The following is a 44,811-nucleotide window of genomic DNA, read 5'->3' on the forward strand; positions in this document are numbered from 1 at the left end:
CGGTCTGGCTGGCCAGCGCCACCGCGCGGCCCTCCTGCGCCCATTCGGTCCGGTGGTGGAAGTTGCGCAGCGATTCCTCGCGCACGTTCTCGCGCCAGCTGCGCATGTCGCGCAGCATCTTGGGCGCATTGCGGGCGATGCACAGACTGGTGGAAACGATCAGGATCGCCAGGATCAGCAGGAACCACCAGGCGCTGTAGACCGTGTACAGGCCGAGTTTACGGAAGATCTCGAACCAGAACGGGCCGAACTGGTTGATATAGTCCGGCTCGGCCTTGTTCTGCTGCATGATGGTGCCGATGATGGCGGCGATTGCCAGCATCACCAGCAAGGCGATCGCGAAGCGCATCGACGACACCAGCTCGACCGCCTCGGCCAGTGCGCGGCGGCGCGTCTTCAGTTCAATTCCGGTGGTGCTCATCGATTCCTGCGGGCGCAAAGGCCCGATTTTACTTCAGGCCGGCAATATAGTCGGCAACGGCTTTCATTTCCTCGTCCGACATGCGCTTGGCCAGCGTGCCCATCTGCGGGCTGTTGTTGCGCGCATTGGTCTTGAACGCTTGCAGCTGGGCGAAGGTGTAGTCCTGGTGCTGGCCGGCCAGACGCGGGTACTGGGCCGGGATGCCCGAACCGGTGGCGCCGTGGCAGCTGGCGCAGGCGGCCACGCCGCGGTCGGCGATGCCGCCACGGTAGATCTTGCGGCCCAGTTCGACCGTGTCCTTGTTTTTCGCCGCGCCCTGCTTCGGCTGCTGGGTGCTCAGGTAAGCCGCGATATTGGTTTTTTCCTCTTCGCTCAGCATCTTGGCGTAGGTCGTCATCACCGGCTGCTGGCGGTTCGGGGTCGTGAAGTCGACCAGCTGCTTGTGGATGTAGGTGCCGACCTGGCCGGCGAGCTTGGGATTGGCGACGATGGTGGAATTGCCGCCGGCGCCGTGGCAGGAAGCGCAGGCCGGCAGGCCGCGTGCGTTGTCGCCGGTGTCGTACAGGGAACCGCCCTTGGCAGGATCGGCTTTCGGAGCCGCGGCACCGTGGGCCGCATCGGCTGCGGAGGCGCTACCGGCAAACGCCAGGCTCGCCAGCAGCAAGGACTTTACGATTGCCGCGCCTGCGGCCGGGAAAAACACACGATTCATTCAAGCACCCTGAGAAAGTAGAAATATTCTTGCAGTTACAGTGCAGCGGCCATGCTCGTGTCCTGCCGAAGGACTTCGCCGACGACAGGTAACTCCCTATTGTACAATAGCTTTGTTTCCGAACTGCCTCTTTTGTTGTCTTTTTCGCTCCAACCCACCTGACCCGCCCATGTCCAAACTCTGGCAAGCCCGCTTCTTCTCGACCGTCAACCAGCTGCGCGATCTGCCGCGCACGCAGGTGCCGGAAATTGCCTTCGCCGGACGCTCCAACGCGGGCAAGTCGACGGCGATCAATATCCTGACCAACCAGAAGGGCCTGGCCTTCGCATCCAAGACGCCGGGCCGTACCCAGCACATCAATTACTTCTCGATCGGCGGCGCCCACGTGGCCATGCACCGCAAGGACCCGACCAATGTCGACGAGATCCGCGCCCTGCTGGTCGACCTGCCGGGCTACGGCTATGCGGAAGTGTCGGGCGACGCCAAGCTGCACTGGCAGCGGCTGCTGGGCGACTACGTGCAGCGCCGCGACCAGCTGGTGGCCCTGGTCCTGATCATGGATTCGCGCCGTCCGTTCACCGAGCTCGACATCCAGATGCTGGAATGGTTCGCCCCGACCGGCAAGCCGATCCACTGCATCCTGACCAAGGTCGACAAGCTGAACCGCAATGAAGCCACCAACGCCCTGCGCCAGGCGCAGCAGGTGCTGGACAGCTACGTCGACGAAGAAGGGAACGGCTTCCCGTTCACGGTGCAGCTGTTCTCGGCGCTCAAGCGCGTGGGCATCGACGAAGCCAACGACAAGATCATCGAACTGCTGGGCCTCGAGGACGCCGACGACGAAGACGACGCCCCTGAAGACGCCCCGCTCTGAACCTTCACAAGGAACAAGACATGCCGATCATCACGCCCTCCCAGTACCCCGCCGTGCGCATGCGCCGCATGCGCCGCGACCCGTTCTCGCGCGCCCTGATGCGCGAAAACACCGTCACCGCGTCCGACCTGATCTACCCGGTGTTCATCCTCGACGGCCAGAACCAGCGCCAGCAAGTGGCCTCGATGCCGGGCGTGGAGCGCGTCTCGGTCGATCTGCTGCTGAAGGTGGCGGAGGAATGCGTGGCGCTGGGCATTCCGGCGCTGGCGCTGTTCCCGGTGGTCGACCAGTCGCTGAAGACCTATGACGGCGAGGAAGCGGCCAACCCGGACGGCCTGGTGCCGCGCGCGGTGGCCGAACTGAAGCGCCACTTCCCGCAGCTGGGCATCATGACCGACGTCGCGCTCGACCCGTACACGACCCACGGTCAGGATGGCATCCCGGACGAGAACGGCTACATCGTCAACGAACGCACGATCGAGATGCTGACCCGCCAGGCGCTGACCCAGGCCGATGCCGGCGTCGACATCGTCGCCCCCTCGGACATGATGGACGGCCGCATCGGCGCGATCCGCATGGCGCTCGAAGAACGCAAGCTGATCCACACCCGCATCATGGCCTACTCGGCCAAGTACGCCTCGGGCTACTACGGCCCCTTCCGCGAGGCGGTCGGCTCCAGCGCCAACCTCGGCAAGGCCGACAAGAACACCTACCAGATGGACCCGGCCAACAGCGACGAAGCCCTGCGCGAAGTGGCGCTCGATATCGCCGAAGGCGCCGACATGGTGATGGTCAAGCCCGGCATGCCCTACCTGGACGTGGTGCGCCGCGTGAAAGACGAGTTCAAGGTGCCGACCTTCGCCTACCAGGTCAGCGGCGAGTACGCGATGCTGCAGGCGGCCTTCCAGAACGGCTGGCTGGACCCAGACAAGATCGTCCTGGAAACCATGATGTCCTTCAAGCGCGCCGGCGCCGATGGCGTGCTGACCTATTTCGCGCTGGACGTGGCGCGCAGGCTGAAGGCGATGGCCTGATTCAGAAATTTTAAGCATAAAAAAACCGCATTTTCATGCGGTTTTTTTTCAACTACGTCGTCCCCGCGCAGGCGGGGACCCAAGTTACCTTATTTCGGCGGCTTGTAATCCGGGAACATTTCCTTGTACAGGAAGTTGGTCAGTTCCTGCTCGTCCTGCGGCCGCGCCGACAGGGTTACGACCTTGTTCAGGCGGTGCGAATCCCATTCGAAGTCGCCGGTCTTTTCCTTGCGGATCAGCTCGATCATCTTCTTGACGATGGCCGTCTCGATGTCCGGATAGCTGCCGCGCTCCACCGACACCGCGGTCAGCCAGCGCCGCTTGAAGTTCGGGTTCCAGCCGCGGAATTTCACGTCGGCGCGGCTGAAGGTCTTGTTGGTGACGCTGAACACGCCGCCGGTCTCGTTCGGGTCCTGGCCGCCGCGGCCGTTGATGGCGGCGATGTTGGCCATGGCGTTGCGCATGCCGCGCTGGGCGTCGCTTTCCTCGGCCGGCTGCTCGCTGCGCGCACCGCGCGCCTGGCGGCGCTTCTCGATGTAGGCCGCCATGTCGGTTTCGTCCGGCTGCAGCTTGGTTTCTTCCTTCGGCTGCGGCTTTGCTTGCTCGACCGGCTTTTCGTTCGGCAGCGTGATCGTGTCCGGCAGGCGCGGGATCTGGATCGGCGGCGGCGGCCGGAATTTCGGTTGCGGCAGCGCGGTGCTGGCGGTCTGCTTGGGCGCCGGCTCGGCGGCTTGCGGCGTCGGCTTGCTCGGTTTCACGGGCGGCATCCAGACGATGGCTTGCCCTTCCTTGGGCGGCGCGTGGTGTTCGGTCTTCGGCTGGAACAGGAACAGCGCCACCAGCAGCAGGTGCAGACCGATCGTGACGGCCAGGCCGGTGCCGTTCGGCTTGCGCTCTCCGTAAGTCACCACATTGCGTCCGGGCAGCGGCTGGCCGCAATGTGCGCAGACATCGCTGTCTTCCATATGGGTATGGGAATGGTCACGCAAGATGGTTGTACAACTTTCCGCGAAGTAGCAAAGAATGGTCCGAGGGCCGCAGTCTAACCTGTTTTAGGTGACACGCCCACGTTTGTTGGACCTTCGCTAACAGCTTACAAGCTGACGGAATTGATGGTTGTTACAGAATGTATCCGTGACGCGACAACGGATGGTCGGTCGATGGGGGCGTGGGCACAGGGTGCCCACCCTACTGTAGGGTGGGCTCCCCGAGCCCACGTACGAATCAAGCCGCTTTCGTCAAAACGACCTTCGGCGCCTCATGCGCATGCGGTGCCTCCAGCGCCGCCAGATGCTCGTCCGTCATCGGTCCCTTGCCGCTGTACTTGTCGAGGTACAGGTAGATCACCGGGGTGATGTACAGCGTGATGACCTGCGAGAAGATCAGGCCGCCGCACACCGCCAGGCCCAGCGGCTGGCGCAGTTCGGCGCCGGCGCCCAGGCCGAGGGCGATCGGCAGTGCGCCCATCAGGGCGGCCAGGGTCGTCATCATGATCGGACGGAAGCGCAGGATACAGGCTTCGCGGATCGCCTTTTCCGGAGTCATGCCCTGGTTGCGCTGCGCATCGAGGGCGAAGTCGATCATCATGATCGCGTTCTTCTTGACGATACCGATCAGCATCAGGATACCGATCATGGCGATCATCGTCAGGTCCATGTTGAACAGGCGCAGGGTCAGCAGCGCACCCACGGCCGCCGACGGCAGGCCGGCCAGGATCGTGATCGGGTGGATGAAGCTCTCGTACAGCACGCCCAGCAGCACGTAGATCACGCCGACGGCCGCGATGATCAGGATCAGCTGGCTCGACTGCGAGTCCTGGAACACCGCCGCGTCACCGCCGTATTTCGTGATGATCGACGCCGGCAGCTTCATGTCGCGGCCCATCTGCTCGATCGCTTCGGTGGCATCACCCAGCGGTGCGTCCGGCGCCAGGTTGAACGACAGCGTGATCGCCTGCAGCTGGCCCTGGTGGTTGACCGCGATCGGACCGACCGTGCGCTTGATCACGGCCAGGCTGGACAGCTGCACCAGCTGGCCGGTCTTGCTGCGCACCGACAGGCGCGACAGCGCGTCCTCGAACTGGCGGTCTTCGTTGGCCGTTTCCAGGATCACGTAGTAGCTGGCCGCGGTCGAGTAGATGGTCGACACCTGGCGCTCGCCGAAGGCCGCGTACAGCGCGGTGCGCACGTCGCCCAGCTGCACGCCCAGCAGGTTGGCTTTATCGCGGTCGATGTCGAGGGTCGCCTGCAGGCCCTTCTCCTGGGTGTCGCTGGTGACGTCGCGGAACATCGGGTTGTTGCGCATGCGTTCCTGGAAGGCGTTGGCCCACTGGCCGATGTCCGCGCCCGACACGCTCTGCAGCGTGTACTGGTAGCGGCTCTTGCTCTGGCGGCCGCCCAGCTGCAGGTTCTGCACCGGCGACATGTAGACGTTGATACCGGCGATCTTGCGGGTGCTCTTGCGCAGGCGCTCCATCACTTGCGGCATCTTGTCGCGCTGGTCGCGCGGCTTGAGCACCACGAACATGCGGCCGTTGTTGCCGCCGCCCGAGAAGGCGGTGGTGTCCTGCACCGCCGGGTCGGCCTGGATGGTGGCCGCCACGCGGGCATGCAGTTCCTGCATCGCGCTGGACGAGATGTCTTCGGCGGCTTCGGTGCTCACGCGCAGCTGGCCGATGTCTTCTTCCGGGAAGAAGCCTTTCGGGATGGTCGTGTACAGCAGCACGGTCAGCGCGAAGGTGCCGAAGGCGATCAAGAGCACCACGAAGCGGAACTTGAGCGCCAGGTCGAGCGTCTTCTCGTAGCCGTTGCGGACCTTGGTGAAGGCGCGCTCGAAGTGGCGGCCGATGAAGCTCTTCTCTTCGGTGTGGTCGTGACCGTGCTCCGGCAGCAGGCGCGAAGCCAGCATCGGCACCAGGGTCAGCGACACTACCGCCGACACCAGGATCGCCAGGCCGACGATCACTGCGAATTCGTGGAACAGCAGGCCGATCACGCCCGGCATGAAGAAGATCGGGATGAACACCGCGATCAGCGACACCGAGATCGAGATGATCGTGAAGCCCATCTCGGCGGCGCCGTCGAGCGAGGCGCGCAGCGGCTTCTTGCCCATCTCGATGTGGCGCACGATGTTCTCCAGCACCACGATCGCATCGTCGACCACCAGGCCCACCGCCAGCGTGATGCCGAGCAGCGAGATGTTGTCGAGGCTGTAGCCGAACGCATACAGCAGGCTCAGCGCGCCCAGCAGCGAGATCGGCATCGTGACCGCCGGGATGAAGGTCGCCGACAGGCGGTGCAGGAACAGGAAGATCACCAGCACCACCAGCGCCACGGTCAGCGCCAGCGTGAAGTTCACGTCGTGCAGCGCTTCGCGGATCGAAACCGAGCGGTCGTTGACCAGGTTGATCTTGATCGAGCTCGGCAGCTGCGACTGGAAGCGCGGCAGCAGGTTGCGCACGTGGTCGACCACGGCGACGGTGTTGGCGTCCGGCTGGCGCTGCACCAGCAGCACGATCGCGCGCTCGCCGTTGTAGGCGCCGTAGGCCTTGGTCGACTGGTAGCTGTCCTCGACGGTGGCGACGTCCTTCAGGCGCACCGGCTGGCCGTCGCGCGAGGCGACGATCAGCTCGGCGAAGTCGGCCGCCTTCATCATCTGCGGCGGGCCCTGGATGGTCAGCGTCTGCTGCGGACCGTCCAGCACGCCGAGCGCGGCGTTCGAGTTGGCGGTGCGCAGCGAAGCGGCCAGCTCGTCCATCGTCAGGTTACGCGCGTTCATCAGGTCGGTCTTGGCGCGCACGCGCACCGCGAACTTCTTGCCGCCGTTGACCTGCACCTGGGCCACGCCCGGCAGGGTCGAGATCGCCGGCGACACCAGGTTTTCGGCGTAGTCGTTCAGCTCCGACAGGTTCATCGACGGCGAGGTCATGGTCATGAACAGCACCGGCGCGTCGGCCGGGTTGACCTTGCGGTAGGACGGCAGGTCCGTCATTTCCTGCGGCAGCTGGCGCTGGGCCGCCAGCAGCGCGGCCTGGACGTCGACCGCCGCCTTGTTGACGTCGATCGAGGTGTCGAATTCCAGCGTCAGCGACGTATTGCCCTGGGTGCTGGTCGAGGTGATCAGGTTGATGCCGGCAATGGTCGAGAACTGCTTCTCGAGCGGCAGCGCCACCGACGAGGCCATGATCTCCGGGCTCGCGCCCGACAGGTTGGCGTTGACGTTGATGACCGGGGTGTTATAGCTGGGCAGCGCCGCGACCGGGATGTGCATGTAGGCCAGCACGCCGACCAGGATCAAGCTGATCGACAGCAGCACGACCATGATCGGCCGGCGGATGCAGATTTCCGAAATGCTCATGCGGAACCGCCTTTTTTGCCGCCCTTATCGACCTCGGAAGCCAGGCGCACCTTGCCGCCCGGACGCACGTTCTGCTTGCCTTCGGTGATGATCTGCTCGTCGCCGCTCAGGCCGCTGACGGCGGCGTCGAGGCCGGCGCCGTACAGGCGCTGCACCGGCACCTGCTTGGCCGAATGGTCCTTGTCGAGCACATAGACGAAGGTGCCCTGGGCGTTGGTGATGATCGCGTTCTGCGGCACCACGACGGCGTCCTTGATGGTCTGCACGGTCACTTTCGTGCCGACGTACTGGCCCGGCCACAGCGTGGTGTCGCGGTTGTCGAATTCGGCCTTGACGCGGATGGTGCCTGCGGCCGGGTCGACGGTGTTGTCGATGAAGCTCAGGGTGCCGGTGACCGGCTTCATGCCGGCGCCCGGGGTGGCTTCGACGGCGATCTTGCCGCTTCGTTGCGCCGCCAGCAGCGCCGGCAGGCTCGATTCCGGCAGCGTGAACGCGATCGTGATCGGATCCAGCTGGGTGATCGTGGTGAGGGAAGTGGAAGGCTGCACCAGGCTGCCCGGGTAGACGGCGATGCCGCCGACGCGGCCGGACATCGGCGCGCGGATCGAGGTATAGCTGGTCGTCACGCCGGCGGCGCGCACCGCGGCGATGTCCGACTGCAGCGTCGCTCGCGCCTGGTCGACCTGGGCCTTCAGGGTGTCGACCGCGCTCTGGGCGATGAATTTCTGGGCGAACAGGTCCTGGCTGCGCTTGTACTGGCGTTCGAGGTCGGCCAGCTGGGCGCGGTCGCGCTCGACCTGGGCCTGGGCCTTGTCGAGGTTGGCGCGGTCGGCGCGGTCGTCGAGCGAGAACAGCAGTTCGCCGGCCTTCACGAACTGGCCTTCCTTGATATGGACCTGGCGGATGGTGGCGGTGGTCTGCGGATGCAGGTCCACGGTGCGGATCGGCGTCACGGTACCGTTGGCCTGCTGCACCACCGGCACGTCGCGGCGCTGCGGCGCCACCACGTTGACGACTGCGGGCGGCTGGCCGCCCTTCCCTTTGGCGCCCGGGCCGCCGGCGCCGGCAGCTTCCTTGTCCTGGCTGCAGCCGGTGGCACCGGCGATGATGAGGACGGCGGCCACGATGGGTCCGAGATGATTCTTTTTCATTCCACTCCCTGTGCCGCCTTGGACGGCGGCTTCGTTTTTATAGTTTCGATGAGGAAGACGTGCTGCCGGTCGGCATACGGTCTCCGCGCAGATTTTCGCACATTGGGATGACAGCGGCCTTACTTCCCTGGGTAATACTCCGGCAGCATGAGGGTGGCTTCGAGACCGCCTTCCGGATGGTTCGCCAGCGTGATGCTGCCGCCATGCTGCTCGGCGATGTTGCGGGCGATCGTCAGGCCCAGCCCGGTGCCGCCCGATTCGCGCGAGCGCGAAGTCTCGACGCGGTAGAAGGGGTCGAACACGCGCGCCAGTTCCGCCTGCGGGATACCGGGGCCGGCATCGCGGATGCGGATGCGGGCGGCGCCGTTGATGCGGTCGACGCTGACCTTGGCCGACTGGCCGTACTTGACCGCGTTGTCGATCAGGTTGACCAGGCAGCGGCGCAGGTCCATCGGACGCCCCAGCATCGCCATGTTGGCGCTGCCGGTCAGGCTCACGCGCTGGCTGGCGTCGGCGGCGTCGGCGCACACCGAATCCAGCAGCGAATCGAGGTCCATCATCTGCATGGTCTCGGTGGTGTCCATGCTGCGCGCCAGGTCCAGGCCTTCGCGCACCATCGCCTGCATCGCCGACAGGTCGCCGATCAGGCGCTGCTGCAGTTCCGGCTCGCTCACCTTTTCCAGGCGCAGGCGCATGCGCGTCAGCGGCGTCTGCAGGTCGTGCGTGATCGCGGCCAGCATCTGGGTGCGCTGGAAGATGTACTGGCGGATCCGGGCCTGCATCGCATTGAAGGCGGCGCTGGCCTGGCGGATCTCGTCGGCGCCGGTCAGGTCCAGCGGCGGGTGGTTGATGTCGTTACCAAGGTCTTTCGCGGCCTGGGCCAGCTGCTTGAGCGGTCGGATCGTCATGCGCGCGACCACATAGGCCAGGAAGGCGATGCTGACCAGGAACAGCACGATGGTGCCGGTGTAGTCGGTGCGCTCCGGCGAGGTGGCCGAGCGCGGCGGCAGCACGGACAGCATCAGCGGGGTGCCGTCGCGCAGGCGCACCATGATGCTTTCGCAGGTGCCGCGCCATTTCATGCGCAGCAGGCCGAACACCACCGGCTGCTCGCGCGCCAGTGCGCAGGCGGCCGGACGCGCCGCCAGCGACTGCAACCGGTAAGCGGCATTCGCGGGCGACTTGTTCATGCGCGCCGCCAGCGCCTGCGTGAATTCGGTCGGCGCCGGCGCCAGGGCCGGCTGGCCGGCCGGCAGCGCTTCGAGGCGCATGCCGGGACGGTTCGCCACCTGCAGGTAGGCGCTGCGCGCGGACTCGGGAACGATCTCGGTGGCCATGATCAGCTGTTCGGCGCGGTCGAGGTTGTGCAGGTCGCGGAACTCGTCGATCACGCGCTGGCGCTCGGCGTCGGCCAGCAGCTGGGTCAGCGCGGCGGTAAGGAGAATACCCAGCAGCAGGGTAACGAACACGCGGCCCGTCATCGAGCCGAGGAATGCCTTCACGCGTTCGGCTCCACACTCACCTGGCCGGCCAGCACGTAGCCGCCGTTACGGACTGTCTTGATGATCTGCGGCATGCGCGCGTCCTCGCCCAGCTTCTGGCGCAGGCGGCTGATCTGGATGTCGATCGAACGGTCGAAAGGATCGGCGTCGCGGCCCTGGGTCAGGTTCAGCAGCTGGTCGCGGTTCAGCACGCGGTTCGGGTGCTCGAGGAACACGCGCAGCAGGCGGAACTCGGCGCCCGACAGCATGATGACCACACCCTGCGGATTGACCAGGTGGCGCGCGGTCAGGTCCAGGGTCCAGCCGGAGAATTTCATTTGCTGCACGCTCTCGGCCTGGGAGTTTGGCGGCATCGCGTGGCTGCGGCGCAGCACGCTGCGGATGCGCGCCAGCAGCTCGCGCGGCTCGAAGGGCTTGGGCAGGTAGTCGTCGGCGCCCATCTCGAGGCCGAGGATGCGGTCGAGCGGCTCGTTGCGGGCCGTGAGCATGATCACCGGCAGGGTCGAGCTCGCACGCAGCTTGCGGCACAGGGTCAGGCCGTCGTCGCCGGGCAGGTTCAGGTCGAGCACGATCAGATCGGGACGCGCTTCGTCGAGCGTCTTCCACATCGCCGTGCCGTCGGCGGCGGCCAGCGCGCGGTAGCCATTCGCTTCCAGGTAATCGGCCAGTAGCGAACGAATATCGCGGTCGTCGTCGACGATCAGAATGGTAGAGGGCGTATCCATTCCACCATTATCCCGACTTACCCGCCCCCTGAACAGTCACTTTGTATCGCCATGTGTATACGTGGCGTGAGGAAACAAATTGATACAAAGGGCGCGACAGCGGACACGCTGCACTTACACTTTTCACCGATGATGGACTCACCGTGCAGCGAGATGCTTGCTGAAGTCCACCGATGGATGCACGGTGCCGTGGCAGCCGCCACACCAACCTGACTAGGAATATCAAGAGATGAACACCTTACGCAAAACCCTCCTCACCGGTCTGGCCGCGCTGTCCCTGGGCGGCGCGATGCTGGGCGCCCAGGCGCAGAGCCAGACCCCGACGCCGGACAATCATCCGAAGGCGCACCTGAGCAAGGAAGAACGCCAGGCCAAGCACGCCGAGTTTGCCGCCAAGCGGGCCCAGAAGCGCGCCGAACGCGTGGCCAGGCTGCATGACGAGCTGAAGATCACCCCGGCCCAGGAAAACGCCTGGAACGCCTTCGTGGCCTCGATGAAGCCGGCACAGCGCGTCGGCCACCAGCGCGGCGATCGCGCCGCCATGGCCAGCCTGACGGCCCCGGAACGTGCGCAGAAGATGATCGAGCGCCAGAAAGCCCGCACGGTCTTCATGGAGCAACGCCTCAGCGCGCTGAACAGCTTCTATTCGGTGCTGTCGCCGGAGCAGAAGAAGGTCTTCGATGAGAAAGCGGCACGCATGCAGTCGCGTTTTGGCCGCCATGGCGGCGGCCATGGTGACTGGCAGCGTGGCGGCCAGCAGCGTGGCGACACCGCGCGCGGCTGATCCTCGTTTCGCATGATGGTCAAAGGGGCGCCGCGGCGTCCCTTTTTTACTGCAGCCTGCCCAGCGAAGCCAGGAATTTGGCGCTGTCCTGGTAGCCGATCACGCGGCTGTCCGGGATTTCGCGGCCGCTGCGATCGAACAGGATGATCCCCGGCGGCCCGAACAGGCCGAAACGCTTCAGCATCGCGCGGTCGGCGGCGTCGTTGGCGGTCACATCCACCTGCAGCAGCACTGTGTCGGCCAGCTTTGCCTTGACGGCCGGGTCCACGAAAGTCAGCTTTTCCATCTCCTTGCAGGACACGCACCAGTCGGCATAGAAGTCGAGCATGGCGGTTTTACCGTTGGTCGCGGCCAGCGCCTGGTCGAGCTGCTCGACGGTTTTAATGCGCGTAAACGCCAGCGGCTGGGCTGCCGGGCCGCCGGTGAAGCGCGCCAGCGGTGCCAGCGGGTCGCGCGCGCCGCTGGCGACGCCCACCAGCTGGGTCGCACCCAGCACGGCCAGGCCTGCGCCGAGGGCCATGCCGGCCCAGTGGCGCTTCACGCCCTGCCCTCCTCTGAGCAGGTAAAAGCCGTAGCCCAGCAGCAGCGCCGCCCACAGCAGCATCTGCGCCAGGCCCGGCAACACCGGCGCCACCATCCACAGTGCCATCGCCAGCATCAGCACGCCGAAGAAGCGCTTCACGGATTCCATCCACATGCCCGCCTTCGGCAGCAGCGAACCGGCCGAGACGCCGACCAGCAGCAGCGGGATGCTCATGCCGATCGCCATCGCGAACAGCGCGGCACCGCCGATCAGCACGTCGCGGGTCTGGCTGATGTAGACCAGGGCGCCGGCCAGCGGCGCGGCCACGCACGGGCCGACGATCAAGGCCGAGATCGCACCCATCACGAACACGCCGGCCAGCTTGCCGGAGGCCTGGCGCCCGGAGGCATCGGCCAGGCGGGTCTGCAGCGCGGCCGGGACCTGCAGCTGGAACACGCCGAACATCGACAGCGACATCGCCGCGATCAAGAGGGCGAAAGCACCCAGCACCCACGGGTTCTGCAGCGCCGCAGCGAGACCCTCGCCGAGCAGGCCGGCAGCCACGCCCAGCAGCGTGTAGACGATCGCCATGCCGAGCGAATACGCCAGCGACAGCACGAAGCCGCGCGCACGGCCGATCTCCCTGCCTTCGCCGACGATGATGGACGAAAGGATCGGCACCATCGGCAGCACGCAGGGCGTGAAGGCCAGGCCCAGGCCGAGCAGGATGAAGGCGGGGACGATGGCGAGCAGGCGGCCGCCCTGCAGCAGGGTCGCGATGCCGGAGAGTTCGGATGGGGCGGCGGCGGGTGTCTGCGGCTGTGGCGTTTGTGCGGTTTGTGCCGTCTGTGTTGCCTGTGCCGTCTGTGCGGGCTGCGTTGCTGCTTCACCGGCGGATGAAGCGCCGGTGCTGGCTTTCGACGGCGGCGGCTGCCCGGGCAGCGTGAACGAAGGCGCGCCCTCGGCGGCCGGCGACGCGCCCAGCGCACCCGTGCCGGACTGGTTCGGCGGCAGGCTCATTTGCGGCTGCCCTGCCCCACCACCGTTCCCGGCCACCAGGCGCACGCTGGCATCCTGTGGCGGATAGCACAGACCTTTATCGGCGCAGCCCTGGCCGGTGACGTTCAGCGTGAACGGTCCATTGCCCTGCACCGGGATGCGAATGACGACGCTGTGGTGGTAGGTTTCGACGTCCTTGTTGAAGGTCTCGTCGAATTTGATCTTGCCCGCCGGGATCTGCGCTTCGCCCAGCTGCACGCCGGCGGCGCTGAATTTGAAACGCTCGCGGTACATGTAGTAGCCGTCGGCGATCGCATAGCTGACCTCGGCCGTCTGCGGATCAAGCATGCGCGCGGACAGCTTGAATGCCTGCTCGGGCGGCAGGAAATCGTCGTCGGCGTGGGCGGGTGCGAGCAGGACGAGGCTGGCGATCAGGGAAAGCAGGAATCTGAACATGGGCAGAAGTGTTGGTTTGGCGCAGCAGCATGGTACACCGGGCTTACGCGCCATGCACGGGCGAAAAAAAACCAGGCACGAGGCCTGGTTTTTTCATGCAGAGACTGACGATTACTCGGCGGTCGGTGCGTTTTCGTCGACGCCGACTTCCGGACGGTCGGTCAGCTCGACGTAGGCCATCGGTGCATTGTCGCCAACGCGGAAGCCCATCTTCAGGATACGGGTGTAGCCGCCGTTGCGGTTCGCGAAGCGCGGGCCGATGTCAGCGAACAGCTTCTGGACGATCTCACGGTCGCGCAGGCGGGCGAATGCCAGACGCTTGTTTGCCAGGGTGTCTTTCTTGCCCAGGGTGATGATCGGCTCGACGACTTTGCGCAGTTCCTTAGCTTTCGGAACGGTGGTCTTGATCGCTTCGTGACGCAGCAGCGAAACGGTCATGTTGCGCAGCATGGCCAGGCGGTGGGACGAAGTACGGTTCAGCTTACGGAGGCCGTGACGGTGACGCATGGTAAATCCTTTCGAGTTTTATATTCCAGTTCTTCGATCGCTCAAGCGATTTGCAGGAGCGCGGACCGGTTCAAAGTTTGAATGAACGCCCGCGCCGAATTGCGCGGGCGGGTACTGCAAATTACTTCTCCAGACCAGCCGGCGGCCAGTTCTCGAGTTTCATGCCGAGGGTCAGACCGCGGGAAGCCAGGACTTCCTTGATCTCGTTCAGCGACTTGCGGCCCAGGTTCGGGGTCTTCAGCAGTTCGTTTTCCGAACGCTGGATCAGGTCGCCGATGTAGTAGATGTTCTCGGCCTTCAGGCAGTTTGCCGAACGGACGGTCAGTTCCAGGTCGTCCACCGGACGCAGCAGGATCGGATCGACCAGCGGTGCACGCGACGGTGCTTCGGCAGCGGCTTCGGTGCCTTCCAGGGCGGCAAACACGTTCAGCTGGTCAACCAGCACGCGGGCCGACTGGCGGATCGCCTCTTCCGGGGTGATGACGCCGTTGGTTTCGATGTTGATGATCAGCTTGTCCAGGTCGGTACGCTGTTCGACACGGGCCGATTCCACGGCGTAGGACACGCGGCGCACCGGCGAGAACGACGCGTCCAGGATGATGCGGCCGATGGTCTTGTTGGTGTCTTCCGACAGACGACGGACGTTACCCGGCACATAGCCACGGCCTTTCTCGACCTTGATCTGCATGTCGAGCTTGCCGCCGGCGGTCAGGTGAGCGATCACGTGTTCCGGGTTGATCAGTTCCACGTCATGCGGCAGGTCGATGTCGGATGCCAGGACCGGGCCTTCGCCTTCCTTCTTCAGGGTCAGCGTGACGGAATCACGGTTGTGCACCTTGAACACGACGCCTTTCAGGTTCAGCAGCAGGTCGACCACGTCTTCCTGCACGCCGTCCAGGGACGAGTACTCGTGCACGACGCCGGCGATCGTCACTTCGGTCGGCGCGTAGCCGATCATCGACGACAGCAGAACGCGACGCAGCGCGTTGCCCAGCGTATGGCCATAACCACGTTCGAACGGCTCCATCACGACTTTTGCGTGGCCGGCGCCGAGCGTTTCGACATCGATGATACGTGGTTTCAACAGACTATTTTGCATGAAAGGTCCTTTATCAATACCCTCGGCTCGTTACACCGATAAGGCTGATGGCTTCAGTGAAAACGCCTGCTTCTTTGAGCAGGCGGTATTGCGAATTCGGTTTTGGCCGTCACTCCCGCGGAAGCGGGAGTCCATGCTGAGGTGAACAACTTCGAACACTCAGCATGGATCCCCGCTTTCGCGGGGACGACGACAAGGGACGGCATGCGCCGTCCCGAGGGCGTCGATTAACGCGAGTACAGTTCGACGATCAGTGCTTCGTTGACGTCGGCAGCGATCTCGTTACGCTCCGGGAAGGCGCGCAGGGTGCCTTCCATCTTCTTGGCGTCGACCGAGACCCAGCTCGGCATGCCGACTTGTTCAGCCAGCGACAGCGCTTCGACGATACGGGTCTGCTTCTTGGCCTTTTCGCGGACAGCGACGACGTCGCCGGTCTTGACCTGGTAGGAAGCGATGTTCACGACCTGGCCGTTCACGGTAAAGGCTTTGTGGCTGACCAGCTGGCGCGCTTCGGCGCGGGTCGAGCCGAAGCCCATACGGTAAGCGACGTTGTCCAGGCGCGATTCCAGCAGCTTCAGCAGGGTTTCGCCGGTGTTGCCCTTGCGGCGCGATGCTTCTGCGAAGTAGCGGCGGAACTGACGCTCCAGGATGCCGTACATGCGCTTGACCTTCTGCTTTTCACGCAGCTGGTTGCCGTAGTCCGAGGTACGAGCGCCCGACTTGACGCCGTGCTGGCCCGGCTTGACGTCCAGTTTGCACTTGGAGTCGAGCGAGCGGCGTGCGCTCTTCAGGAACAGGTCGGTGCCTTCACGGCGCGACAGTTTTGCTTTTGGTCCGATATAACGTGCCACGTTAAACTTCCTTTATTTGAGTGATGACGCCCCGGATGCGCTACGCAGGGATGCGTTCGCAACAGGCGCTAGTCCAGTTCTGCATGAGACCGGACGTGGCTTACAAAACCCTGGACGCGAACGTCCAAGGCGACAATAGCCGGGCAGTATAACCCATTTCTGGGCTCACTGCACCGGCGATCATTTGACGATGATCTCGTCGTGTATCTACAACAAGCGGGCGAACCCGCAAGCTGATTTAGATACGACGGCGCTTCGGCGGACGGCAGCCGTTGTGCGGCACCGGCGTCACGTCCTGGATCTCGGTGATCTTGATACCCAGGTTGTTCAGCGCGCGCACAGCCGATTCACGGCCAGGGCCCGGGCCCTTGATGCGCACTTCCAGGTTCTTCACGCCATATTCCTGAGCGACCTTGCCGGCTGCTTCAGCTGCGACCTGCGCCGCAAACGGGGTCGATTTACGCGAACCCTTGAAGCCAGCACCGCCGGAAGTTGCCCACGACAGAGCATTGCCCTGACGGTCGGTGATCGTGATGATGGTGTTGTTGAACGATGCGTGGACGTGTGCGATGCCTTCGGCGACGTTCTTTTTGACTTTCTTACGGATGCGAGCTGCAGCCGCAGAGCTTTGTTGCTTAGCCATGGTCGGTTCCTAGATTATTTCTTCAGCGATTGAGCGGCTTTGCGCGGGCCCTTGCGGGTACGAGCATTGGTACGGGTGCGCTGACCGCGGACCGGCAGGCCCTTACGGTGACGCATGCCGCGGTAGCAGCCCAGGTCCATCAGACGCTTGATGTTCATGGACAGTTCGCGACGCAGATCGCCTTCGACCACGAACTTGCCAACCTGCTCACGCAGCTTTTCCAGTTCGGTGTCGTCCAGGTCCTTGACCTTCTTGTTGGTAGCAACGCCGGTCGCAGCGCAGATCTGCTGCGAACGGGTACGGCCGATGCCGTAGATCGCCGTCAGGCCGATGACGGTGTGCTGATGATTGGGTACGTTGACCCCTGCAATACGTGCCATTCGATATTCCTCGTATTAACCTTGACGCTGCTTGTGACGCGGCTCGACGCAGATCACACGGACCACGCCCTTACGCTTGATGATCTTGCAGTTGCGGCAGATCCGCTTGACTGAAGCGTTAACTTTCATTTTTGCACTCTCTTATCAATTCGAAATCAGTTTTTACTTGGTGCGGAACACGATGCGGGCCCGGGACAAGTCGTAAGGGGTCAATTCTACCGTTACCTTGTCGCCAGGTAAAATGCGGATGTAGTTCATGCGCATTTTCCCCGAGATATGTCCCAACACCACGTGCCCGTTTTCCAGCTTCACGCGAAAGGTCGCGTTTGGGAGATTCTCGAGAATCTCCCCTTGCATTTGGATGACGTCGTCTTTTGCCATTCGGTATGCTCACTCCTGGGTATCGACCGCCGCTCAACGCGACGGGATACCGCCCTTGAAATTCGCCTTGCGCAGCAGCGATTCATATTGCTGCGACATGACGTAGTTCTGCACTTGTGCCATGAAGTCCATGGTCACCACCACCACGATCAGCAGTGAGGTGCCGCCGAAATACACTGGAACTTTCCAGTACGACGTCATGAACTCCGGAAGCAGGCACACCAGGGTGATGTAGACCGCACCGGCCAGGGTCAGGCGCATCAGGATCTTGTCGATGTAGCGCGCAGTCTGCTCGCCCGGACGGATGCCCGGAACAAACGCGCCGCTCTTCTTCAAGTTGTCCGCCGTTTCCTTGCTGTTGAATACCAGCGCCGTATAGAAGAAGCAGAAGAACACGATCGCCACCGCATACAGCAACGCATGGATCGGCTGACCCGAGCCCAACGACGCTGCGAGGTCCTTCAGGAACCCGATGAAGGGGCTGTTGGAGTCCTTGCCGCGCGTGAACCAGTCAACGATCGTGGCCGGGAACAGGATGATCGACGAAGCGAAGATAGGCGGAATCACACCGGCCATGTTCAGCTTCAGCGGCAGGTGGCTGGTTTGGCCACCGTAGATCTTGTTACCGACCTGGCGTTTCGCGTAATTCACCAGGATCTTGCGCTGGCCGCGTTCTACGAACACGACCGCGTAGGTCACCAGGGCCACCAGGATCACGATGAAGATTGCGGAAATGCTGCTGATCGAACCTTGCGACACCAGGGTGAACAGATTACCCAGTGCGCTCGGCAGACCGGCTGCGATACCGGCAAAAATGATGATCGAGATACCGTTGCCAAGACCACGTTCCGTGATCTGCTCACCCAGCCACATGAGGAACATGGTGCCGGTCAGCAGGGTCACGACAGTCACAAGGCGGAAAGCCATGCCCGGATCGAGCACGAGGCCTTGCTGGGATTCCAGCGCGACCGCGATGCCGAACGCCTGGAACAGAGCCAGTGCAACCGTGAAATACCGGGTGTACTGGGTGATCTTGCGGCGGCCGGCTTCGCCCTCCTTCTTCAGTGCCTCCAACTGCGGCGAGACGATCGATGCCAGCTGCATGATGATCGAAGCCGAAATATAAGGCGTGATACCGAGAGCGAACACGGCAAAGCGGGACAAGGCGCCGCCCGAGAACATGTTGAACATGCCAAGGATGCCGCCTTCGTTCTGCTTGAACAGCTGGGCCATGGCGACCGGGTCAATCCCGGGGACCGGGATGTGAGCTCCGATGCGGTACACGACCAATGCCCCAAGCAGGAACCACAACCGGCCCCAGGGGAAACCGGATGCGGCACTTTTACCAAGTTGTGAATTAGTCGCCAATTTTTGCTCCGATCAGGCAGCGGTCGCTGTTAGGCGACCGAACCGCCAGCTGCTTCGATCGCTGCTTTCGCGCCAGCGGATGCCTTGATGCCCTTCAGGTTCACCGCTTTGGTGATTTCGCCCGACAGGATCACGCGCACGTCGCGAGCCACGACCGGCAGCACGCCGGCTTGCTTGAGCACCAGGATGTCGACATCGCCGACGGCCAGGTTGTTCAGGTCCGACAGACGGACTTCAGCCTTGAACGTAGCGTTCAGGGACTTGAAGCCGCGCTTCGGCAGACGGCGCTGCAGAGGCATCTGACCGCCTTCGAAGCCGACTTTGTGGAAGCCGCCCGAACGCGATTTCTGACCTTTGTGACCGCGGCCGGCAGTCTTGCCCAGGCCCGAGCCGATACCGCGACCGACGCGACGCTTAGCGTGCTTGGCGCCGTCAGCAGGTTGAATGGTATTGAGTTGCATTGTTTTCTCCGTTAACCAAGCCGCGGCTTAGTCGACAATTTTCACGAGGTAGTTGACCTTGTTGATCATGCCGCGGACCGACGGGGTGTCCTGCAGCTCGGAAACCGAGTTGACACGACGCAGACCCAGACCACGCACGGTGGCGCGGTGATCCTGACGGGTACCGATCAGGCCTTTGACCAGCTTGACTTTGATGGTGTTTGCCATGGTAATTCCCCTTAACCCAGGATTTCTTCGACCGACTTGCCGCGCTTGGCAGCGATGTCAGCCGGGGTGCTCATCTTCGCCAGACCGTCGAGGGTCGCACGAACCAGGTTGTACGGGTTCGACGAACCGGTCGACTTGGCGACCACGTCAGTCACGCCCATCACCTCGAAGATTGCGCGCATTGCGCCGCCGGCGATGACGCCGGTACCCGGCTTGGCCGGCGACATCAGAACGCGCGACGCGCCGTGGCGGCCGGTAACGGTGTGCTGCAGGGTACCGTTCTTGAGGGGCACCTTGATCAGGTTGCGGCGGGCTTCTTCCATTGCCTTTTGCACGCCGACCGGAACTTCCTTCGACTTGCCTTTACCCATGCCGATGCGGCCATCGCCGTCACCGACAACGGTCAGCGCTGCAAAACCCATGATACGACCACCCTTGACCACTTTGGTCACGCGGTTGATCGCGATCATTTTCTCGCGCATGCCATCATCCGGCTTGTCGCTTGCCATTTTCGCTTGCATTTTTGCCATGACGATTCTTCCTTAGAACTTCAGACCGGCTTCGCGCGCGGCTTCTGCCAGCGCCTTCACACGGCCGTGGTAACGGAAACCCGAACGGTCGAATGCGACTTCGGTGATCCCTGCTTTCAGTGCTTTTTCTGCGACGCGCTTGCCAACCAGTGCGGCTGCAGCAGCGTTACCGCCGGCACCCGACTTGCCGCCCAGCTCGGCGCGTACTTCTGCTTCCAGCGTCGAAGCCGAAACCAGGACCTTCGCATCCGGGCTGATCAGGTTCGCATAGATGTGCAGGTTGGTGCGGTGAATCGACAGGCGATTCACGCCCAGCTGCGCGATCTTGATGCGGGTTTGGCGTCCACGACGCAGACGCGATTGTTTCTTGTCCATGTCAGCTCCGATTATTTCTTCTTGGTTTCTTTAAGCTTCACCACTTCGTCCGCATAACGGACACCCTTGCCCTTGTACGGCTCAGGCGAGCGGTAAGCGCGCACTTCTGCGGCAACCTGGCCGACCTTTTGACGATCGATACCCTTGATCAGGATTTCGGTCGGGGTCGGGGTTGCTGCGGTGACGCCTTCCGGCATCGCGTGCAGAACCGGGTGCGAGAAGCCCAGCGACAGGTTCAGAGCGTTGCCCTGGACAGCTGCCTTGTAGCCCACGCCGACCAGGGTCAGGCGCTTTTCGAAACCCTTGGTGACACCAGTCACCATGTTGTTTACCAGTGCACGCAGGGTGCCCGACATGGCGTTCGATTCGCGGGAATCGTCGATCACGTCGAAGGTCAGCGTGCCGTTGTTGTTTTCCACTTTGACCAGACCGTTCAGCGGCTGGGTCAGGGTGCCCAGCGGGCCCTTGACAGTGATCGACGACGCGTTGATCGCGACGTCGGCGCCGGCCGGAACGGCGATCGGCATCTTAGCTACTCGAGACATCGTGTACTCCTTAAGCCACGTAGCAAATCACTTCGCCACCGACACCGGTTGCGCGTGCTTTGCGGTCGGTCATCACACCCTTCGGGGTCGAGACGATTGCCACGCCCAGGCCGTTCATGACCTGCGGGATTTCATCCTTGCCCTTGTAGATGCGCAGGCCAGGACGGGACACGCGCTCGAGGCGCTCGATAACCGGACGGCCAACGTAATACTTCAAACCGATGTTCAGTTCCGACTTGCCACCTTCGGTGGACACGGCGAAATCTTCGATGTAACCCTCGTCCTTCAGGACGTTGGCGATCGCAACTTTCACTTTCGACGACGGCATCGACACGTTGGTCTTTTGCACGCCTTGTGCGTTGCGGATGCGGGTCAGCATATCGGCGATAGGATCGCTCATACTCATTGCTTATTCTCCTATTACCAGCTAGCTTTGGTCATACCCGGGATTTCGCCTTTCATGGCGAATTCGCGGAGTTTGGTACGGGCCAGACCGAATTTACGGAAAGTGCCACGCGGACGGCCGGTCATGGCGCAGCGGTTACGCTGGCGGGTCGGGGCCGAGTTACGCGGCAGGGCCTGCAGTTTCAGGCGGGCTTCGTAACGCTCTTCTTCGGTCTTCGACTGGTCGTCGATGATTGCTTTCAGAGCGGCACGCTTTGCGGCGAATTTCTCCACCAGGTCTGCACGCTTCTGTTCGCGGTTGATCAGTGCAAGTTTTGCCATGCTCTTAGTTCCTGAACGGGAATTTGAAGGCGGCGAGCAGCGCTTTGGCTTCTTCGTCGGTCTTAGCGGTGGTGGTGATCGAGATGTTCATGCCACGCAGCGCATCGATCTTGTCGTAATCGATTTCCGGGAAGATGATCTGCTCTTTGACGCCGATGTTGTAGTTACCACGACCGTCGAACGACTTGCCGCTGACGCCACGGAAGTCACGCACGCGCGGCAGAGCCACGGTGATGAAACGATCCAGGAATTCGTACATGCGGGCGCCGCGCAGGGTCACCATGGTACCGATCGGGTAGCCTTCGCGGATCTTGAAACCTGCGATTGCCTTGCGAGCCTTGGTCACGACCGGCTTCTGGCCGGCGATCTTGGTCAGGTCGCCAGTGGCGTGCTCGATGACCTTCTTGTCGGCGACAGCTTCCGACAGACCCATGTTCAGGGTGATCTTGGTCAGGCGCGGCACTTCCATCACCGATTTGTAACCGAATTTCTCGGTCAGCTCGGCGACGACTTTGTCTTTATACAGTTGTTGGAGACGGGCCATTTCTCATTACCCTTTCACTACTTCGCCGTTCGACTTGAAGACGCGGACTTTTTTGCCATCCACTTCTTTGAAGCCAACGCGATCAGCCTTGCCGGTCGCTGCATTGAACAGCGCGACGTTCGACACGTGAATCGGCATGGTCTTGTCGACGATACCACCAGTTACGCCGGTCATCGGGTTCGGCTTGACGGCCTTCTTGGCCACGTTCACGCCTTCAACGATGACGTGCTCAGCATCTACACGCTGCTGAACGACACCGCGCTTGCCTTTGTCTTTACCGGCCAGAACGATGACTTCGTCGTTTTTACGAATCTTATCCATTGCGACTCCCTTACAGAACTTCAGGTGCCAGGGACACGATCTTCATGAACTTTTCGGTGCGCAGTTCGCGGGTCACCGGTCCAAAGATGCGGGTACCGATCGGCTCCAGCTTGCTGTTCAGCAGGACAGCGGCATTGCCGTCGAACTTCACCAGGGAGCCGTCTTGGCGGCGCACACCTTTAGCGGTACGCACGACCACGGCATTGTAGATTTCACCTTTCTTGACGCGGCCGCGCGGAGCAGCCTGCTTCACGGTGACCTTGATCACGTCGCCAATGCTGGCGTAACGGCGCTTGGAGCCGCCCAATACCTTGATGCACAGTACTTCTTTGGCACCGGTATTGTCGGCCACTTCGAGCCGGCTTTCGGTTTGAATCATGATATTTTCTTTCCCAACTTAAGCCGTAGAAAACCCCACGGATAACCGTAGGCCTGCGGTCAGTCTTGGTCCCGCCGCCCTGCCCCTGCTGGGACATGACGATTGGGTGATTGGACTTTCCAATGTACTTCATTGCAGGCCGCAGACATCGCGGGGACAACTGCGGCAACACATGAACGAAGCCCGCTAGTATCGCAGATACCAGCGGGCGTCGCAAGACAAATTTTAAGGCTTAGAGAACCTGTGCGACTTGCACAACACGGGTCAGCGTCCACGCCTTCGTCTTCGAGATCGGGCGACCTTCCTGGATCTCGACCGTGTCGCCGGTCTTGGCCTGGTTGGTCTCGTCGTGCGCGTGGTACTTGTTCGAGCGCACGATGATCTTGCCGTACAGCGGGTGCTTGACGTGACGCTCGACCAGCACGGTTACCGTCTTGTCCATTTTGTCGGACACGACCTTGCCGACCAGCGTACGCTTCAGCGCCGTTTTAGTGGTGTCGTTCATTTGGCTTCCTTCTGGTTCATCACGGTTTTGACGCGGGCGATATCGCGGCGCACCTTCTTGAGCTGGGCGGTGTTGCTCAGCTGCTGCGTTGCGATTTGCATGCGCAGGCCGAACTGTGCCTTCAGCAGCTCATTCAGCTCTTGCTGCAGAGCTGCCTGGTCTTTGCCGCGGAGTTCCGTTGCTTTCATTCTTAACTCCTGTTATTGGCCGACTTGGCGCACCACGAAAGTGGTTGCCAGCGGCAGTTTGGCAGCGGCCAGGCGGAATGCTTCGCGCGCCAGTTCTTCTGCGACGCCGTCCATCTCATACAGGACCTTGCCCGGCTGGATTTCAGCGACGTAGTACTCAGGGTTACCCTTACCGTTACCCATACGGACTTCAGCCGGCTTGTTCGAGATCGGCTTGTCCGGGAAGATACGGATCCAGATACGGCCGCCACGTTTGATGTGACGGGTCATGGCACGACGTGCCGCTTCGATCTGGCGGGCCGTGATACGACCACGGGCAACGGCCTTCAGGCCGAACTCACCGAACGACACAGCGGTGCCGCGGGTGTGCGAAATGCCGGTGTTACGGCCTTTCTGCTCTTTACGATACTTTCTGCGGGATGGCTGCAGCATGCTTATTCTCCTGCTTTCTCAGCAGCCGGCTTGGCAGCGCGGCGGCCTGCTGGTGCGGTACCTGGCTTGGCGCCCGGACGGCCACGGCCTGCCGGTTTGCCATCGTCACGACGCGGACCGCGCGGCTTCTTCTCGTCGGCCGGCACGTCGATCACCGGAGCTTCGCCGGTCGGCGAACGGTCACCCTTGTAGACCCAGACCTTGACACCGATGATGCCGTAGGTGGTCGAGGCTTCGCTGGTGCCGTAGTCGATATCGGCGCGCAGGGTGTGCAGCGGCACACGGCCTTCGCGGTACCATTCGGTACGTGCGATTTCGATGCCGTTCAGACGGCCCGACGACATGATCTTGATGCCGACAGCGCCCAGACGCATGGCGTTCTGCATCGCGCGCTTCATGGCGCGACGGAACATGATGCGCTTTTCGAGCTGCTGAGCGATCGAGTCAGCGATCAGCTGCGAGTCGATTTCCGGCTTGCGGATCTCTTCGATATTGACGTGCACCGGCACGCCCATGATCTTGGTCAGCGACGACTTCAGAACTTCGATGTCTTCGCCTTTCTTGCCGATCACGACGCCAGGACGCGACGAGTAGATCGTGAAGCGGGCGTTCTTGGCCGGACGCTCGATGACGATGCGGCCGACAGAAGCGTTCTTCAGCTTCTTTTTCAGGAAAGCACGGGCTTCCAGGTCTTCCTTCAGCATGTCGGCGAAGTTGCCGTTGCCAGCGTACCAGCGCGAGGCCCAGTTACGGGTCACCGACAGGCGGAAGCCGGTCGGGTGGATTTTCTGTCCCATCGTGTGACTCCTTAGTTACCGACAGTCACGTAGATGTGACAGGATTGTTTCGAAATGCGATCACCGCGGCCTTTGGCACGTGCCGTAAAGCGCTTCAGGATCGGACCCTTTTCGACGTAGATCTGAACGACCTTCAGTTCGTCGATGTCGGCACCATCGTTGTGCTCGGCGTTCGCAATTGCGGACTCCAGCACTTTCTTGATGATGGTGGCGCCTTTCTTCGGGCTGAACTGCAGGATGTTCAGCGCGGCGTCGACCTTCTTGCCACGGATCAGGTCCGCAACCAGGCGGCCCTTCTGCTCCGACAGGCGCACGCCTTTGAGGATAGCTTTAGTTTCCATTATTTCTTCGCCTTCTTGTCAGCGGCATGGCCCTTGAACGTACGGGTCAGGGCGAATTCGCCCAGCTTGTGACCCACCATGTTCTCGGACACATACACCGGCACGTGCACCTTGCCGTTGTGGACGGCGATGGTCAGACCGATGAAGTCCGGAGTGATCGTCGAGCGGCGCGACCAGGTTTTGACTGGCTTCTTGTCTTTGGTCGCTTGCGCGGCTTCGACTTTTTTCACCAGGTGGGCGTCGATGAACGGCCCTTTTTTCAATGAACGAGTCATGTTTTATCCTTATTTCTTGCCGCGACGCGAGACGATCATCGACGAAGTGCGCTTGTTCGAACGCGTCTTCTTGCCCTTGGTCTGCTGGCCCCATGGCGACACCGGATGACGACCGGCTGCCGTACGACCTTCACCACCACCGTGCGGGTGGTCGATCGGGTTCATGACGACACCGCGGACGGTCGGGCGGACACCGCGCCAACGCATCGCACCGGCTTTACCGATCTTGCGCAGGCTGTGTTCGGCGTTGCCGACTTCACCCACGGTGGCGCGGCACTCGATGTGCACGCGACGCACTTCACCCGAGCGCAGGCGAACCTGAGCGTAGGTACCTTCACGGGCCATCAGCACGACAGCGGCGCCGGCGGTGCGGGCCATCTGTGCGCCTTTACCCGGCAGCATTTCGACGCAGTGCATCACGGTACCAACCGGGATGTTGCGGATCGGCAGGCAGTTACCGGCCTTGATCGGTGCTTCCGAACCGTTCATCAGCGTGTCGCCGACAGCAACGCCCTTCGGGGCGATGATGTAAGCGCGGGCGCCGTCGGCGTAGCACAGCAGGGCGATGTGGGCGGTACGGTTCGGGTCGTATTCGATACGCTCGACCTTGGCCGGGATGCCGTCCTTGCTGTTACGCTTGAAGTCCACGACACGGTAGTGGTGCTTGTGACCACCGCCGATGTGACGGGTCGTGATGTGACCGTTGTTGTTACGGCCAGCAGTCTTCGATTTCTTCTCAACCAGGGCTGCGAACGGACGACCTTTGTACAGGTCGCTGTTCACAACCTTCACCATGCCGCGGCGGCCTGGGGAGGTTGGCTTCATCTTAACGAGTGCCATTATTTAGCCTCCTCGACAAAATTGATTTCCTGACCCGGCTTCAGGGCCACGAAAGCACGCTTGGTGTGGTTGCGACGACCGACGAAACGACCCGAACGCTTTTGCTTGCCTTCGCGGTTCACGGTCTGCACCGACTCGACTTCCACCTTGAACAGCAGTTCGACGGCGGCTTTGATTTCCGGCTTGGTCGCGTCCGGCAGAACCTTGAACACGATCTGTTCGTTCTTTTCAGCGACGAAGGTCGCCTTTTCGGAAATGACCGGAGCCAGCAGCACCTTCATCAGGCGCTCTTCGCTGAATTTGATTGCGGCGCTCATGCGTACATCTCCTCGATCTTGGCCAGAGCAGCTTTGGTGACCAGGACTTTCTTGTAGAACACCAGCGACATCGGGTCAGCGTGCTTCGGCTCGACAACCAGCACGTTCGGCAGGTTGCGCGATGCCAGCAGCAGGTTTTCGTCGATGGTGTCGGTGATCACCAGGACCGATTCCAGACCCATGCCTTGCAGCTTTTGCGACAGCAGCTTGGTCTTCGGGGCTTCGATGGTCAGGTTCTCGACGACGTTCAGACGCTCTTCGCGGGCCAGCTGCGACAGGATCGAGCACATACCGGCGCGATACATCTTCTTGTTGACCTTGTGCGAGAAGTTCTCGTCAGGCGAGTTCGGGAAGATGCGACCACCACCACGCCACAGCGGCGAGGACGACATACCGGCACGAGCACGGCCCGTACCTTTTTGACGCCACGGCTTCTTGGTGGTGTGGCTGACTTCTTCACGATCCTTCTGCTTGCGGTTACCCGAGCGCGCGTTGGCGGCGTAGGCGACCACGATCTGGTGGATCAGGGCTTCGTTGTAATCGCGACCGAACACGGTGTCGGCTGCGTTGGCTGCGCCAGCGGCTTGGCCTTGCTCATTCAGGAGCTTCAGTTCCATGCTTATGCTCCCTTCTTGGCTTTGACTTTGACGGCCGGCTTGACAACCACTTGACCGTTCTTGGCGCCAGGAACGGCACCCTTCACCAGCAGCAGTTGACGATCGGCGTCGATACGTGCGATTTCCAGGTTCTGGGTGGTGACAGTGACATCACCCATGTGACCGGTCATGCGCTTACCAGGGAACACGCGACCCGGATCCTGTGCCATACCGATGGAACCCGGAACGTTGTGCGAACGCGAGTTACCGTGGGTAGCACGACCCGACGAGAAGTTGTAACGCTTGATGGTACCGGCGTAGCCCTTACCGATCGAGGTGCCTTGCACGTCGATTTTCTGGCCCACTTCGAACATCGAGACATTGACTGCGTCGCCAGCTTTGAAACCAGCGGCTTGAGCGGCGTCGATGCGGAATTCCTTCAGCAGCGTACCGGCTTCGACACCAGCTTTGGCGTAGTGACCCGCACTGGCCTTGTTCACGCGGGAAGCGCGACGTTGACCGAATACGACCTGAACAGCGGAGTAACCGTCAGTTTCAGGAGTTTTGACTTGCGCAACACGGTTGTTGGACACGTCCAGCACGGTGACAGGGATCGAATCGCCGTCATCCGTGAAGATACGCATCATGCCAACCTTGCGACCGAGAAGGCCCAGGCTCATTTTTTCTCCATTCCCACCTACGATTGGGCGGGGCTAATTGAACTACAAAAACGCATGGGCAAAAAAAGACTAGCCCATACCGAAGCCGGCTAGTATAGCGCGCGCTGCGGATAGGCGCAACAGGAGAATGCGAGAGCTGACGCGATCTGTTGCGTTTTACGCTGATGTATGGAGAAGGAAGGAATCCGTTCTGGCGAACGGCACAGAAAAGGCAGTGCTTCGCCTTTTCTCTGCAGGCTCGAGGCCTGCGCTATGGAGGAATTCTGGTGGGCGGTGCAGGATTCGAACCTGCGACCCCTTGGATGTCGACCAAGTATTCTAACCAGCTGAACTAACCGCCCGGGGAGGCCGCATTATAAGGGCCTCGTTCAGGAAAGTGCAATACCCATCTGCAAAATCTTTTATGCGCCTTGCATGACGGTCCGCCAGTGCTCAGGCGTGCACGCCGGACTGAGCGCTTACAATGGCGCCGGAGCTCGCAACGAATCGAAAGGACAAGGATGGACGCCGTCTTCCTGAACAATACTGTACTGACCTGGCTGACCGCACTCGGCGTGGCGCTCGGCACGATGCTGGCGCTGCACCTGGTCAAGAAGGTGCTGGTGCACCGCCTCGGCATCCTCGCCGAGCGCACCGAGACCCGGCTCGACGACGTCGCCGTGGCCGCCCTCAAGGCGACCAAGCGCACGGTAATCCTGGTCATGGGCCTGTACGCCGGCAGCACCATATTGGCGCTGCCGCCGGCGGCGGACCTGTTCACCACCCGCGCCGCCATCGTGACCGGCCTGATCCAGGCGGCGATCTGGGGCAACACCGCCCTGCGCGCCTGGCTCACCGATTACTACGGCACGGTCGATCCGGCGCGCGCCACCTCGGCGGCGGCAGTCGGCTTCATCGCGCGCATGGTGCTGTGGGCGGTGATCCTCCTGATGATCCTGGATAACCTCGGCGTCAACATCACGACCCTGGTGGCCTCGCTCGGCATCGGCGGCATCGCCGTGGCACTGGCGGTACAGAACATCCTCGGCGACCTGTTCGCTTCGCTGTCGATCGTGCTCGACAAGCCCTTCGTGGTGGGTGACTTCGTGATCGTCGACAAATTCCTGGGCACCGTCGAGTACGTGGGCCTGAAAACCACCCGCCTGCGCAGCCTGGGCGGCGAGCAGCTGGTGTTCTCGAACGCCGACCTGCTCAAGAGCCGGCTGCAGAACATGACGCGCATGAGCAGGCGACGCGTGGTGTTCGGCTTCGGCGTTCCCTACGGTACCCCGACCGCCACGCTGCGCGCAATCCCGCCGCTGCTGACCGAACTGGTCAAGGCGCGCGAGCAAACCACCTTCGACCGCGCCCATTTCAGCGGCGTCGGCCCGGCAGCCTACAACTTCGAGGTGGTGTACTGGGTCGAGTCGCCGGACTACCTGGTGTTCATGGACATCCAACAAGAGATCTGGCTGCAACTGCTCGACCGCCTGGCGGAGCTGGACGTACCTCTGGCCTTCCCGACCCAGACCCTGCACGTGCACGACGCGCGCGATCTGGCGGCCGGCGGCAAGGATGCGGCGGCGGCCGAAAAAGGACCGGCACCGCTGCCGCCGCTGCCGGCTTGAGTCAGGCGCCCTGCTCCGGCGGGGCCAGCTGCATCCAGGTCAGGCGCCAGGTGCCGTCGCGCCGCCCGCCGGCCTCGAAATACGGCAGGAAGGTCAGCGGCGCGCGGTAGCCCAGGTTCAGGCGGATCGCCGGCCCGTCACAGCCTTCCGGCGCCGGCAGCAGCTCCAGCACTGCCGCCGGGTTGGCCGGCAGGCGCAGTGTTTCCTCGGTCTTGAAGCCATCGATCAGGCCGGTGGCGTAGACCAGCGGGCCGCGCGTGATCGCCGCGTAGTCGTAGCGCATCACCTGCTGCGCCACCGGCGAGCCGTCCGGCGCCAGCGATTCCTGGGTGTTCTGGCTGACCTGGCGATGCAGGGTCGGCAGCATCGGCAGCTCGAGCGTGACGACGTCGCCGTCCTGCCAGCTGCGGCGGATGCGCAGCCAGTCGCCGGCGGTGGCGCCGCCGATGCGCTCGCCATTCACTGTCGCCTGCGCCTCCGCGGCCCAGGACGGCATCCGCAGCGCCAGCGTGAACTGCGCCGGCGCCGTCAAACCCAGCACGATCCGCACCGCGCCCTGGAATGGGTAGGCGGTTTCCTGGCGCAAGACCACCGGACCGGCCGCCGGCAGTTCCAGTGTCGCCTCGCCGGGGCTGTACAGGTTCAGCGCGATCTCGTCCGCGCCGCGCACCGACCAGGCCGCGCCCGGCAACTCTTCCAGCGCCATCGCCCCGCTCGACTTGCAGCAGCGCCAGTAGGTCGTGTAGACCCGCTTGCCGTTCGGGTAAATGTAATAACACCAGTCCTCGCCGTTCGGCGCCTGCGCGCCGAGCAGGTCGTTGTAAGCGGCGCGTTCGATCTCTTCGGCGTACTGCGCGTCGCCGGTAATCGCCAGCAGCTCGCGGTTCAGCTGGATCCAGGAGAAGGTCGAGCAAGTCTCGATGTAGCCGTAGGGGCTGAAGGCGCCGCGGTGGTTGAACACTTCGCGCGAACGGTGCGCCACCCCGCCCCAGGGCCCGCCGCCCAGGCTCAGGTGATAGGTGCGGATGCTGGTCCAGACCTTGCGCACGGCCTCCAGCAGCTCTGGTTCGCCGGTGGCGCGGTACAGCTTGGCCACACCCACCATGTTCCAGCACAGCTGATAGGCCTTGCCGGTCGCGATCTCGGCGGCGTCGGTGCCGGCCAGCGCCTGCGGCAGCAGGTTCAGCTCGGCGCGCGCGTTGGCTTGCGCCAGCACGCGGCGCGCCAGCGCCAGGTAGCGTTCGTCGCCGGTCGCCAGGTACAGCTCGGCCGCCGGATCGAGCAGGATCGTGGCCGACATGCCGAAGTGGTTGCCGAGCGTGGTGACGTCGATGCCGCCCGTGGTCAGCGCCTGCAGGCACAGGTCGCCGATACGCCGCGCGCAGGTCAGGTAGCGCTCTTCGCCCAGCCAGCGCCAGGCTTCCAGCATGCCGAGGATCAGGTAGCTGTGGGTCCAGATGTCCCAGGTGCGCTTGGCCGGCGCGCCATCCCAGCTGCGCGCTGCCGGCGGCTGCGGAATCGTGAAGCGGCGCTCGGGCGCGTAGGTGCCGAGGTAGCCGCTGTCTTCCTGCTGGGCCACCAGGAAGTCGGCCACGCCGCGCACCTGCCCGGCGAAGCCGGCGTCGCCGCTGCGGCTGGCGGCGCGCGCCGCCGCGTACAGCCACTTGCCGGCGTGCTCGCCATACCAGTCGCCTTCGTGGTTGTGGCATTTGTGGGCCGCGCCGAACAGCGCGATCGCCGGGCTGCCGCCGTCGACGATGAAGTGCGACAGGCGGCCGGACAGGTTGGCCGCCAGGGCCGCACCCAGCAGGCCATGCAGGCGCACGCGCGACGGCGCCGGGAAGCCGGCGGCGGCGTTCATCGGGCCGGCGCTCATGCGGCGTCGACCACGCAGCGGAAGCCCAGCAGCGCGGAGCGGTCCTTGCATGGCGCCATCAGGAGGTATTTGCCGTGCTGGTCGAGCCGGCGCGCCTGCGGGAAGTACCAGTGCGAGGTCTGCGGCTCGTAAGAGCTGCCGCCGCGCAGGCAGGCCGCGCGGGTGTGCTCGTCCACGTACTCGTCGGTCCACTGCCAGACGTTGCCGACCATGTCCATCACGCCGAAGGGGCTGGCGCCGGCCGGGTGGGCGTCGACGTCGCTCGGCGGCGGCAGTTCGCGGCCCTTGTTGATGGCCGGCGCGGCGTCAATCTGCCATTCGTTCCCCCACGGGTACAGGCGGCCGTCCTGGCCCTGCGCCGCATACTGCCATTCCCACTCGTGCGGCAGGCGCTTGCCGGCCCAGGCGGCGTAGGCGCGCGCGTCTTCGAGGCTGACCCAGGTGACCGGCTTGTTTTCCCAGCCGGCGCGCGGCGCGCCCTGCTCCCAGTCGCGCAGGAAGTTGTGGTCGTCCGCCGGCCAATAGCCGCTGGCGTCCAGGAAGCGCTTGAACTCGGCGTTGGTGACCGGATAGCGGTCGATGTGGAAGGGCGCGATCGTCATGCGGCGGCGGTGCGCGCGCCGCGCCGTGCTCTCCCACGGGTACTGGAAGTCCATGCCGGCCCAGGTATAGCCCTCGACCTCGATGCCGGTCACCTCGAAATTGAAGACCCCGCCCGGGATCGCGACCATGCCTTCCGGTGCCTCGGCCGCCGGCCGGGTCGGCGCGATCTCGACCAGCTGCTGCGGCAGCGGGGTCCAGGCCGCGGAATACGATTGCAGCGGCTGGGCGGCAAAGCCGCGCATGGTCGCCAGCACCTGGTCCAGGCCCTCGCAGTGCGCGCCTTCGTCGATGCCCAGCACCGCGCCGAAGCCGCGCTTTTCGATCGTGAAGTCGAAGATCGCGGTGGCGCCGTCCTCGCCCTCCTCGACCAGCGGCTCGAGCGGCACGCCATGCCACAGGTCGTAGTAGCGGCGGCCAGGCGCGTGGTCGACCGCCAGCTGCTCGCCGCCCACTTCGTACTCGTTGCGGTTCACCACCGTCCACAGCGTCGTGCCGTCGGCCGGGAACATGCTGGCGAAGACGTTCTGCTGCAGCGCCATCGCATACGGCTGCCAGTCGGGGCTGACCGCCTGGCGGTGGAAGGTGCGCAGGATGGTGGCCAGGCGGCGCAGCGCCTCGCCGTCGCGCGCGGTGAAGCCGTTCCAGATGCCCCACACGTTTTCCCAGCTGGTGTAGCCGATCCCGTTGAAGAACATGTAGTGGAAATCGTCGGTACGGTCGCGGCACCAGCGGTTCTCGATGTTGACCATGTGGCGCGACTCCAGCCACTTCACCTTGCTGACGGCGGGGATGATCTCGGTCGAGGCCTTGCCCCAGGTCTGGTTGTTCCACTGCAGCAGCTCGTCGGCGGTGAGCGAGCCTTCCGGCTGCAGCACCAGCGGCAGGCCGGCGGCGTCGGCGGCGTCGCGGAAGGCGCGCGGCACGCCGTTGTAGGTATCGCCGTTGACGCCGTCGGCGCCGGCCGCCAGCGCCAGGCCGGTCACCGCATCCCAGTCGGCCTGCTGCTGGTCGTGGGTGCCGTTATCCCAGGGCATGGTGGGCAGGAACACCTTCACGCCGCGGCGCTGGAAGTCCTGCACCGCCGTCTTCAAGCCTTCCAGGCCGCCCGGCATGTCGTGGGCGAGCTGGGTCTGGTTGCGGTTGTCGATGCCGATGTTCGGGTAGATGTACCAGATCAGCACCGAGTCGATGCCGCCGTAGCGCCGTTCCAGGTCGTCGAGGTAGCGATCGACCGTGTAGGTGCGCGCCACCGGGTCGTAGAAGTAGCGGTCCTCGACCATCATCTGCGTGTGCACGAAGTTCTTCTGCGCCCACTGCATGTCCGGACGGCGGTACTGGGCGTCGCTGTAGCCCATGCGGATCTTGTGCTCGGTGCGCCAGATCGACAGCTGCTCGCGCCAGCTCGCGGCGTAGTTGTTGACGTCGATCTTCCACTTGCCGATGGTGAGGAAGGGCCAGTCGGGCGACTTGCCCGGCAGCGGCAGGTGGGCCGGGATCGTGTGCGGCAGCGGGGTGTCGTAGTACTTCGGCTCTTTGGCTTTGGTCATGGCTTGAAGATGATTACTTGTCTGCGTAGATGGTGAGGCCGGCCAGCGACTGCTTCGGCGCCGGGAACAGCCAGCTGGCGAGATAGCCGATCGCGATGCACAGCATGATCGAAATCGGCAGGTAGAAATACGGGTGGACCAGCTTGACCGACCAGGCATAGGTGGTCAGGCAGGTGCTGCCGGCGATGCCGAGCGCCACGCCCTGCCAGTTGGCGCGGCGGGTGAACATGCCGAGCGTGTAGGCGCCGGCAAAGCCGCCGCCGAGCAGGCCGGCCAGCTCGATCGAGACGTCGAACAGCGAATGCGAATTGAAGCGCGACAGCCACAGCGCCGAGCCGATGCCGATCAGGCCCGTGACCACGGTGGCGACTTCGGCGAACAGCACGCTCTTCTTCGGGCTCGGGTTCTTCACCAGCTTTTCGTAGAAGTCGACCGAGGCCAGGGTGGCGACGCTGTTCATGATGCCGGACAGGGTCGCCATCGCCGCCGCCAGGATGCCGGCGATGATCAGGCCAGTGATGCCGGTCGGCAGCTCGGCGGCGATGAACAGCGGGAAGGTGGCATCCACCGACAGGCCCGGATTCATGCGCTCGGGATGGCTTTTATAGAACGCGAACAGCGCGGTGCCGATCGTGTAGAAGATGAAGCCGCCCGGGATCGAGATCGCGGCGAAGGTGATGATCGAGCGCGTCGCTTCCGGCGCCGACCTGGTCGACAGCGCGCGCTGCATCAGCACCTGGTCCTTCGGGAAGGTCAGCACGACGTCGAAGATGACCAGGAAGATGAAGCCCCAGACGGTCGGCTGGGTCAGGTCCCAGCTGAAGTCGAACAGGCGGGTCTTGTTCTCGGCCATCGCGGTCTGCACGAATTCGCCCATGCCGCCGTCCAGCTTCCAGATGATGAAGCCGATCGCGAACAGCGCGCCGCCCATCTTGACGATCAGCTGCACGAAGTCGGTCCAGACCACCGCCTTCATCCCGCCCATCGCGGTGTACACGATGGTGAAGCCGCCCATCAGCAGGATGCTCCAGGTGACGTCGATGCCGGTGATGGTGGCGATCGCCAGCGAGGGCAGCAGCAGGATCACGCTCATGCGGCTGCCGATCTGCACCAGGATGCAGATCAGGCTGGCCAGCATGCGGATCGCCGGGTGGAAGCGGATCTCGAGGTAGTGGAACACCGACATCAGATTCAGGCGGCGCAGCAGCGGCACGATCGCCACCGCCACGAAGCCGAGCGCGATCACGGCGATCAGGTTGTTGGTCATGTACTGCCAGTTGGTCTCGAAAGCCTTGGCCGGAATCGCGATATAGCTGATCGAGCTGGTATTCGCGGCGTACAGGCTGATGCCGGCGGCCCAGAACGGGATCGAGCGCCCGCCCACGAAGAAGTCGGCGGTCGAGTTGCGCTTTTCGCGCGCATAGTAATACCAGCCGATGCCCAGCATGCCGACCAGGTAGGCGACGATCATGAACCAGTCGAGCGGCTTCAGGAGACGCTTGTCGGCGCTGAGCTCGCCGTAGGTGTAGTCGGCCTGGCCGGCGGTCTGCCACAGCAGGCCCTGGCCCCAGCCGGCGGCCAGTGCGGGCGCGGCGGCGGCCACCCTGCCCTGGCGCGCCCAGGCGTCGGTGATGATGTGGTAGGACCACAGCTCGGCCGAGCCATCCGCCATCTTCAGCATGTACAGCAGGTGCGCCTGGCCGGTGGCGCGTGCTCCGCCATCGACCACGCGGCCAGGGGCCGGCTTCAGCTCGCGCCAGCCGTTCTTCGCGTGCCAGGCGAGCAGGCGGTCGCCCTTGCCGGCGGCATCGGCGAAGGTCGCCACCACGCGCGAATTCTGCGCGCTCAGGGAGCTCAGCGTGCCGACAGTGCCGGGCCAGGCCGGCAGCGCGGTCCAGCCGGCGCCGCGCGCCTTCAGGTCCAGTGCCAGCAGCTGCAGGCGGCCATCGGCGCCGCTGCCGGCCACGTACAGTTTGTCGCCGAGGACGGCGGCATGCGCTGCGGCGAGCGGCTGCGGCAGCGCCGGCAGTGCCTCGCTGCGCAGCTGGGCGCCGTCCAGCGCCAGGCGCTGCGGCGGCGCGCCATCGCCCGCCAGCAGGATCGCTTCGCCGGCGCCGGTGGCGGCGCTGGCGGCGATCGCCGTCGGCACGCGCCAGCCGGACGGGCGCTGCCAGTCCGCGCGGTCGGTGTCAAGCAGCCAGCCGGTGCCGCCGTCCAGCGCCAGCAGACGCTCGCCAAGTGCCACCAGGCGCACCGGCCGGGCGCCGGCGTCGGCAGCCTCGGCGGGCAGCGCCGGCAGGGTTTCGGTGTGCAGCGCCACCAGGTTGTCGGCGCGCGCGGCGCCGCACAGCAGCGCCAGCATCAGCGCGGCCCATAAGCCCAGCAGTGCGCGCCAGCCGCGCATCGGGAATCCATTCATCGTCGTCACTTCGCTTGTCTGCTTACAGGAGCACGCCGAGCGCGCGCAGGCGCTCGATCTGGTCGGGCGTATAGCCATGCGCAGCCAGCACTTCGGCCGAATGCTGGCCGAAGGCGGGTGCACCAAAGGGTTGCGGTGCCGGCGCGCCGCCGAAGCGCACCGCCTCGGCAAAGCCGCGGTAGCTGCCCAGCGCCGGGTGCTCGAACGAGGCGACCATGTTCTCGGCGCGCACCTGCGGATGCGCGAACATGTCCTCGACCGTGCGCGCGGCGGCGCAGGGCACGTCGGCGCCGAACACCTGTTCCCACTCCAGCGCGCTGCGCTGCGCCAGGGCTGCGCGCAGGCGCGGCACCAGTACCGCCGCGTGCTCGGCACGCTTGCGCACGCTGTCGTAGCGTTCGTCGTTCGCCAGCTCGGGCAGGCCGGCGCGCTCGCACAGGGTGCGCCAGAGCTCGGGCAGGCCGGCGCGCTCGCACAGGGTGCGCCAGAAATGCGGGGTGTTGGCGGACAGGTAGAGGTAGCCCTCCTTCGCCGGATGGATGCCGGTCACGCCGCCGGAGCGCATGTCGCGTCCGACCTCGCGCGGCTCGCCGTCGGCCCAGACCATGCGCGCGGACTGCATCGCCAGCGCGCTGCGCAGCAGCGAGACGCCGACGTAGCGGCCCTGACCGGTGCGCGCACGCTCGAACAGCGCCGCCGACACGCCGCTGGCCAGCAGCGACGCCGCATAGTAGTCGACCACCGAGCCGTAGACGATCGCCGGCGGCCCCTCGGCCGGGCCTTGCAGGGCGCAGATGCCGGTGAAGGTCTGCAGCACCTGGTCGTAGCCGGCGTTGTCCTTCATCGGCCCGCTGTCGCCGTAGCCGGTGACGGCGCAATACACCAGGCCCGGACGGCGCGCGCGCAGCTGCTCGTAGCCGATCCCGAGCCGCTCCGGCACGCCGGGCCGGAAGTTATGCACCAGCACGTCCGCGCCGTCGATCAGCGTCAGAAGCACGTCCAGGCCGTCCTTCTGCTTCAGGTCGAGGGCGATGCCGCGCTTGCTGCGGTTCACGCCGAGGAAGGCGCGGCTTTCGGCGGCCAGCGTGGACGGGTATTTGCGCAGGTTGTCGCCGGCCGGCGGCTCGACCTTGATCACTTCCGCACCCATGTCGGCCAGCAGCGTGCAGCCGTAAGGGCCGGCGATGTAAGCCGACAGGTCGAGCACGCGCACGCCGGCCAGCGGCAGCGCGGCGGCGTCCGGCAGCGGCGTGGCGGCGGGTGCGCTGGCGGCTTCGTCGGCGGGTGCCGAGGCAGCGGGTGCTGAGGCGCCGGCAGGCGCGCCCTGCTCCGCTGCCGCCGCCAGCACCGCTTCCGCGCGCCGGATAAAGGGCAGGTCGACCATCTTGCCGTCGACCGCGAACGCGGCCAGTCCCTGCGCGCGCGCCGCCTGCGCGGCTTCCACCACGCGGCGCGCATGCGCCAGTTCCTGTTCGTCCGGCCCGAAGGCCTGGTTGGCCAGCGCCACCTGGCTCGGGTGGATGCAGCTCTTGCCCCAGAAGCCGAGCCGGCGCGCCATGCCCGCCTCGGCCAGGTAGCCGTCGCTGTCGCGGATGTCGGGGAAGGCGCCGTCATAGGCGAACACGCCCGCCTCGGCCGCCGCCATACGCAGCCGGAACATCGCCGCATGCACATTGGCCGGTTCGCGCCGCGCCACGCCATGGGCCTCGAACAGGTCGGCGAAGCCGAGCTGCAGGCCGGCCACGCGCGGGTCGGCGGCGCCGATCTCATGCGCCAGGCGCAACCCTTGCGGCGACTCGATGTTGGCCAGGATGCGGATCGGGCGCGTCACGCCGTTGAGCTCCTCGGCGCGCGCCAGCGCCGCGCAGCAGGCCAGCACGTCCTGCGCCGATTCGGCCTTGGGCAGGTTCAGCAGCGCCAGCGCGCCCTGCGCCACCGCCTGCACGTCGGCCTCGAAGTACGGCGTATCGAGGCCATTGACGCGCACGATGATCAGCTTGGTGCTGGCCAGCGCTTCGGGCGAGCGCAGGAAGGCGGCGACGTTGGCGCGCGCCTCCTCCTTGCGCTCGGGCGCGACGGCGTCTTCGAGGTCGATCGAAATGGCATCGGCCTGGCCCTGCAGCGCTTTGGTAAACAACTCGGGGCGCGATCCCGGCACAAACAGTTTGCTGCGCATGCTCTTTCCTGGTTGGGTCCTTCAGAACTTGATGCTGTGGGTCAGCGACACGACGCGTCCGCGGCCTGCCGTGTAGTTCTGGAAGCCCGGGATTTGCGACGAGGTCAGGATGTAGAACTTGTTAAACAGGTTCTCGACACCCAACGTCAGATCGCCGTAGCGGGTATGGTAGCTGCCGTTCAGGTCGAACAGCGTATAACCCTTGGTCTTCTCCTGGCTCGACTTGCCGAGATTGATCTCGCGGTCCTGCAGGCTGGTGAAGCCCAGGCGCACGTTGCCGCGGTCCGAGAACTGCCACAGCACCGAGCCGCCGATCTTGTCCGGGTTGATGTTGGCGATGCCCATCTGGACATCGAGCGGGCCGCCGTCCACGCTCACGGTCTTGCCGCGGATGCGCGAATACAGGGCGTTGGCGCGCAGGGTCTTCGACAGGATGTATTCGCCGGTCAGCTCGAGGCCCTTGATCAGCACCGGCTGGCGGCGCATGATGAAGTCGTTGGTGACCGGGTCGATCGACAGCGAGACCCCGAAGTCCGAGTACGAGCGGTAGGCCGAGACACCGAAGCTGCCGCTGCGGCCGCGCCAGTTCAGGCCGACTTCCTTGTTGTCGACGATGACCGCCTGCAGGTCGAGGATGCCGGCCACGGTCTGTCCCGGCTTGTTCACGTTGCGCAGCGGGATGCCGACGTTCGGCAGGCTGAAGCCCTTGCCGTAGGAGACGTAGGTCGACCAGTCCGGCGAGATCTTCCACACCGCGCCCACGTTCGGCAGGTTGGCCTGGTAATCGAGCTTGCCGCCTTCGACGAACACGCGCTTGTTGTAATAGGTGGTGGTGAAGCTGTCGACCGACAGCTCGCCGTCTTCGCGGCGCAGGCCGCCGGCCACGGTGACCGGGCCGATGTCGTAGGACAGCTGGGCGAACGGCGCGGTGCTGGTGTAGACCATCGGCGGCACCCAGGTGCGGTTGGTCAGCGCCAGCCGCTGTTCGGTCTGGTCGCGCACGACGTCGACGCCGGTGCGCAGTTCCAGGCCGGCGATGCCGGCCAGGTCCGGCCGGGTCCAGCCGGTGCGCAGGCCGCGCTTCTGGGAATTGACTTCCGACTGGTCGGTCAGGGTGCCGAGCGGCGCGATCAGCGGGTCCTGCTTGTCGGCGCCGCCCTTCTCGGCGACGAAGCGCATCGCCTGGCTGGCGCGGTAGGCCTGGACCGACAGCGCACCGCCCCAGAAATCGTTGTTCGCATAGTTCAGCGCGTACTGGCGGAAGTCGTTGAACTCGGCCTGGCCTTCGAAGGGACGGCCCGGCACCGAAGTGTCGGTCAGCTGCAGCGCGCGGTTGCCCTCCTGGTAGATGTAGCGGCCCTTGCCGTTCAGGTAGAACTTGCTGGCTTCCAGCTCGATGCGCTGGGTCTTGTCGGCGCCGAAGTCGTGGCCCACCTTGAGGAACAGGTTGCGGCCGATGGTGTCCTGCAGCGAACCGGAGGCGTTCATGGCGATGCGGCGGCCATTGCCGTCGTAGCCGATGCCGCGGTCGACTTCCGAGGTCGCGAACACCAGGTCGAGATCCTCGTCCTTGTGCAGCACTTCCAGGCCCAGCTTCCAGCCTTCGCTGTCGTCGTGAAACTGGGAGTTGATCTTGCTGGTCAGGGTGATCTCGTTGCCCATCCTGGTCGGGCGCTTCGAGATGTAGTTGATGATGCCGCCGGCGGCACCCACGCCTTCGGAAGCGGACGGGCCGTTGATGACTTCGATGCGGCCGACCACGCCCAGGTCGGTGAAGGAACCGGAGCGGTTGGTCTCGCGCAGCGGCGAGGTTTGCGGGATGCCGTCGAACAGGCGCAGGGCGATGCGGCCGCGCAGGGTCTCGCCGGTGTTGCTCATCGCCTGGGTCGATTCGGAGTAACCCGGCACCACGCGTGCCAGCACCGCGGTCGCGTCTTCGGAAATCGCCAGCGAGGTGCCGATTTCGGCGGTGCTGATGACGTTCACCGCGCCCGGGATCTTGTCGACCGCCTTGGCGTTGCGGGTGCCGGTGACGATCACCCGGTTCTGCGATGCGCTGGCGGCGTCGTCGACGTTCTGCGCGCTGGCCGGGGACTCGGTCTGCGCGGATGCCGCCGAGCAGGCGAAGAGCAGCGCACCGATTGCGGCTGCGATGGGGTTCAATTTCATTGTCTCGATTGTCATGATTTTTATCTGTTTGAAATTTGACTGTACCGTCGCATCGTGGCGGCGGCATCCGGTGCTGCGCGCTGCTCGATATCAGTTCATGGCTGGCCTCGTCGCTCGGTCATGAGATGGATGACTTCGTCGCGGGTCGGGATCGCACTCTGCGCGCCGAGCCGGGTGACGGTCAGCGCCGCCGCGTATTGCGCCTCGGTGACGGCGGCGTCGAGTGCGAACCCGCGCGCCATCGCCACCGTAAAGGCGCCGACGAAAGTGTCGCCGGCGGCGGTGGTGTCGATCGCCTCCACCTTCACGGCCGGGATGAAGCGGAAACCGTCGACGCCGGCCACCAGTACGCCCTGCTCGCCCATGGTCAGCAGCACCACGGCGGCGCCGCGCGCACGCAGGGCTTCGGCGGCTTTCACAGCGCTGTCGGCGTCATCGACGGTAACGCCGCTCAGCTGTGCGGCCTCGGTTTCGTTGACCACCAGGTAGTCGACCTGCGCCAGCATGGCGTCGTCGATCGGGTGCGCGGGCGCCGGGTTGAACACCACCTGCACGCCCTGCGCGCGGGCGATGCCGATCGCCCGGCGCACGCTGTCGAGCGGCGATTCGAGCTGGCATACCAGGAAAGCGGAATGGGCGATGACGGCCTCGGCGGCCTCCACCTGCGCGACCGTCAGGAGTTCGTTGGCGCCGGGGGCGATCACGATGCTGTTGGCGCCATCGTCGTCGACGAAGATGCCGGCGACACCGGTGGCGGCGGCGCTGCTGGAGATGACCTGGTCGGTGACGATGCCCTCTTCGGCCAGGCCGGACAGGGCTTGCTCGCCGAACAGGTCGGCGCCGACCGCGCCGACGAAGTGGACCTCGGCACCCTGGCGCGCGGCAGCCACGGCCTGGTTCGCGCCCTTGCCGCCGGGCAGCTGGAAGAACTCCGTGCCCTTGACGGTTTCGCCGATGGCGGGCATGCGAGGCGAGCGGAACACGAGGTCCATGTTGATGCTGCCGACCACGGCGATACGCGGCCGCTGGCCGAGCGGATACTTGCTCACCTGTACTGTCATGTCTCCAAATCTTTCTTTATTTGTCGCGCAAACGTTTGCGCAATCGTTTTCGTCATTGAATAACGGGCCTGAGGCGGTGTCAACCAAAATATTGTGTTTACGTTGGATAAGGCTGAGCGGTGCTCTGGCGGGACAGCAGATGGGCGTTGCGTTTTCGCCATGCAGCATGCCGTGTCCGGGTTCGGACGCCTGCCTGGCGCGGCGGATTCAGGCGTGGGTCGCGGTGGATTGACGCACGACCAGGCGGGTCTGCAGGAGTTCGCGGCGGGTCGGCAGGTGGCCGCCCATGATGCGTTCGATGAGGACGTTGGTGATGCGCTGCCCCATCTCGTACTTGGGTTGCGCCACGGTGGTCAGGCGCGGGGTCGTATACGAGGCCAGGGCGATGTCGTCGTAACCGATCACGGACAGGTCGTCCGGAATGCGCAGGCCCGCTTCGCTGGCGGCGCACAGGCTGCCGATGGCGCTCAGGTCGTTGCTGGCGAAGACGGCGCTCGGCCGCTTCGGCAGGCGCAGCAGGCGCTGCAGGGCGCGGTAGCCGCCTTCACCGGTGAAGTTGCTGCGCACCAGGTAATCCAGGCGGAAACGCAGGCCGGCCTCGCGCAGCGCGCGCAGGTAGCCGCGCACCCGGTCGCGGCTGCTCAACAGGTCGGCCGGGCCGGAGATGCAGGCGATGTCGCGGTGCCCGAGCTCGATCAGGTGGCGGGTCGCGAGGTAGCCGCCCTCTTCGTGGTCGGCCTTGATGAAATCGGCCGGCACACCGTCGACTTCACGGTCGACCAGCACGATCGGCACCGCCAGCGCGCGCAGCAGGCGCGCCAGTTCCTGGTCGGCGCTGCTGGCGACCAGGATCAGGCCGTCGATGCGTTTCTCGATCAGCACGCGCAGGTAGGCGGCCTGCTTCTTCGGGTCTTCGTAGGCGTTGCAGAGAATGACGTTGTAGCCGACCTTGAAGGCGGCGTCCTCGATGCCCTGGATCAGCTCGGCAAAATACGGATTCGAGTTGTTCGGGACCATCATCCCGATCGTCTGCGTGCGGTCGTTCTTGAGGCTGCGTGCGACGGCGCTGGGGATGTAGCGCATCTCTTCGATAATGGCGAGCACGCGCTGGCGCACGTCCTCGCTGACCACGCGCGTGTTGTTGATCACGTGCGAGACCGTCGAAGTCGAGACCCCGGCGCGCTCCGCCACTTGTTTCATTGTCGCCATCTACGCCCCTATTATTCGGCAATTATGCGTCATTGCACCAGGCTCTGGTAGACCAGGTTGTAGAAAGGCACAGCCAGCTTGGGCGGATCGTGCGGCAAACCCTGCGGCAGGTGCTGGGTCATCAGGATCGCGACGAGCTTCTCGTTGCGGTCGATCGTGTAATAGGTGCCGGCCGCGCCGGACCAGCCATATTGGCCGATCGAACCCAGCCGGCCGCGGCGTGCCGGGTCCAGCACCACCGAGCCGCCCAGGCCGAAACCCTCGCCCGGGCTGAACTCCTTGAGCCCGCCCTCGAGCTGGGTCAGCTGGTTGCTCATCATGAATTCGACGGTCTTGCGGCCGAGAATGGACACGCCGTCGAGGCTACCGCCATTCAGCAGCATCTGCGCGAAGCGGACGTAGTCGCCGGCCGTCGAATACAGGCCGCCGGCGCCGCTGAACCAGGGATTGGTGCGTTCGCCGGCCGCGCTCACGCTGCCGGGCGCCGGCGCGGCCAGTTTGCCGTCGCGATCGGTGGTCGTCATGTCGGCGATCCGCGCGCGCTTCGCCTGCGGCACCTCGAAGCCGGTGTCGTCCATGCGCAGCGGGCTGAAGATGCGCTGCTGCAGATAGCGGTCGAAGCGCATCCCCGACACCACCTCGACCAGGCGGCCGAGCAGCTGGATCGGTACGCCGTCGTAATGGAATTCGGCGCCGGGTTCGTGGGCCAGCGGCAGCGGCGCCAGGCGCGCCGCGTAGTCTTCCAGGTCGGTCGATGCTTCCACATGCGCGCGCTTGAACAGCTCGGTGGCGGGGTCGCCGTCCTGGCCATACACGGCGAAGCCGGGCGTGTGCGTCAGCAGATGACGGATCGTGAGCGGGCGGGCCGTGGGCCGGGTCTGCGGCATGTCGACGCTGCCGCTGGTAAAAATGCGGGCCTTGGCGTAGGCCGGCAAGTACTTGCCGACCGGATCGTCGAGCGACAGCTTGCCCTCCTCCATCAAGGTCATCACCGCCACCGCCGTGACGGTCTTGGTCATCGAGTAGATGCGGAAGATGGCGTCGCGCGGCATTTGCCCGGTGCGGGCGAGGTCGCGCCAGCCCCAGGCGCGCCAGTCGACGATCCTGCCGTTGCGGGCGATCAGGGCCACGGCGCCCAGGTAGTCGCCGCGCCGGGTACGCTGGTCCAGGAAATCGTGCAGGCGCTCGAGACGCTGGCTGGAGACGCCCTGGTCGGCCGGCGTGGTGACGGGCAGCGGCTCGGCGGCGCCGGCGTGGCACAAGGCGCTGGTCAGCACGAAGCCGGCCGCCAGGGTACGCAGTGCGGTCTTCACTGTGGCTTGCCGGCGAGCGCGTCGATCAGCGCTGCAGGCCGGTCGAGGTAGAGGAAGATGCAGCGCAGGCCGCGCCGCTCGACGCCGTGGTGCGCCAGCCGCACTGTATTGCCGGGCTGAAGGCGCAGCACGGCGTTCGGCTTGTCGAGCGGCGACACGCGCACGCTGTCGCAGGCGTCGATGCCGTGCCGGCGGCGCCAGGCGTCGGCAGACTCGTTCAGGCGCTCGCAGGCGACGATCGCCTCGAGCGGCACCGAGCCATGGCTACGGGCGCCGACGCGCAGTTCCAGCGCGTCGCCGGTCAGCACATGGCAACCCTTGCCGAGCAGCCGGCGGTCGCCCAGCATGTAGACGATCGAGGACAGCGCGCCGGCCAGCATCAGCAGGTGGATCGCCATGCGCTTGCTGTCGTCCGCGATCAGCCACGGCACGATGGCGGCGTCGAGCGGCAATTCGACCAGTGTCGAGACCAGCAGGATGGCGCAGGCAGTACGGTAGGCACCGAATTGCAGGTAGCCGAAGGCCTGGCCGGCCGGCGCCGCGATGTGCGGACGGCGCAGCAGCCAGTCTGCGAAGCCGCGCCGCAGCGCGCCGTCGAGCCGGAGCAGGCCGAGGAATTCAGGCGGCAGCCAGGCGGCCGGCAGCTTGCGCCAGGTGCGCGTGCGCAGCGCTTGGCGGGTCCGCTCGAGCGCGTCGGGCAGGTGGGAGAGGTCCTTTGCGATCAGCACCAGAACCGGTGCCAGAAGGAAGAGATGCCGCAGCTCGTATCCGAGTTGCGCGGGCAGTACCAGCTTGACGAACATGCCGCCGACCAGGACCAGCCAGGCGGCGCCGATCACATCGAGCCAGGGCGTGCGGCGCAGGCGCTTGGCGCGCACGAAGAAGGAGGCGGAAATGGTTGTCATGGCAATGTCATCTTAGCATTACTGCGCATTGCCGGGTTGCCATCAGCATGCCAGCCAGCGGGCATCCCTTCGGCGGCGCTGCGGCATCCCATAAAAAAAAT

Annotated in this window: 49 protein-coding genes, 1 tRNA gene and 1 pseudogene (1 of these 51 cut by a window edge); 4 read left to right on the plus strand and 47 right to left on the minus strand. The window is 64.5% G+C overall.

The features are described from left to right. Window positions 1-421 carry the start of a cytochrome c biogenesis protein ResB gene (locus NX782_RS03030; RefSeq protein WP_258844017.1) on the minus strand. Its footprint begins 1,715 nt before the window's first position, so 421 of the gene's 2,136 nt are visible here — the first part of the coding sequence; it begins with the start codon at window positions 419-421; its stop codon lies off the left edge, out of view. 28 nt (window positions 422-449) lie between these two features. Beyond that, window positions 450-1,133 (minus strand): c-type cytochrome, encoded by a 684-nt coding sequence (locus NX782_RS03035; protein WP_258844018.1) that lies wholly within the window; start codon window positions 1,131-1,133, stop codon window positions 450-452. A 169-nt stretch (window positions 1,134-1,302) separates the two neighbouring features. Here NX782_RS03035 and yihA point away from each other — a divergent pair, with 169 nt between their 5' ends. Next, window positions 1,303-2,007: a ribosome biogenesis GTP-binding protein YihA/YsxC gene (yihA, locus tag NX782_RS03040; protein ID WP_258844019.1), complete on the plus strand. Its 705-nt coding sequence runs from the start codon at window positions 1,303-1,305 to the stop codon at window positions 2,005-2,007. Between the two features lie 20 nt (window positions 2,008-2,027). Beyond that, window positions 2,028-3,041: a porphobilinogen synthase gene (hemB, locus tag NX782_RS03045; RefSeq protein ID WP_258844020.1), complete on the plus strand. Its 1,014-nt coding sequence runs from the start codon at window positions 2,028-2,030 to the stop codon at window positions 3,039-3,041. An 89-nt stretch (window positions 3,042-3,130) separates the two neighbouring features. Here hemB and NX782_RS03050 read toward each other — a convergent pair whose 3' ends face one another. The 5 genes from NX782_RS03050 to NX782_RS03070 form a co-directional block, all read right to left on the minus strand. After that, window positions 3,131-4,006, minus strand: a complete 876-nt coding sequence (locus NX782_RS03050) for a hypothetical protein (RefSeq protein ID WP_258844021.1) — start codon at window positions 4,004-4,006, stop codon at window positions 3,131-3,133. Between the two features lie 259 nt (window positions 4,007-4,265). Next, window positions 4,266-7,397, minus strand: a complete 3,132-nt coding sequence (locus NX782_RS03055) for an efflux RND transporter permease subunit (protein ID WP_258844022.1) — start codon at window positions 7,395-7,397, stop codon at window positions 4,266-4,268. Then, a complete protein-coding gene (locus NX782_RS03060; protein ID WP_258844023.1) occupies window positions 7,394-8,548 on the minus strand; it encodes an efflux RND transporter periplasmic adaptor subunit in 1,155 nt (384 codons plus the stop codon). The genes NX782_RS03055 and NX782_RS03060 overlap by 4 nt, the downstream gene beginning before the upstream one ends. A 119-nt stretch (window positions 8,549-8,667) precedes the next feature. Then, window positions 8,668-10,050, minus strand: coding sequence for an ATP-binding protein (locus NX782_RS03065; RefSeq protein ID WP_258844024.1), 1,383 nt, complete (start codon window positions 10,048-10,050; stop codon window positions 8,668-8,670). After that, entirely contained in the window at window positions 10,047-10,775 is a 729-nt protein-coding gene (locus NX782_RS03070) for a response regulator (RefSeq protein ID WP_258844025.1), read from the minus strand. The genes NX782_RS03065 and NX782_RS03070 overlap by 4 nt, the downstream gene beginning before the upstream one ends. A 229-nt stretch (window positions 10,776-11,004) precedes the next feature. Between NX782_RS03070 and NX782_RS03075 the strand changes: the two genes are divergently transcribed. Beyond that, window positions 11,005-11,559: a Spy/CpxP family protein refolding chaperone gene (locus NX782_RS03075; RefSeq protein WP_258844026.1), complete on the plus strand. Its 555-nt coding sequence runs from the start codon at window positions 11,005-11,007 to the stop codon at window positions 11,557-11,559. A gap of 46 nt (window positions 11,560-11,605) precedes the next feature. Here the strand turns inward: NX782_RS03075 and dsbD are convergent, their stop codons facing one another. The 30 genes from dsbD to NX782_RS03225 all read right to left on the minus strand — a co-directional run bounded on the left by dsbD (window position 11,606) and on the right by NX782_RS03225 (window position 28,166). Continuing rightward, entirely contained in the window at window positions 11,606-13,537 is a 1,932-nt protein-coding gene (dsbD, locus tag NX782_RS03080; protein WP_258844027.1) for a protein-disulfide reductase DsbD, read from the minus strand. A gap of 111 nt (window positions 13,538-13,648) precedes the next feature. Beyond that, the gene (rplQ, locus tag NX782_RS03085; RefSeq protein ID WP_047826107.1) at window positions 13,649-14,044 is read right to left on the minus strand and encodes a 50S ribosomal protein L17; all 396 of its coding nucleotides are present in this window, start codon (window positions 14,042-14,044) and stop codon (window positions 13,649-13,651) included. 121 nt (window positions 14,045-14,165) lie between these two features. Beyond that, the gene (locus NX782_RS03090) at window positions 14,166-15,143 is read right to left on the minus strand and encodes a DNA-directed RNA polymerase subunit alpha (protein WP_036240374.1); all 978 of its coding nucleotides are present in this window, start codon (window positions 15,141-15,143) and stop codon (window positions 14,166-14,168) included. A 227-nt stretch (window positions 15,144-15,370) separates the two neighbouring features. Further along, window positions 15,371-15,994, minus strand: a complete 624-nt coding sequence (rpsD, locus tag NX782_RS03095) for a 30S ribosomal protein S4 (protein ID WP_258844028.1) — start codon at window positions 15,992-15,994, stop codon at window positions 15,371-15,373. 238 nt (window positions 15,995-16,232) lie between these two features. Continuing rightward, window positions 16,233-16,637: a 30S ribosomal protein S11 gene (gene rpsK, locus NX782_RS03100; protein ID WP_036172227.1), complete on the minus strand. Its 405-nt coding sequence runs from the start codon at window positions 16,635-16,637 to the stop codon at window positions 16,233-16,235. A gap of 14 nt (window positions 16,638-16,651) precedes the next feature. Beyond that, the gene (gene rpsM, locus NX782_RS03105; RefSeq protein ID WP_258844029.1) at window positions 16,652-17,017 is read right to left on the minus strand and encodes a 30S ribosomal protein S13; all 366 of its coding nucleotides are present in this window, start codon (window positions 17,015-17,017) and stop codon (window positions 16,652-16,654) included. A 15-nt stretch (window positions 17,018-17,032) separates the two neighbouring features. After that, window positions 17,033-17,146, minus strand: a complete 114-nt coding sequence (rpmJ, locus tag NX782_RS03110) for a 50S ribosomal protein L36 (RefSeq protein ID WP_005663407.1) — start codon at window positions 17,144-17,146, stop codon at window positions 17,033-17,035. A gap of 33 nt (window positions 17,147-17,179) precedes the next feature. Beyond that, window positions 17,180-17,398 carry a translation initiation factor IF-1 gene (gene infA / locus NX782_RS03115; RefSeq protein ID WP_005663428.1) on the minus strand — a complete coding sequence of 73 codons (219 nt, stop codon included), beginning with the start codon at window positions 17,396-17,398 and terminating at the stop codon, window positions 17,180-17,182. Window positions 17,399-17,431: 33 nt separating this feature from the next. Next, on the minus strand, window positions 17,432-18,766 hold the full coding sequence (gene secY / locus NX782_RS03120; RefSeq protein ID WP_258844030.1) for a preprotein translocase subunit SecY: 1,335 nt from the start codon (window positions 18,764-18,766) through the stop codon (window positions 17,432-17,434). A 29-nt stretch (window positions 18,767-18,795) separates the two neighbouring features. Beyond that, complete coding sequence (gene rplO, locus NX782_RS03125; protein ID WP_258844031.1) at window positions 18,796-19,227, minus strand: 50S ribosomal protein L15; 432 nt, start codon at window positions 19,225-19,227, stop codon at window positions 18,796-18,798. A 27-nt stretch (window positions 19,228-19,254) separates the two neighbouring features. Beyond that, window positions 19,255-19,434, minus strand: coding sequence for a 50S ribosomal protein L30 (gene rpmD / locus NX782_RS03130; protein ID WP_230023643.1), 180 nt, complete (start codon window positions 19,432-19,434; stop codon window positions 19,255-19,257). An 11-nt stretch (window positions 19,435-19,445) separates the two neighbouring features. Next, window positions 19,446-19,964 carry a 30S ribosomal protein S5 gene (rpsE, locus tag NX782_RS03135; RefSeq protein WP_036172216.1) on the minus strand — a complete coding sequence of 173 codons (519 nt, stop codon included), beginning with the start codon at window positions 19,962-19,964 and terminating at the stop codon, window positions 19,446-19,448. 12 nt (window positions 19,965-19,976) lie between these two features. Next, on the minus strand, window positions 19,977-20,339 hold the full coding sequence (rplR, locus tag NX782_RS03140) for a 50S ribosomal protein L18 (protein ID WP_230023636.1): 363 nt from the start codon (window positions 20,337-20,339) through the stop codon (window positions 19,977-19,979). A gap of 11 nt (window positions 20,340-20,350) precedes the next feature. Continuing rightward, window positions 20,351-20,884, minus strand: a complete 534-nt coding sequence (rplF, locus tag NX782_RS03145) for a 50S ribosomal protein L6 (protein WP_258844032.1) — start codon at window positions 20,882-20,884, stop codon at window positions 20,351-20,353. A gap of 10 nt (window positions 20,885-20,894) precedes the next feature. Continuing rightward, entirely contained in the window at window positions 20,895-21,290 is a 396-nt protein-coding gene (gene rpsH, locus NX782_RS03150) for a 30S ribosomal protein S8 (RefSeq protein WP_258844033.1), read from the minus strand. A gap of 14 nt (window positions 21,291-21,304) precedes the next feature. Beyond that, the gene (gene rpsN, locus NX782_RS03155; protein WP_036240351.1) at window positions 21,305-21,610 is read right to left on the minus strand and encodes a 30S ribosomal protein S14; all 306 of its coding nucleotides are present in this window, start codon (window positions 21,608-21,610) and stop codon (window positions 21,305-21,307) included. A gap of 4 nt (window positions 21,611-21,614) precedes the next feature. Beyond that, complete coding sequence (rplE, locus tag NX782_RS03160) at window positions 21,615-22,154, minus strand: 50S ribosomal protein L5 (RefSeq protein WP_091663828.1); 540 nt, start codon at window positions 22,152-22,154, stop codon at window positions 21,615-21,617. A 6-nt stretch (window positions 22,155-22,160) separates the two neighbouring features. Continuing rightward, a complete protein-coding gene (gene rplX, locus NX782_RS03165; protein WP_036240348.1) occupies window positions 22,161-22,475 on the minus strand; it encodes a 50S ribosomal protein L24 in 315 nt (104 codons plus the stop codon). A gap of 10 nt (window positions 22,476-22,485) precedes the next feature. Beyond that, window positions 22,486-22,854: a 50S ribosomal protein L14 gene (rplN, locus tag NX782_RS03170; protein ID WP_056126494.1), complete on the minus strand. Its 369-nt coding sequence runs from the start codon at window positions 22,852-22,854 to the stop codon at window positions 22,486-22,488. A 232-nt stretch (window positions 22,855-23,086) separates the two neighbouring features. Continuing rightward, entirely contained in the window at window positions 23,087-23,359 is a 273-nt protein-coding gene (rpsQ, locus tag NX782_RS03175; protein WP_258844034.1) for a 30S ribosomal protein S17, read from the minus strand. Further along, window positions 23,356-23,547 carry a 50S ribosomal protein L29 gene (gene rpmC / locus NX782_RS03180; RefSeq protein WP_258844035.1) on the minus strand — a complete coding sequence of 64 codons (192 nt, stop codon included), beginning with the start codon at window positions 23,545-23,547 and terminating at the stop codon, window positions 23,356-23,358. The genes rpsQ and rpmC overlap by 4 nt, the downstream gene beginning before the upstream one ends. A 12-nt stretch (window positions 23,548-23,559) precedes the next feature. Continuing rightward, complete coding sequence (gene rplP / locus NX782_RS03185) at window positions 23,560-23,979, minus strand: 50S ribosomal protein L16 (protein ID WP_005663456.1); 420 nt, start codon at window positions 23,977-23,979, stop codon at window positions 23,560-23,562. Between the two features lie 2 nt (window positions 23,980-23,981). Continuing rightward, window positions 23,982-24,776, minus strand: coding sequence for a 30S ribosomal protein S3 (rpsC, locus tag NX782_RS03190; RefSeq protein WP_258844036.1), 795 nt, complete (start codon window positions 24,774-24,776; stop codon window positions 23,982-23,984). A gap of 11 nt (window positions 24,777-24,787) precedes the next feature. Further along, on the minus strand, window positions 24,788-25,120 hold the full coding sequence (rplV, locus tag NX782_RS03195) for a 50S ribosomal protein L22 (protein WP_171085678.1): 333 nt from the start codon (window positions 25,118-25,120) through the stop codon (window positions 24,788-24,790). Further along, window positions 25,117-25,392, minus strand: a complete 276-nt coding sequence (gene rpsS / locus NX782_RS03200; protein ID WP_078034747.1) for a 30S ribosomal protein S19 — start codon at window positions 25,390-25,392, stop codon at window positions 25,117-25,119. Before rpsS ends, rplV begins: the two co-directional genes overlap by 4 nt. A gap of 9 nt (window positions 25,393-25,401) precedes the next feature. Continuing rightward, window positions 25,402-26,232 carry a 50S ribosomal protein L2 gene (gene rplB / locus NX782_RS03205; protein WP_047826123.1) on the minus strand — a complete coding sequence of 277 codons (831 nt, stop codon included), beginning with the start codon at window positions 26,230-26,232 and terminating at the stop codon, window positions 25,402-25,404. Then, window positions 26,232-26,549 (minus strand): 50S ribosomal protein L23, encoded by a 318-nt coding sequence (rplW, locus tag NX782_RS03210; RefSeq protein ID WP_230023578.1) that lies wholly within the window; start codon window positions 26,547-26,549, stop codon window positions 26,232-26,234. The genes rplB and rplW overlap by 1 nt, the downstream gene beginning before the upstream one ends. Next, complete coding sequence (rplD, locus tag NX782_RS03215) at window positions 26,546-27,166, minus strand: 50S ribosomal protein L4 (RefSeq protein WP_258844037.1); 621 nt, start codon at window positions 27,164-27,166, stop codon at window positions 26,546-26,548. The genes rplW and rplD overlap by 4 nt, the downstream gene beginning before the upstream one ends. Window positions 27,167-27,168: 2 nt before the next feature. Continuing rightward, the gene (gene rplC / locus NX782_RS03220) at window positions 27,169-27,825 is read right to left on the minus strand and encodes a 50S ribosomal protein L3 (RefSeq protein WP_258844038.1); all 657 of its coding nucleotides are present in this window, start codon (window positions 27,823-27,825) and stop codon (window positions 27,169-27,171) included. Window positions 27,826-28,089: 264 nt separating this feature from the next. Next, window positions 28,090-28,166 (minus strand) — tRNA-Val (locus NX782_RS03225). A 159-nt stretch (window positions 28,167-28,325) separates the two neighbouring features. Here NX782_RS03225 and NX782_RS03230 point away from each other — a divergent pair. Next, complete coding sequence (locus NX782_RS03230; protein WP_258844039.1) at window positions 28,326-29,432, plus strand: mechanosensitive ion channel family protein; 1,107 nt, start codon at window positions 28,326-28,328, stop codon at window positions 29,430-29,432. Between the two features lies 1 nt (window position 29,433). Here the strand turns inward: NX782_RS03230 and NX782_RS03235 are convergent, their stop codons facing one another. The 10 genes and pseudogenes from NX782_RS03235 to NX782_RS03280 all read right to left on the minus strand — a co-directional run bounded on the left by NX782_RS03235 (window position 29,434) and on the right by NX782_RS03280 (window position 44,710). Then, a complete protein-coding gene (locus NX782_RS03235; RefSeq protein WP_258844040.1) occupies window positions 29,434-31,308 on the minus strand; it encodes a glycoside hydrolase family 127 protein in 1,875 nt (624 codons plus the stop codon). Further along, window positions 31,305-33,458 (minus strand): formylglycine-generating enzyme family protein, encoded by a 2,154-nt coding sequence (locus tag NX782_RS03240; RefSeq protein ID WP_258844041.1) that lies wholly within the window; start codon window positions 33,456-33,458, stop codon window positions 31,305-31,307. The genes NX782_RS03235 and NX782_RS03240 overlap by 4 nt, the downstream gene beginning before the upstream one ends. 13 nt (window positions 33,459-33,471) lie before the next feature. Then, the gene (locus tag NX782_RS03245; RefSeq protein ID WP_258844042.1) at window positions 33,472-35,877 is read right to left on the minus strand and encodes a sodium:solute symporter; all 2,406 of its coding nucleotides are present in this window, start codon (window positions 35,875-35,877) and stop codon (window positions 33,472-33,474) included. Window positions 35,878-35,899: 22 nt separating this feature from the next. Continuing rightward, a complete protein-coding gene (locus NX782_RS03250; RefSeq protein ID WP_258844056.1) occupies window positions 35,900-37,123 on the minus strand; it encodes a CaiB/BaiF CoA transferase family protein in 1,224 nt (407 codons plus the stop codon). 102 nt (window positions 37,124-37,225) lie between these two features. Further along, a pseudogene (locus tag NX782_RS03255) lies at window positions 37,226-38,053 on the minus strand (HpcH/HpaI aldolase/citrate lyase family protein); the annotation flags it as partial. A 21-nt stretch (window positions 38,054-38,074) separates the two neighbouring features. Next, complete coding sequence (locus tag NX782_RS03260; protein WP_258844043.1) at window positions 38,075-40,222, minus strand: TonB-dependent receptor; 2,148 nt, start codon at window positions 40,220-40,222, stop codon at window positions 38,075-38,077. 95 nt (window positions 40,223-40,317) lie between these two features. Further along, window positions 40,318-41,283: a ribokinase gene (gene rbsK, locus NX782_RS03265; RefSeq protein ID WP_258844044.1), complete on the minus strand. Its 966-nt coding sequence runs from the start codon at window positions 41,281-41,283 to the stop codon at window positions 40,318-40,320. A 207-nt stretch (window positions 41,284-41,490) separates the two neighbouring features. Beyond that, complete coding sequence (locus NX782_RS03270; protein WP_258844045.1) at window positions 41,491-42,483, minus strand: LacI family DNA-binding transcriptional regulator; 993 nt, start codon at window positions 42,481-42,483, stop codon at window positions 41,491-41,493. A gap of 38 nt (window positions 42,484-42,521) precedes the next feature. Then, the gene (locus NX782_RS03275) at window positions 42,522-43,805 is read right to left on the minus strand and encodes a serine hydrolase domain-containing protein (RefSeq protein ID WP_258844046.1); all 1,284 of its coding nucleotides are present in this window, start codon (window positions 43,803-43,805) and stop codon (window positions 42,522-42,524) included. Beyond that, on the minus strand, window positions 43,802-44,710 hold the full coding sequence (locus NX782_RS03280; RefSeq protein WP_258844047.1) for a hypothetical protein: 909 nt from the start codon (window positions 44,708-44,710) through the stop codon (window positions 43,802-43,804). The genes NX782_RS03275 and NX782_RS03280 overlap by 4 nt, the downstream gene beginning before the upstream one ends. Between the last annotated feature and the right edge of the window lie 101 nt (window positions 44,711-44,811).

Source organism: Massilia norwichensis, from assembly GCF_024753245.1.
Lineage (GTDB): Bacteria > Pseudomonadota > Gammaproteobacteria > Burkholderiales > Burkholderiaceae_D > Telluria > Telluria norwichensis.

Bases quoted from the DNA above. Each gene is read 5' to 3' on its own strand.
- NX782_RS03035 (WP_258844018.1), bottom strand. From the start codon at position 1,133: ATGAATCGTGTGTTTTTCCCGGCCGCAGGCGCGGCAATCGTAAAGTCC.
- yihA (WP_258844019.1), top strand. From the start codon at position 1,303: ATGTCCAAACTCTGGCAAGCCCGCTTCTTCTCGACCGTCAACCAGCTG.
- hemB (WP_258844020.1), top strand. From the start codon at position 2,028: ATGCCGATCATCACGCCCTCCCAGTACCCCGCCGTGCGCATGCGCCGC.
- NX782_RS03050 (WP_258844021.1), bottom strand. From the start codon at position 4,006: ATGGAAGACAGCGATGTCTGCGCACATTGCGGCCAGCCGCTGCCCGGA.
- NX782_RS03055 (WP_258844022.1), bottom strand. From the start codon at position 7,397: ATGAGCATTTCGGAAATCTGCATCCGCCGGCCGATCATGGTCGTGCTG.
- NX782_RS03060 (WP_258844023.1), bottom strand. From the start codon at position 8,548: ATGAAAAAGAATCATCTCGGACCCATCGTGGCCGCCGTCCTCATCATC.
- NX782_RS03070 (WP_258844025.1), bottom strand. From the start codon at position 10,775: ATGGATACGCCCTCTACCATTCTGATCGTCGACGACGACCGCGATATT.
- NX782_RS03075 (WP_258844026.1), top strand. From the start codon at position 11,005: ATGAACACCTTACGCAAAACCCTCCTCACCGGTCTGGCCGCGCTGTCC.
- dsbD (WP_258844027.1), bottom strand. From the start codon at position 13,537: ATGTTCAGATTCCTGCTTTCCCTGATCGCCAGCCTCGTCCTGCTCGCA.
- rplQ (WP_047826107.1), bottom strand. From the start codon at position 14,044: ATGCGTCACCGTCACGGCCTCCGTAAGCTGAACCGTACTTCGTCCCAC.
- NX782_RS03090 (WP_036240374.1), bottom strand. From the start codon at position 15,143: ATGCAAAATAGTCTGTTGAAACCACGTATCATCGATGTCGAAACGCTC.
- rpsK (WP_036172227.1), bottom strand. From the start codon at position 16,637: ATGGCTAAGCAACAAAGCTCTGCGGCTGCAGCTCGCATCCGTAAGAAA.
- rpsM (WP_258844029.1), bottom strand. From the start codon at position 17,017: ATGGCACGTATTGCAGGGGTCAACGTACCCAATCATCAGCACACCGTC.
- rpmJ (WP_005663407.1), bottom strand. From the start codon at position 17,146: ATGAAAGTTAACGCTTCAGTCAAGCGGATCTGCCGCAACTGCAAGATC.
- infA (WP_005663428.1), bottom strand. From the start codon at position 17,398: ATGGCAAAAGACGACGTCATCCAAATGCAAGGGGAGATTCTCGAGAAT.
- rplO (WP_258844031.1), bottom strand. From the start codon at position 19,227: ATGCAACTCAATACCATTCAACCTGCTGACGGCGCCAAGCACGCTAAG.
- rpmD (WP_230023643.1), bottom strand. From the start codon at position 19,434: ATGGCAAACACCATCAAAGTCAAGCTGGTCAAAGGCCTGATCGGTACC.
- rpsE (WP_036172216.1), bottom strand. From the start codon at position 19,964: ATGGCAAAAATGCAAGCGAAAATGGCAAGCGACAAGCCGGATGATGGC.
- rplR (WP_230023636.1), bottom strand. From the start codon at position 20,339: ATGGACAAGAAACAATCGCGTCTGCGTCGTGGACGCCAAACCCGCATC.
- rplF (WP_258844032.1), bottom strand. From the start codon at position 20,884: ATGTCTCGAGTAGCTAAGATGCCGATCGCCGTTCCGGCCGGCGCCGAC.
- rpsH (WP_258844033.1), bottom strand. From the start codon at position 21,290: ATGAGTATGAGCGATCCTATCGCCGATATGCTGACCCGCATCCGCAAC.
- rpsN (WP_036240351.1), bottom strand. From the start codon at position 21,610: ATGGCAAAACTTGCACTGATCAACCGCGAACAGAAGCGTGCAGACCTG.
- rplE (WP_091663828.1), bottom strand. From the start codon at position 22,154: ATGGCCCGTCTCCAACAACTGTATAAAGACAAAGTCGTCGCCGAGCTG.
- rplX (WP_036240348.1), bottom strand. From the start codon at position 22,475: ATGGATAAGATTCGTAAAAACGACGAAGTCATCGTTCTGGCCGGTAAA.
- rplN (WP_056126494.1), bottom strand. From the start codon at position 22,854: ATGATTCAAACCGAAAGCCGGCTCGAAGTGGCCGACAATACCGGTGCC.
- rpsQ (WP_258844034.1), bottom strand. From the start codon at position 23,359: ATGAACGACACCACTAAAACGGCGCTGAAGCGTACGCTGGTCGGCAAG.
- rpmC (WP_258844035.1), bottom strand. From the start codon at position 23,547: ATGAAAGCAACGGAACTCCGCGGCAAAGACCAGGCAGCTCTGCAGCAA.
- rplP (WP_005663456.1), bottom strand. From the start codon at position 23,979: ATGCTGCAGCCATCCCGCAGAAAGTATCGTAAAGAGCAGAAAGGCCGT.
- rpsC (WP_258844036.1), bottom strand. From the start codon at position 24,776: ATGGGACAGAAAATCCACCCGACCGGCTTCCGCCTGTCGGTGACCCGT.
- rpsS (WP_078034747.1), bottom strand. From the start codon at position 25,392: ATGACTCGTTCATTGAAAAAAGGGCCGTTCATCGACGCCCACCTGGTG.
- rplB (WP_047826123.1), bottom strand. From the start codon at position 26,232: ATGGCACTCGTTAAGATGAAGCCAACCTCCCCAGGCCGCCGCGGCATG.
- rplW (WP_230023578.1), bottom strand. From the start codon at position 26,549: ATGAGCGCCGCAATCAAATTCAGCGAAGAGCGCCTGATGAAGGTGCTG.
- rplD (WP_258844037.1), bottom strand. From the start codon at position 27,166: ATGGAACTGAAGCTCCTGAATGAGCAAGGCCAAGCCGCTGGCGCAGCC.
- rplC (WP_258844038.1), bottom strand. From the start codon at position 27,825: ATGAGCCTGGGCCTTCTCGGTCGCAAGGTTGGCATGATGCGTATCTTC.
- NX782_RS03230 (WP_258844039.1), top strand. From the start codon at position 28,326: ATGGACGCCGTCTTCCTGAACAATACTGTACTGACCTGGCTGACCGCA.
- NX782_RS03235 (WP_258844040.1), bottom strand. From the start codon at position 31,308: ATGAGCGCCGGCCCGATGAACGCCGCCGCCGGCTTCCCGGCGCCGTCG.
- NX782_RS03240 (WP_258844041.1), bottom strand. From the start codon at position 33,458: ATGACCAAAGCCAAAGAGCCGAAGTACTACGACACCCCGCTGCCGCAC.
- NX782_RS03245 (WP_258844042.1), bottom strand. From the start codon at position 35,877: ATGAATGGATTCCCGATGCGCGGCTGGCGCGCACTGCTGGGCTTATGG.
- NX782_RS03260 (WP_258844043.1), bottom strand. From the start codon at position 40,222: ATGAAATTGAACCCCATCGCAGCCGCAATCGGTGCGCTGCTCTTCGCC.
- rbsK (WP_258844044.1), bottom strand. From the start codon at position 41,283: ATGACAGTACAGGTGAGCAAGTATCCGCTCGGCCAGCGGCCGCGTATC.
- NX782_RS03270 (WP_258844045.1), bottom strand. From the start codon at position 42,483: ATGAAACAAGTGGCGGAGCGCGCCGGGGTCTCGACTTCGACGGTCTCG.
- NX782_RS03280 (WP_258844047.1), bottom strand. From the start codon at position 44,710: ATGACAACCATTTCCGCCTCCTTCTTCGTGCGCGCCAAGCGCCTGCGC.